Source organism: Bradyrhizobium sp. USDA3010, from assembly GCF_056429065.1.
On sequence record NZ_JBWJZD010000009.1, the window covers coordinates 224,413 to 281,120 of the forward strand.

Consider the following 56,708-nt stretch of genomic DNA (forward strand, 5'->3'; position numbering starts at 1 on the left):
GCATCAAGGCCCAGGTCCGCGAGGGTATTGCCGAGCGCAGCCCGGACGGCCTGCTGCCGGCCGAGCAGCTCGTGATGATCAACAAGACCGTGTCGCAGCTCGCCTCCGACCAGCAGGCGATCTGGAGCGACCTGCGCGAGCTCCTGTCCAAGGTCGGCATCCAGCTGGTCGACGGCCGCGACGTCACCAAATCCGAACGCACCTGGATCGAGGATCACTTCCTCCACAACATCTTCCCGCTGCTGACGCCGCTTGCGATCGACCCGGCGCATCCGTTCCCGTTCATCCCGAACCTCGGCTTCACGGTCGCTCTGCAATTGTCGCGGGTCTCCGACGGCAAGGCGATGAACGCGCTGATCCGCATGCCCGGCAAGATCGACCGCTTCATCCGCATTCCCTCGACCAAGGAGGGCGCGCCGGCGCGGCTGATCACGCTCGAGCAGGCCACCGGTCTGTTCATCGGCCGCCTGTTCCCCGGCTACACCGTCAAGGGCCAGGGCGCGTTCCGCATCATCAGGGACTCCGAACTCGAAATCGAGGAAGAGGCCGAAGACCTCGTTCGCCTGTTCGAGACCGCGCTCAAGCGCCGCCGGCGCGGGTCGGTGATCCGGCTCGAGATCGAGGCCACGATGCCCGAAGAGCTGCGCGTCTTCGTGCAGCACGCGTTATCGGCCGCGGACGATGAAGTGATCCTGGTCGACGGCGTGCTCGCGATGAACGAACTGTCGCAGCTCACCCGCCTCAATCGCCCCGACCTCGAATTCCCGCCCTACGTGCCGCGCCATCCTGAACGCGTGCGCGACCATGGCGGCGATATCTTCGCCGCCATCCGCCAGAAGGATCTGGTGGTCCATCACCCCTACGAATCCTTCGACGTCGTCGTCCAGTTCCTGCAACAGGCGGCGCGTGATCCCGACGTCGTCGCGATCAAGCAGACGCTCTATCGCACCTCGAACAACTCGCCGATCGTGCGCGCGCTGGCGGATGCCGCCGAAGCCGGCAAGTCGGTGACCGCGCTGATCGAATTAAAGGCGCGCTTCGACGAGGAGGCCAATATCCGCTGGGCGCGCGACCTCGAACGCGCCGGCGTGCAGGTCGTCTACGGCTTCATCGAGCTGAAGACCCACGCAAAGCTGTCGATGGTGGTGCGCCGCGAGGGCGGCAATCTGACGACCTATGTGCACACCGGCACCGGCAACTATCATCCGGTCACCGCCCGCATCTACACCGACGTCTCCTACTTTACGTCGGACCCGATCATCGGCCGCGACGTCGCGCGGGTGTTCAACTACATCACCGGTTATGCCGAGCCGAGCGACATCGAGAAGATGGCGGTGTCGCCGCTGACATTGCGCAAGCGGATCATCGAGCACATCCACGGCGAGATCGCCCACGTCAAGCATGGCCGGCACGGCGCGATCTGGATGAAGATGAACGCGCTCGTCGATCCCGACATCATCGACGCGCTGTACGAGGCCTCGCAGGCCGGCGTCTCGATCGAGCTCGTGGTGCGCGGCATCTGCTGCCTGCGGCCCGGGCTGCCCGGATTGTCGGAGAACATCCGCGTCAAATCGGTGATCGGCCGATTCCTGGAACACGGCCGGATCTATTGCTTCGGCATGGGCCAGGGCCTGCCGAGCGCAAAAGCTGCTGTGTATATCTCGTCCGCCGACATGATGCCGCGGAACCTCGACCGCCGCGTCGAGGTGCTCTGTCCGCTGCAAAATCCCACGGTGCATCAGCAGGTTCTCGAACAGATCATGGTCGCGAACCTGAAGGACACCGAGCAGAGCTGGCAATTGTTGCCGGATGGGTCCTCAACGCGTATGAAGGCCGCGAAAGGCGAAGAGCCCTTCAATCTGCATGACTATTTCATGACAAATCCGAGTCTGTCCGGCCGTGGTAAGTCTCTCAAGGAATCTTCACCGCGCCGTCTCACGCGTCGTAACGAGCGTCAGTAGCCATCGTCTTAAGGGGGCCTTACGGTGAAGCGGCCGCGGAAGCGCGCTTCCAGCGTCGCTGTGATCGATATCGGCTCGAACTCGGTTCGTCTCGTGGTTTACGAGGCGATGGCGCGCAGCCTCGTCACCATCTTCAACGAGAAGGCGCTGTGCGGGCTCGGACGCGAGGTGCAGAGCACCGGCCTGCTCGCAACCGATGCGGTCAACAAGGCGCTCACCGCGCTGCGCCGCTTTCGCGCGCTGTGCCGGATCCAGCAGGTCGGCCGCGTCTACGCGATCGCGACCGCGGCCTGCCGCGACGCCAAGAACGGTCCGGACTTCATCGCCAAGGCCGAGCGCATCTGCGGCGCCAAGATCGAGATTCTGACCGGACCGCGTGAAGCGAAGCTGTCCGCGCTCGGCGTCGTCTCGGGCGTGCACAATCCGAACGGCATCGTCGGCGATCTCGGCGGCGGCTCGCTCGAACTGATCGACGTCAAGGGCAACCGCGTGCGCAGCGGCGTGACGCTGCCGCTCGGCAGCCTTGCGCTGCAGGACCTCTCGAACAAATCGCTCAAGCGCGCCGAACGCATCGTCAAGAACGAACTGCTCGGCGTCGCCCAGCTCAAGACCGGCCGTGGCCGTACCTTCTACGCGGTCGGCGGCACCTGGCGCGCGCTGGCGCGCATCCACATCATCCAGAGCGGCTACCCGCTCAAGGTGATGCACGGCTATTCCATTCCGGCGGCGGACGCCCTCGACTTCGCACAGCGGCTGCGGCGGCTGGCGGCCACCAACATGCTGGCCAATATCGAATCCGTCGCAGATGCGCGGCGGCCGCTATTGGCCTACGCCGCGCTCGTGCTCGAATACATCATCCGTGTGGCCCAGCCGAAGACCATCGTGTTCTCGACCTTCGGCGTGCGCGAGGGCTTGCTCTACGAGATGCTGCCGCAGGCCGAGCGCGCCAAGGACGGGCTGGTCTGCGCCGCGCAGAACCTCAACCAATTGCTGTCGCGCTCGGCCCGCCACGCCCAGGAGCTGACCGCCTGGACCGACCGGCTGGTGCGCGTCGTCAGGCTGCGCGAGACCGAGGAAGACCGCAGGCTGCGTCACGTCGCCTGCCTGCTCTCCGATATCGGCTGGCGCGTGCATCCCGATCATCGCGGCGAGGAAACCCTCAGCCTGATCATGAACGGCAATTTCGGCTCGATCACGCATCAGGGCCGCGCCTTCGTCGCGCTGTCGGTGTTCTATCGCTACGCCGGCCTCAGCGAGGAGAACGAGCCGCCGCCGCAGATCCGCGCGCTGGTGACGCCGGCGATGGACGAGCGCGCGCGCGTGCTCGGTGCCGCGTTCCGCGTCGCGCATCTGATCACGGCGGCGCGCACCGGCGTGCTGCCGGCGACGCATTTCCGCACCCAGGGCCGCAAGCTGATGCTGGTGTTCGAGCACCGGATGGTGGATCTGGTGGCCGACCGCGTCGGCAGCCGCTTCAAGCAGTTGGCGCGGCTGCTCGGCCGCGCCGGCTCGATCGTGCGGCGCTAGACGTCGTCCGGTTCTGATTTCAGTCAGAACCGACGACGTCCAGCCCTCCAGCTTTGAGCCGTTTTCTTCACGCGAACCGGCGTCCACTTCGCTCGAAAACGCTACGGGACCTCACGCCGCCTTGGCGGCGTGCTTGGCTTTCCGGAGCGCGTGACGGCGCCAGATCGATCCGATGAGGAGCACCACGACAATGCCGAGCATGGCGAGCGTGATCTCGCCGCCGTTGCCGCCATGGGCGAATTGCGGCGACATGCCGACCGAGGTCAGCCAGGAATCGAGCCTGGCACCGAGCGGTCCGGCGAACAGCGCATCCAGCTTGGGATGCACGGCCGGATCGGTCGCGATGACGTCGCCCGCGATCCAGCCGAGCAGCGCGGCGCCGGCCCAGACCAGGATCGGCAGCTTGGAGAGCAGCGCCATGATCAGCGCCGCGCCGGCAACGATCAGGGGAACGCTGATCGCAAGTCCGAGCACCAGCAGCGGCACGCTGCCATTGGCGGCAGCGGCGACCGCGATCACATTGTCGAGGCTCATCACGATGTCGGCGACGACGACGATCTGAACCGCGGCCCACAGATGCGAGGCCGCGTGCACGTTGTCATCGTCCTCCTGCTCTGGCACCAGGAGCTTCGCGGCGATCACGATCAGCGCCAGTCCGCCGACCAGCTTCAGATATGGAAGCGCCATCAGGCTGGCGACGATGCCGGTGAAGATGACACGCAGCAGCACCGCCGCGGCGGCGCCGAGAATCATGCCCCACAGGCGCTGGCGCGGCGCGAGTCCGCGGCAGGCGAGCGCGATCACCAGCGCGTTGTCGCCCGACAGCAGGACGTTGATCCAGATGATCTTGCCGACGGCGACCCAGAAGGTCGGGGTCGCCATCTCGTTCTTGAACTCGGTGAAGAACGCGCCGATGTACGCCGGATCAAAGATCTGCCACAGCCAGTCCACAGCGAGTCCTATTCGGCCTTGCGGCCGCCCCTGGCGGCGGTGGTCCGCCGCTCCCAGTCCATGTCGACACGGTCTCCCCAGGAGACCGCGTCACTTTCAGTTGCGCGGCGTCAGCCGACGATCTCGTTGCCGGCGAAGAACTGCGCGATCTCGATTACCGCGGTCTCCGGCGCATCCGAACCGTGCACCGAATTCTCGCCGATCGACTTCGCATAGAGCTTGCGGATGGTGCCTTCGGCGGCCTTCGACGGATCGGTCGCACCCATCACGTCGCGATACTTCAGGATGGCGCCCTCGCCTTCCAGCACCTGGACCACCACCGGGCCGGAGGTCATGAAGTCGACCAGCTCGCCGAAGAACGGGCGCGCCTTGTGGACTGCATAGAAGGTTTCGGCTTGGCCGCGGGTCATGCGGATGCGCTTCTGCGCCACGATCCGCAGACCGGCCTTCTCGATCACCGCATTGACCGCGCCGGTCAGGTTGCGCTCGGTGGCATCGGGCTTGATGATCGAAAAGGTGCGTTCAATCGCCATGATTTCGTCCTTGTAAACGGTGGCTGGGAGTTGCCGGGGCTTATATCGGCGCGATGGGGTAACGGCAAGCGACCCTGTGACGCGTTCGCCTTTAGTTTTGATGGATTTTCACGACAAAAGCCGTCGTCCGGGCGGTCTCCGGACAGAGACAGGCTAGGCCAACTTACCGCGATTTCACTTAGGTGAACCCATTCTGACAGCGCCGTGCCGCTGCGGTTCAGCTGCACCCGCCTAGGCTCTGCACCGATCGGACGCCTTGCTGGCCCCCATCCGCAAGCCTCACAGGACGTCTCGGGAAACGATGTCACCGCGGGCGCGTCATGCGCGCCCATACCTCGAGGAGACGATCATGTTACGCAAATTATCGCTCGCTGCCGTTGCCGCAATCTCGCTCGGTGCCGCCGCACTCGCCCCGACCTCCGCCTCGGCCTGGGGTGGTTGGCATGGCGGCTGGCACGGTGGATGGCACCACGGCTGGTGGGGCGGCCCGCGCGTTATCGTCGGAGGGCCGGCCTACTACGGCGGCTATGGATACGGCTACGGTGGCGGTTGCTACGTGCGCCGCGTCGTGCCGACCCCGTGGGGTCCCCGCTGGCGCCTGGTCAACCGCTGCTACTGATCCATTCGTTCTGTCGACTGCTCCCCTGACTTGCTTTCGCCCCGGCCTTGCGCCGGGGCTTTTTTATGCCCGCCAGGGAACCCGGCCGGCCGCATGATGCGCCTCACTACCTCAAGGCGAGAGCAAGGCGGAGGGGAAACCAAATTCGGGGGTCGCGACTTGTCATGGCAAGAACTTACGAAATACGCGAGGTGGAACTCGCCAAGAGACATACCAAGAGCCATGACAATGACCCAGACCGAGAACGATCCCGATCAGATTGATCGCAAGACCTGCCGTTACATCTGCGATGCCGTAGGGGAGCGGCTCCAGCAAAGCATACGCCCAGAACCCGCACTTTCGTCCCGCCTGCAGCAGCTCCTCGACGAAATGCAACGCCGGGACAACGAGCGCCATTAGATAATATGGGTTCACCAGCGGCCCTATTCAGGAGAGATTTTACGGACAGACGGGTTGCGTTTGGCAGCGGGTCCGGTGACAACGCTGCATGCTCTCCATCACTGACATTTCAGTCCGGATCGCCGGGCGGCTGTTGATTGATCACAGTTCCGTGCAAATCGTGCCCGGCGCACGCGTCGGATTTGTCGGCCGTAACGGCGTCGGCAAGTCGACGCTGTTTCATGCCATCCGGGGCGAGCTCCCGACCGAGAGCGGCAGCATCACGCTTCCGCCGCGCTGGCGGATCGGCAGCCTCGCGCAGGAAGCACCCGACGGGCCCGAAAGCCTGATCAACGTCGTGCTGAAGGCCGACCTCGAGCGCGACGCGCTGCTGCGCGAGGCCGAGACTGCGCACGACCCGCATCGGATCGCCGAGATCCAGACCCGGCTGGTCGATATCGACGCCCACTCCGCCCCGGCCCGCGCCGCGGCGATCCTCTCCGGCCTCGGCTTCTCGACATCGGACCAGGCGCGGCCCTGCGCGGAATTCTCCGGCGGCTGGCGCATGCGCGTGGCGCTGGCGGCGACGCTGTTCTCCGCGCCCGACCTCCTGTTGCTGGACGAACCGACCAACTATCTCGATCTCGAGGGCACGTTGTGGCTCGAGAACCACCTCGCCAACTACCCGCGCACGGTGATCGTGATCAGCCACGACCGCGATCTCCTCGACACATCGGTCGATCAGATCCTGCACCTCGATCGCGGCAAGCTCACGCTCTACAAGGGCACCTATTCCTCATTCGAGGACCAGCGCGCCGCGCGCGAATTGCTCGACGCCAAGCACGCCAAGCGGCAGGCCGATGAGCGCAAGCGCCTGCAGGACTTCGTCGACCGCTTCAAGGCCAAGGCGTCCAAGGCGCGGCAGGCGCAGTCGCGCGTCAAGATGCTGGAGCGGATGAAGCCGATCACCGCGCTGGTGACCCAGGACGTTCGCGAGATCTCCTTTCCGGTACCGGAGAAACTGCTGTCGCCGCCGATCATCGCGGTCGATGACGTCTCGGTCGGCTACGAGCCAGGCAAGCCCGTGCTCAATCGCGTGACGCTGCGCGTCGACACCGACGACCGCATCGCGCTGCTCGGGGCCAACGGCAACGGCAAGTCGACGCTGGTCAAGCTGCTGGCGGGCAAGCTCGCACCATTCGCGGGCAGGATCACGCGGGCGGACAAACTGTCGGTCGGCTATTTCGCCCAGCACCAGGTCGACGAGCTCAACCTCGACGGCTCGCCCTACGATCACATCCGCAAGCTGATGCCCGAGGCGCCGGAGAGCAAGGTCCGCGGCCGCGTCGGCGCGATCGGCTTCTCCGGCAAGGCCGGCGACACGCTGGTGAAGAGCCTGTCGGGTGGCGAGAAGGCGCGCCTGCTGCTTGGGCTTGCGACGTTCTACGCCCCCAACATGATCATCCTGGACGAGCCGACCAACCATCTCGACATCGACAGCCGCGCGGCGCTGGCGGAGGCGATCAATGAATTCCCCGGCGCCATCATGATGGTCTCGCACGATCGTTATCTGATCGAGGCCTGCGCCGACCGATTGTGGGTCGTCGCGAACCAGACCGTGACGGCATATGACGGCGATCTCGACGAGTATCGTCGCATGATCCTGTCGGCCAATGACGGACGGCCGGCCTCGCGCGAGCGCGTCAAGGAGCCCGCAAAGCCGGAACGCAACCGCAATGAGAAGCGCGCTTCACCGAGGCAGCGGGTCGCGCAAGCGGAGAGCGAGATCGAGCGCATCAACGGCATCATCGCCAAGATCGATACCGCGCTCGTGCTGCCCGATATTTTCACGCGCGATCCCAAGCAGGCGGCACAGCTGACCAAGGCGCGCGCCGGCGCCGAGAGCGCGCTGCAGCGCGCCGAGGAAGAATGGCTGGAAGCGAGCGCCGAACTCGACGAAGCCGCGAACTAGATTTGATCCGCCGGGCAGAGCCGCAAATTCGGCGTCATTCCTGAGAAAGCAGGGACGACGTGTGGAGGGAGCCTGGGCTCTCATTCCCTCCGGTGTCATGCCCGCGCCTGCAGGCATCGAGCTGTCGCTGCGGCGAAAATGCCCTAACCGTGCGCAGCCTTTTTCTTCTTCGGTTTCGCGGGCTTCGGCTCCGGCGCAGCATCCGGGCCGCGCTCGACCGACGTCAGGCGTCCTGAGGAGAACGTATAGATACCGGCGCGCGCGCCGCGCGACCAGGTCACGACCGCGACGCGCTCGCCGCCCGGCCCGCTGGACAGGTTGACGCTGTCGGGGGCGCCGATGCCGCGCACGACGTCGCATTCAGTGTGGCCGAGTGCGACACTGCCGCCGGTCGGCTGCGGCGGTGGCGCACCGCCAGCCTGCGCGTTCGCGTCGGTGGCACCCGCTCGCGGCGCCATGCCGGGACAGCTTCCGTCGGCGCTGACGAGATCGTCGTTGGTCACCGGTTTGTCCGGCGTCAGCGGCGGCGATTCGATCGAGATGTTGCGGATGAACACCCGTCCAGGGCGCGAGAACCAATCCGCGTCACGCGAAAAGATGTCGGACGCGCCCGAGCAGCCGGCAAGGCCAGGTGCAAGGACCAGCAACGCCAGCAGCGACTTCCGACTGAATGTTCCGTCACGCACGATCGACAAGGCTCCTAACCCCTCTACCTAAGGGCTTGTCCGAACATCACTTTGCGGCATGACCGTGACCCGCCCGAGGAAACGTCGAATTATCATTAATTCATCGATATCGCTATTGGCGCCGCTGCCAGCGTCCCCGCTCGTCGGTCTGCCAATAGGTGACCTCGAAGCCGCGTGCCTTGGAGGCGGTCCAGCTCTCCCGCGCCGAAGCCACCGCGTCGGGGTCGTCGCCGTTGAACACGAGGACCAGGCGCTCGTAGCTGTCGCAGTCGGCCGGAAGCGCCGCGTTGTCGACCAGGAATCGGACATTGGCCCGATTCGGATTGTCCTCGTCGACCGACAGGATGATCGGCTGGTCCTGCGCGTCGGCGACCCGCGAGCTCGCATGCGGCAGGAATGAATCGTCGCTGTAGGTCCACAGATGCGCGTCGAGCGTCTCGGCGCGCTCCTGCGATGTCGACTGCACGACCACCCGCCAGCCGCGCTCGAGCGACTTCTCGAGCAGCGGCGGCAGCACGCTTTCCAGCGTCATGTTCTGCAGATGGTAGAACAGAACCTCGGTCATGCGCCGGCCGACACTCTATTATTATTTCCTGGCTTCATAATACTGGGAGACGAGCCGCTCGAGCAGCCGGACACCGTAACCCGAGCCCCAGCTCTGATTGATCTCGGTCTTCGGCGCGCCCATCGCGGTGCCGGCGATGTCGAGATGCGCCCAGGGCGTGCCGTCGACAAAGCGCTGCAGGAATTGCGCGGCCGTGATCGAGCCGCCATTGCGTCCGCCGGTATTCTTCATGTCGGCGAATTGCGAGTCGATCTGCTTGTCGTATTCGGGACCGAGCGGCATCCGCCACACCTTCTCGCCGGTCTCGAGGCCGACCTTGGCGAGGCGCTCGGCGAGTTCGTCATTATTGGAGAACAGGCCGGCGTGATCGGTGCCGAGCGCGACCATGATCGCGCCGGTCAGCGTCGCGAGATCGACCATGAACTTCGGCTTGCACTTCTTGGCGACGTACCAGAGCACGTCGGCGAGCACGAGGCGCCCCTCGGCGTCGGTGTTGATGATTTCGATGGTCTGGCCGGACATCGAGGTGACGATGTCACCCGGACGCTGCGCGTTGCCGTCGGGCATGTTCTCGACAAGGCCGATGGCGCCGACCGCGTTGACGCGGGCCTTGCGCGCCGCGAGCGCGTGCATCAGCCCGACCACGCAGGCCGCGCCGCCCATGTCACCCTTCATATCCTCCATGCCGCCGGCCGACTTGATGGAGATCCCGCCGGTGTCGAAGCAGACGCCCTTGCCGACGAATGCGACCGGCGCCTCGCTCTTCTTGCCGCCGTTCCAGCGCATGATCACGGTGCGGCTGGGCCGCACCGAGCCCTGCCCGACGCCAAGCAGCGCGCCCATGCCGAGCTTGGTCATCGCCTTGACGTCGAGGACCTCGACGGTGACGCCGAGCTTGCGCAGCTGGCTGGCGCGGCGCGCGAACTCTTCGGGGTACAGCACGTTCGGCGGCTCGTTGACGAGCTCACGCGCCAGGTTCACGCCGTCGACGATGGACGATTCGGGCGCAAACGCCTTCCTGGCAGAAGCGACGTCGTCGACCGCGATCGAGACGTCGGCACGTACGGTGCCGTCCTCGCTGTCCTTCTTCTTGGTCTTGTAGCGGTCGAACTTGTAGGCGCGCAGCCGGATGCCGGTCGCGATCGTCGCCGCCTGGACGGCTGTCATTGCGGCATCCGGCAGCTCCGCGAGGACGGTCATCGCGCCGCTACCGGCGTTGAGCTTGCCGGCCACCACGCCGCCGAATTTGAGCAGATCCTTCTCCTTGAGGTCGGCTACCTTGCCGGTGCCGATCACGATCAGCCGGTCGACCTTGATTCCTTCCGGCGCCAGGATGTCCAGCGCCGCCCCGCTCTTGCCCTTGAACTGGTTGGCGGCTGCGGCCCGCTTGACGGTCTCGGCGGCAGCTCCCAGCGCCTTCCGGGTGGCGGCTCCCAGCTTCAATTGCTCGTCGCAAAAGGCGACCAGAATGCCGCGGGCGGACGCGGAGAACGGGACGAAGCCGACCTTGACGGCGTCGGGCATAGGAAAATCCTCCAGAACTCAGGGTGTTGCTCGGGCCTGAGGCGGCCCTTCCGGCACGCGGGGGTGAGCATTGCGATGGCGGTCCGGAGCGACCCGGACCGGGCTTGTGGCACACTATGACCTGCCGGCTGCGCCGCTGCCAAGCGCCGGAGTGGCCGGAAGGCCACAAAAGCGATTAATTAACCATAAATTAAGCGTGCCTTGGCCCGGCCATTTTGTTGACGGATCAAAGGGATGGTAGTGAGATTGTGAACAGAGAGTGAGCCGGACGAGTCCGCGGCTCGACCATAGGGGAACCCGGGTTGACGGGATTGGTCGAAAGCCGTGCGTTTGGTTGCGCCAAGGGGGCCGTGCGGTAGCGATGGGGTCGATCGACAAGTACATCTTCAAAACGACGCTGGCGTCGTTTGCGCTTGTCCTGGTCAGCCTTACCGGCGTGATCTGGATTACCCAGGCGTTGCGCGGCATCGACCTGATGACCAGCCAGGGTCAGACCATCCTCACCTTCCTCGGCATCACCAGCCTCGTGATTCCTGCCCTGGTCCTGATCATCGCCCCGATCGCGCTGATGATCGCGATCTCGCACACGCTCAACAAGCTGGCGACCGATTCCGAGATCATCGTCATGAATGCGGCGGGCTTCTCGCCGTTCCGGCTGTTCCGGCCCTTCTTCTTCGCCACCTGCGTGGTGGCGGCGCTGGTCGCCTTCATCGGCGCCTATCTCGCCCCCGACGGCATGCGCCGAATCAAGCAGTGGGATGCCGAGATCACCGCCGACGTGCTGACCAACATCCTGCAGCCCGGCCGCTTCGCCCAGCTCGATCAGAACCTGACGATTCGCATCCGCGAGCGCCTGCCCGGCGGCGTGCTCGGCGGCGTTTTCGTCGACGATCGCCGCGATCCGCAGCAGCGCGTCACCATCGTGGCCGACCACGGCACCGTGCTGAAGAACGAGAGCGGCTCATATCTCGTGCTGGAGGACGGCAATCTCGAGCGATTCGAGGTCGGCAAGCGCGATCCGACGCTGGTGGTGTTTCAGCGCTACGCCTTCGACATGTCTAAATTCTCGCAGGGCCGCGACGTCACGCTCGGAATTCGCGAGCGCTATCTCTGGGAACTGATGTGGCCGGACGAGAACGACCAGACCTATCAGCAGCTGTCGGGCCAGTTCTTCGCGGAGCTGCATGATCGCTTCATGGCGCCGATCTATCCGTTTGTGTTCGCGGCCCTCACCTTTGCCTTCCTCGGCGCGCCGCGCACCACGCGCCAAAGCCGCAATTTCTCGATCGGCGGCTCGGTATTCGCGGTGTTCGGCCTGCGCATGGTCGGATTCGCCTGCTCCGTCATGGCGGTGAAGACGCCGCTGGCGGCCCTGGTGCAATACCTGATGCTGTTCGCCGGCATCGGCGTCGGGATCTGGATGATCGTCGGCGGTGTGGTCGTCGAACCGCCGGCGGCATTGATGGAAGCGATCAACCGGAACAACGAGCGCATTGCGCGCCTCTTCCGGAGGCCCGCCACCGCATGAGCATGGTCACAAATACGCTCGGGCGTTATTTCGCCGGCCGCTTCGTCGTCGCGGCGGTGGGCGTGTTCGCGGGCATCTTCGTGCTGCTCGTGCTGGTCGACTACATCGAGATGGTACGCAAGACGTCGAGCCTCGCCGGGGCCTCCGCGATCACGGTCGCGGAAACCTCGCTGTTCCGCGTGCCGCAGCTGCTCGAGAAACTGATGCCGTTCTGCGTGCTGATCGGCGCGATGACCTGCTATCTCGCGCTGTCGCGGCGGCTGGAGCTGGTCGTGGCACGCGCCGCCGGCGTCTCGGCCTGGCAATTCATCTCGCCGGCGCTGGTCAGTGCGATCGTGCTCGGCATCTTCGCGACCACCGCCTACAATCCGGTGTCGGCCAATCTGCGCGAGCTCTCCAAACGGATGGAGGCCGAGTTGTTCGGCTCGGCGCCGGGCGGCGGCATCCAGGACGCGTCCGGATTCTGGCTCAACCAGATCAACGACGAAGGTCAGGCGATCATCAATGCGGCCCGCAGCGAGCAGCAGGGCATCCGGCTGACCGGCCTCACGGTGTTCCGATTCGATACGGCGCTGCAGTTCAAGGAACGAATCGAGGCCCGCGAAGCGACGCTCGAAGAAGGCCGCTGGGCGTTCATGGGAGTACGCCGATACACCCTCGACAAGGCTCCGGTGGACCAGGACACCTTCTACCTGACCACCACCCTCACACCAGCACAGGTGCGCAACAGTTTCTCCACCCCCGAAACTGTGTCCTTTTGGCAACTGCCGAACTACATCCGTTCGTCGGAGAGCTCGGGGTTCGCGACGGCTGGCTATCGCTTGCAGTATCACAAGCTAATCGCACAGCCGTTTTTGCTGGCTGCGATGGTGATGTTGGCGGCTTCTGTGAGCCTCCGCTTCTTCCGGATGGGCGGCGTGCAGAAGATGGTTTTGAGTGGCGTGGGCGCAGGCTTTCTGCTCTACGTCCTGTCGAAAGTAACTGAAGATTTGAGCAAGGCTGAGTTGATGCATCCCATCGCTGCGGCGTGGTTGCCTGTCGTTGTGGGTAGCCTCACCGGTTTCTTAGCCTTGCTGTACCAGGAGGACGGGTAGTGGCTACCGTCGCCGCCCGCCAGTTGAGGTCGCCTGTATCCGGGCGGCGCAGTGCCCTGCGCCGTCAACGGAGCCGCATGGCCGCGTTTGGCGTTTCGATTTCTGCTCTCCTTGCCGCGTTCGTCGTGGTCAGCGCGCTCGACGTCGTCGCGTCGACGCCGGCTTCAGCGCAGGCATTCACCTACAATCCGCGTCCGCCGAAGCCGGTCCGCCCGCCGGCCAAGAATGACGGGCAGATGCTCGTTCAGGCGACCGAGGTCGATTACGACTACAACAACAGCCGCATCTCGGCCGTCGGCAACGTCCAGATGTTCTACAACGGCACCAGCGTCGAGGCCGACAAGGTCATCTACGACCAGAAGACCAAGCGTCTTCATGCCGAAGGCAACATCCGCATGACCGATGCGGAAGGCAAGATCACCTACGCCAACATCCTGGATCTCAGCGACGACTACCGCGACGGGTTCGTCGATTCGCTGCGCGTCGACACCGAAGACCAGACCCGCATGGCGGCGACCCGCGCCGATCGGTCCAGCGGCAATTACACGGTGTTCGACAACGGCGTTTATACCGCCTGCGCACCCTGTAAGGATGATCCGAAGAAGCCGCCGCTCTGGCAGGTCAAGGGCGCGCGCATCATCCATAACCAGACCGAGAAGATGCTGTATTTCGAGAACGCCCAGCTCGAATTCTTCGGCGTTCCGATGGCCTATCTGCCCTACTTCTCGACGCCCGATCCGACCGTGAAGCGGAAGAGCGGTTTCCTGATGCCGGGCTTCACCAGCTACACGGCGTTCGGCTACGGCGTCGAAATCCCGTATTATTGGGCGATCGCGCCCGACATGGACGCGACCTTCAGTCCGCGCATCACCTCGAAGCAGGGCGTGCTGATGCAGACTGAATTCCGCCAGCGCTTCGTGGACGGCTCTTATCAGATCCGGCTTTACGGCATCGATCAGCTCGATCAGGACGCCTTCAAGGGCCAGCCTGGCGACCGCCAATTCCGCTGGGGCGTCGACACCAAGGGCCAGTTCGCGCTGAACGACAAATGGGTCTGGGGCTGGGACGGCGTCGTGCTGTCCGACTACTTCTTCATGTCCGACTACCGGCTCGCCCAGTACAAGGATCCGTTCGGTTCGTTCCTGTCGCTGCCGACGGAAGCGATCTCGCAGCTCTATCTGACCGGCGTCGGCAACCGCAGCTTCTTCGACGCGCGCGCGATCTACTATCTCAGCTACTCGGGCAACCAGAACCAGGTCCCGGTGGTCGCGCCCGTGATCGACTACAACAACGTGATCAACAGCAACATCCTGGGTGGCGAGTTGAGCTACAGGATGAACTTCGTCAACCTGACCCGCGAAACCGCGGTGTTCGATCCGATCACGACGACCGCCAACACCAACGGCCTGTGCTTGACCACGTCCGCGGATCCGATGGCGCGAACCCCCTCGCAGTGCCTGCTGCGCGGCATGCCGGGCACCTACACAAGGCTGACGGCCGAGGCGCAGTGGCGCAAGTCCTACACCGACCCGCTCGGCGAGATCTGGACGCCGTTCGCCAGCGTCCGCGCCGATGCGATCAACGCCGACATCTCGAATCAGCCGGGCGTTTCCAACTTCCTGCCGGTCGGCGACACCCAGACGGTCCGCTTCATGCCGACCGTCGGCCTCGAATACCGCTACCCCTTCATCAATGTGCAGCCGTGGGGCACGACCACCGTCGAGCCGATCGCGCAGGTCATCATCCGGCCCAACGAGCCGAATGCCGGCAAGCTTCCGAACGAGGACGCGCAGAGCCTGGTGTTCGACACCAGCAACCTGTTCGCGGTCGACAAGTTCTCCGGCTACGACCGCGTCGAGGGCGGCAGCCGCGCCAATGTCGGCGTGCAGGCCACCACGCAGTTCGACCGCGGCGGCAGCATCAAGGGGATGTTCGGACAGTCCTACCAGATGTTCGGGCTGAACTCGTTCGCGGTCGCCGACGTCACCAACACCGGCCTCGACTCCGGACTGCAGAACCCGCGCTCGGACTATGTCGCGAGCCTCGCCTATTCGCCCAACCGTACCTACACCTTCAGCGTCCGCTCGCGGATGGATGAAGCGACCTGGAACATCAACCGGTTCGAGGCCACGGCGAGCGCGAATTTCGACCGCTGGTCGGTCGCCGTGACCTACGGCGATTATGCAGCGCAGCCGGAACTCGGCTACCTGACGCGCCGCGAGGGCATCCTCACCAGCGGATCGGTCAAGGTGGCGTCGAACTGGGTGGTTCAGGGTGCGGCGCGCTGGGACCTTGAAGCGAACAAGATCAACCAGTATGCCGTCGGCGCGGGCTATGTGGACGACTGCTTCGTGCTGGCTGCGAACTACATCACGTCCTATACCTATCAGGCCGGCTCGCAGCCGCCCGTCCTCAGCCACGCGTTCATGTTCCAGATCGGGCTGCGGACGATCGCCCAGACCTCCACGACCAGCAGTTCGGCTGGCATGCAGTAGCGAGCAAGGGGCCTGCCAAGGCGCTTGTATTGGGGGCTTGAATTGGGGGCTTGTATTGCCCGCGGGCCTGTGGCCCCGGCTTGAACTGGTTTAAACGGCTGACATGACCACAATAACGACCGCTAGCCTGCCAACGCGCTGCAATTCGCTCATGTTGAGTTCCTTGCTGGCTCTTTTCCTCCTGTTGGGGGGCGGTGCGCGACTGCATGCCCAGACCATCGCCGTGATGGTCAATGGCGAACCCATCACCAATTTCGACGTCGAGCAGCGGGCCAAGCTGAACGGCCTGACCGGCGGCAAGAATCCCGATCGAAAGGCGATCCTCGAGGAGCTGATCGACGAGAAGCTGAAGATCAAGGAAGCCAAGAAATTCGGCGTCGATCCCACCGCCAATGATATCGAGCAATCCTATGGCGGCATGGCGCAACGGATGCGGCTGAACAACGACCAGCTGACCAAGGTCCTCGAGAGCAAGGGCATCCGCCCCGATACGCTCAAGCAACGCATCAGGGCCGACATGGTCTGGACCAGCCTAGTCCGCGGCCGCTTCAAGGAAAGCCTGCAGGTCGGCGAAAAGGACGTCGCCACCGCGGTCAAGGAGACCGGTGATGCTCCCGACGCCGAAGCGTTCGAATACCGGATGCAGCCGGTCGTTCTGATCGTCCCCCGCGGCTCTCCGCAATCCGAATTCGAGAACCGCCGCAAGGAAGCGGACACCCTGCGCGAGCGCGTGACCTCCTGCGAGGAAGCCAACACCTTCTTCAAGTCGATGCGCAACGCCGCGATCCGCGAGATCGTCGTCAAGACGTCGGCCGACCTGCCGCAGGCGCTGCGCGACATCCTGGACAAGACCCCGGTCGGCCACCTCACCCCTCCCGAACTCACCAAGCAGGGCATCGAAATGGTTGCCCTCTGCGGCCGGAAGGCAACCACCGTGGACACGCCGAAGAAGCGTGAGATGCGGGACAAGATGTACGTGCAGAAGTACGAGGCGAAGTCGAAGGCCTACCTGCAGGAAGTCCGGAAAGCCGCGATGATCGAATATCCAGGCGGGCGATGATCGACTATCGTTGACGCATGGCTCAACCTCTCGCACTGACATCCGGCGAGCCCGCAGGCATCGGCCCCGACATCACGCTCGCCGCGTGGCTGCGCCGCCGCGAACTCGATCTTCCGCCGTTCTATCTGCTCGGTGACCGCGCGGCTTTGGCCGAGCGCGCCAGGACGCTCGGGCTCACCGTCGAGTTTGCCGAGGTCAACGCCGAGGAGGCCTCCACGGCATTTGCACGGGCCCTGCCCGTCGTTGCGACCGGCAAGGCGGCGACGGCGCGACCGGGCAAGCCCGACGGAACGAGCGCCGATGCCGCGCTGGCGTCGATCCGTCAGGCCGTCGCCGACGTCGCCTCGGGCAAGGCCAGCGCCGTCGTCACCAATCCGATCGCCAAGAACGTGTTGTACCGCGCCGGCTTCCGCCATCCCGGCCACACCGAATTCCTCGCCGAGCTTGCCGCCCGCGGCGGGCCCGCGCCGCAGCCGGTGATGATGCTGTGGTCGCCGGCGCTCGCCGTCGTCCCGGTGACGATCCATGTCTCGGTCCGCGAGGCGCTGGCGCAATTGTCGACCGACCTGATCGTGTCGACCGCGCGGATACTGGTCGCCGACATGAAGGTGCGGTTTGGCCTCGCCTCGCCGCGGCTTGCCGTCGCCGGCCTCAACCCGCATGCCGGCGAAGACGGCACGCTCGGCATGGAAGACATCGAGATCGTCGCGCCCGCGGTCGAGATCCTGCGCCGCGACGGCATTGCCGCCCGCGGCCCGTTGCCGGCCGACACCATGTTCCACGCAGCCGCGCGCAAGACCTATGACTGCGCGCTCTGCATGTATCACGATCAGGCGCTGATCCCGATCAAGACCGTCGCGTTCGAGGACGCCGTCAACGTCACGCTGGGCCTGCCCTTCATCCGGACATCGCCCGATCACGGTACCGCGTTCGATATCGCGGGCACCGGCAAGGCCAATCCCTCGAGCCTGATTGCCGCGCTCCGGCTCGCCGCGCGCATGGCCGCGGCATCAAGCTAAGTGAGCGCGATCGACGATCTGCCACCGCTGCGCGACATCATTCGCGAGCATTCGCTGTCGGCGCGCAAATCGCTCGGCCAGAATTTCCTGCTCGATCTCAATCTCACCGCACGCATTGCCCGTGCCGCGGGCTCGCTGGAAGACTCGACCGTGATCGAGGTCGGGCCCGGCCCCGGCGGACTGACGCGCGCACTGCTTGCGATGGGCGCCAAGCGCGTCATCGCCATCGAGCGCGACGAACGCGCGATCGATGCACTCGACTACATCGTCAAGCGCTATCCAGGCCGCATCGAGATCGTGCATGGCGACGCGCAGCACTTTGATCCGCGCCCCTTGCTCGATGGCGGTAAGGCCAAGATCGTCGCCAACCTGCCCTACAACATCGCAACCCAGCTGCTGGTCGACTGGCTGTCGATCGAGCCGTGGCCGCCCTGGTACGACACCATGGTGTTGATGTTCCAGCGCGAGGTCGCCGAGCGCATCGTCGCCCATGAGGACGAGGAAGCCTATGGCAGGCTCGCGGTGCTCGCCAACTGGCGCGCCGAGACCAAGATCCTGTTCGACATTTCGCCCGCAGCCTTCGTGCCGCAGCCGAAGGTCACCTCCTCGGTGGTACGAATGATACCGCGCGCCGCGCCGGAGCCGTGTGACCGCCGCATGCTCGAGCAGGTGGCCGCCGCTGCCTTCGGCCAGCGCCGCAAAATGCTGCGCCAGAGCCTGAAGTCGCTGTCGGTCGATCCGGCGCGGCTTGCTGCCGCAGCCGATGTCGACGCGACGCGGCGCGCCGAAACCATTCCGGTCACGGGCTTTGTTGCCATGGCCAGGGAATTGGCCGATATACGGTCCACAAAATAGAACATCAGGAGAAAACGTAATGGCGCGTATGGTTCGCCAATCCCTCGTCAAGTTCGATGCACCGCTGTGCGAAACCATCGTCGACACGCCCAAGCCGCAGGGACGCGAAGTGCTCGTTCGCATCGAGCGCTGCGGCCTCTGTCATTCCGATCTCCACATCCAGGACGGTTACGCCGATCTCGGCGGCGGCAAGAAGCTCGACACCACCCGCGGCATGACGCTGCCCTTCACGCTCGGCCATGAGATCGCGGGCGTCGTCGACGAGGTCGGTCCCGATGCGTCGAAGGATCTGGTCGGAACGAAGAAGGCGGTCTTCCCCTGGATCGGCTGCGGCCAGTGCCGCGACTGTCTCGCCGGCGACGAGAATCTCTGCGCCAAGCAGCGCTTCCTCGGCGTCTCGATCGACGGCGGCTTTGCCACCCACGTGCTGGTGCCCGACGCGAAATACCTGCTCGATTACGATCCGCTGCCGGTCAATCAGGCCGCCACGCTGATGTGCTCGGGCGTCACGGCCTATGGCGCGCTGAAGCGCCTGGTCGATCGTCCGCGTCAGCGCAATTTGCTGCTGATCGGGCTCGGCGGCGTCGGCATGATGGGCCTGTCGTTCGCACAGGCGATGTTCAAGCAGCCGATCACGGTTGCCGATCTCAGCCCGGCGGCGCGCGAGACCGCGTTGAAGAATGGTGCGGCGGCGGCCTACGACCCCGCTGAGCCCGATGTCGTCAAGCGCATGCTGAAGGAGAGCGACGGCGGCTTCGACGGCGTCGTCGACTTTGCCGGCAACGAGAAGTCGATGGCGTTTGCGGTGTCGACGGTCGCACGCGGCGGCAAGATCGTGGTGTCCGGCCTGATGGGCGGCCAGTTCACGCTGCCGATGGTGCAATGGGTCTACAAGCGCATGACCATCGAAGGCTTCATGGTGGGCACGCTGGCCGAAGGCCAGGAGCTGATGGCGCTCGCCCGGGCCGGCAAGATCAAGCCGGCGCCGATGAAGGAAGAGCCGATGGCCGACGTCCAGAAATGGATCGATGAGCTGCGCGCCGGCAAGGTCGTGGGACGCATCGTCCTGAAGAACTGACGAAGACGTCCCGCTGGCGTTGCGATCGCCGGCGGGACGTAATGGTCTCGCAGCAGCAACGCGCGCTTTGGTCCTGCGGAACCTGACAGCCGAACGAAGCATTCGTTCAGCCCGCGTTCCAGCCTTCCGGCCGCCGCAATTGCGGTCCGCCGCGAGCCTCAATTAAGCCCTACCCGCTCCGGATTTGCGGCGCATTGCGACCCAACTCTTTACCGAGATTGGCGTCACCAGCGTTTGCGTAAAAAAGAATACCGGGGACGCGTATGTCAAATCGTTCAGCGAAATTCGCTGCGGCGCTTGCCGTCAGCATGTTGGCTGGTGCCAACTTCACGGCCATGGCCCAGACCGCCGCCAATACGGCGAGCACCAATACTACGAATGCCAAGACGGCCGACACCTGTCAGTCCGCGCCGAAGGGAACCGCGCCTGCGGGAAGCCACTGGTTCTATCACCTCGACCGCAGCACCCAAAAGAAATGCTGGTACCTCGGTGACGCCAAGAACAAGGTTGTTGCCAGGACCGCGACCACGCAGCAGCAGCCCGCGGCCGCGCCCGACACAGCAACGGCCGACGCACAGCCGCCGCAGAGCCAGCCGGCGCCGCCACAGCCGGCTATGCGCAAGTCCGTCGCCGATGCCCATGCCGAATGGCCCTCACCGCAGGCCGCAACAGCACCGGTCGCGCCCCATGCCGCCGGTCAAGCCGGCGGTGCGGTAGCGGCGACCGATCCGACGGCGCCAGGCACGAACGCCCAGGCGTCGGAGGTGAACGCCCGATGGCTGGATGCATCGAGCATGGCCGGAACCAACGGAACCCGGCACGCCGCAGACCAGCCGACCGTGGTCGCACAGGCCGATGCGACGCCGCAACAGGCGGCTGCGCCGGCACCGGCCGCCCCCGTGACAGCGGAGGCGTCCGCCGAGAAGTCGTCGTCCTCGACGCAGATGCTGCTGATCGTGATGGTCGGCGCGCTGGTGCTGGCCGGCCTGGTCAGCGCGCTGGTGTTCCGCCTGACCCGCACGCGTACGCCGCCCTACCAGATCAGCGACGAATGGCGTGCGCCCTGGGATTCTCTCCACACCGAGCCGGCGCCGCCGATGGCGGTGGTCAGCCGCGACCGCCCGCTGCGCCTGTCGGAGGCGACCCCGCGCCGCTCAGAGACACCGGTTCCGCGCCGCGCCGAGACGCCGGTTGCTCGCCGCGATACGCCGCGCGAGGCAGATCAAACCGAGCAGGACAACAAGCAGATCGCGGCGATGCTGCAGCGGCTGGCGCGCAGCGCGGCGAACTAGAGCGTTTTCGAGCGAAGTGGACACCGGTTCGCGTGAAGAAAACGCGTCAAAACAAGAATCTAGAGCTTCGGTTCTGATTCAATCAGAACCGAAAATGCTCTAGAGCGCGCTCAAGAAAGCAGATGAGGCGTGATGCGATCCGCGGATCGCATCACGGTCCGGCAAGCTACTTCTCGGCAAGCTACTTCTCGAGCTGACGCTGCAGGCCGCGGACGAACTCGGTGAGGCCGGTGCGGCGCTCTCGCTTGAGACGCTCGGCCTTCAGGATCGACTGCACCTCGGCAAAGGCGTCGTCGACGTTCTGGTTGACGACGATGTAGTCGTATTCCGCCCAGTGGCTCAGCTCATGGGTGGCGCGGTTCATCCGCCCGCGGATGACCTCCTCGGAATCCTGCGCACGGGTGTGCAGCCGCTTCTCGAGATCGGCGGCTGACGGCGGCAGGATGAAGACGCTGACCACGTCGGCGCGCGCCTTCTCGCGTAATTGCTGGGTGCCCTGCCAGTCTATATCGAACAGCACATCCTCGCCGGCCGCGAGCGCGGCCTCGACCGGCGCGCGCGGCGTGCCGTAACGGTTGTCGAACACGGTGGCCCATTCCAGCAGTTCGCCCTGCTTGGCCATCGCCTCGAATTTCGTCTTGTCGACGAAGAAATAGTCGCGCCCCTCGACCTCGCCCGGCCGCTTCGGCCGCGTGGTCGCCGACACCGACATTTTCAGACCCGGCATGCGGTCGATCAGCATGCGCGACAGCGTCGTCTTGCCGGCGCCCGAGGGCGACGACAGGACGAACATCAGTCCGCGCCGCTCAACGCCGTCAAAACCCTGCGCCGTCATCGTTCACTCCAGATTCTGGACCTGTTCGCGGAATTGCTCGACCACGTTCTTCATTTCGAGCCCGGTATTGGTCAGCTCGACGTCGTTCGACTTCGAGCAGCAGGTGTTGACCTCGCGATTGAACTCCTGGGCGAGGAAGTCGAGCCGGCGCCCGACCGGTCCGCCCTTGCCGATCATCTCGCGCGCCTGGGCGATGTGCGAGGCGATGCGGTCGAGTTCCTCGCGGATATCGGCCTTGGTGGCGATCAGGATCGCCTCCTGGCTCAGCCGGTCGGCATCGAAGCGATCGGAGGTCTCCAGCAGCGCCGCGATCTGCTCGGCAAGCCGGGCCTTGATCGCCTCGGGCTTGCGGCCGGGAGCCGTCTCGGCGCGCTTGGCGAGCCGCTCGATCTCGTCCATGCGCTGCATCAGGATCTGGCCCAGCGCATCGCCCTCGCGGCGGCGCATCTCGACGAGGCTGCCGAGCGCCTGCTCGAAGGCCTTCGCCGCCGCCTCGCGCGCCGCCTTGTCCTCGTCCTCGTTGCTGTCAGGCTCGACCACCTCGATGACACCCTTGATGCCGAGCAATCCGTCGATGCTCGGCGCCACCGCGTCGATCCGCTGCGCGAGCTCACCTGCGACCTTCACGACCGCGGCCAGCACGTCCTCATTGATCCGGATGGTCTGCGCCGCATCGGTGCGCTTGACGCTGAGGTTGGCGTAGACCGTGCCGCGCGCCAGCAACTCGCCGGCCCGCTTCTTGGCGAGGGCGTCCAGTTCGTCCCAGCCCGGCGGCAGCCGCAATCGCAGGTCAAAGCCCTTGGCGTTGACCGACTTCAGCTCCCACTCGAACGTATAGGGACCGCTCGCGCCATGGCTTCGGGCAAAGCCGGTCATGCTCGATAGCGCCATCGCGTGAACTCTCCAACAGAAGGATATGGGACGCACCCGGAGACGACGTGACTCGCGGGCAGCCGGTGCAACCTTAAAACGGATTCCGTGAAAGTGGAATTACGTCCACCTTCGGGAAATGCAGAGCTACGGCAAGGTCCGGAAAAGTGTGAAGCGGATTTCCGAAACACTATGCTCGAACAAGAAGCTAAAGCGCGATGATCGCATCACGCTTTAGCGCTGCACAACGGGCGGCGAACTGGTCTGCTGGGCTGCGCCCTGGCGACCGCTGCGCGGCGGTTTCTTCTGATTGGTGGGCTTCGGCGGCGTGGCCGCCGTGGGATTGGTGTCGGCCGCGCCGGGCGCCGCGGCGGCGGGCGCCGGATCATCCGCGGGCTCGACGGTGTCGTTCTGGATCTGCTTTTCCGACGCGCGCAGCTTGGCGACGTTCTTGGCGTGCTGGTCGTAGGTTTCGGTAAAGGCGTGGCCGCCGGTGCCGTCGGCAACGAAGAACAGGTCACGCGTGCGCGCCGGATTGGCGGTCGCCTCCAGCGAGGCGCGGCCGGGATTGGCGATCGGTCCCGGCGGCAGGCCGTCGATCACATAGGTGTTGTAGGGCGACGGCTGCGTGATCTCGCTGCGCTTGATCGGACGCCCCAGCGTTCCCTTGCCGCCCACCAATCCGTAGATGATGGTCGGATCGGACTGCAGCTTCATCCTCTGCCGCAGGCGGTTGACGAACACGGCGGCGACACGGCTGCGCTCGTCGGCGCGGCCGGTTTCCTTCTCGACGATCGAGGCCAGCGTCACCAGCTGGTCCGGCGATTTCAGCGGCGAATCGGTGTTGCGGCGTTCCCAGATCTCGGCAAGCACGCGCTTCTGCGCCTGCTGCAAGCGCTGGATCACCTGGTCGCGCGTGGTGCCGCGCGGGAATTTGTAGGTCTCCGGCAACAGCGTGCCCTCGCGCGGGATCTCGCGCACCGAGCCGGTGAAGATGTCGTTGTCGGAGAGCCGCGTCACGATCTGCTCCGAGGTCAGACCTTCGGGAATGGTGATGGCGTGCTGCACCACCTTGCCGTCGACGATGGTGGCGATGACATCGCGCAGGCTGGCATTCTTCTGGAACGAGTATTCGCCTGGCTTGAGATCGGAGCTCGCCTTCAGCGCAAACACGCTGCCGATGAAGACCCACGGATTGACGTTGATCACCCCCTCGCGCGACAGCACGTCGGCGATGTCACGCTTGCCCGCGCGCGCGGGGATGTTGACGATCTTGTCTTCCTGCAGCGGCCCCGGCGATTCCAGCGTCTGCTTGCCGTAGTAGTAGGTGGCGCCGGCGCCGATCATCAGGATGATCAGGATGGTGAAGATGGCATTGCCGACGATCACGAAAGGATTGCGGGCACGATCCGAGCGCTTGGGCGGCGGCGGAACCTGTTCGGGCTCCAGCGCGGCACGTGGACTCCTTGGTGAAATGGGCGGCCTCTCACTCATCGATGCAAACCAATATCCTGCCGGTTGAATCGTGGCCGGACAAACCCCTGCCCTGCCAATAGCATACGCCCGCTATTAGGAGTCACCGCGGAATACGGCAAAACGGTGGACTAGTTCTAAAGTCCCGCTCCGATCACATCGGAACGGGACTTTGGATTCTTATTTTGACGCGTTTTCTTCACGCGAACCGGTACCCACTTCGCTCGAAAACGCTCTAACGACCTACTAATTGGTCACGCGCTGCACGATCACGGAGGCGTTTGTGCCACCGAAACCGAAGGAATTGGACAGCGCCACATTCACGTCACGCTTGCGCGACGTATGCGGCACAAGATCGATCGCCGTTTGCACCGACGGATTGTCGAGATTGATGGTCGGCGGCACCACATTATCGCGAATCGCGAGCACCGCGAAGATCGCCTCGATTGCACCGGCCGCGCCGAGCAGATGTCCGGTCGCCGACTTGGTCGACGACATCGAAACCTTCGAAGCCGCGTTGCCGAGCAGACGCTCGACCGCGCCGAGCTCGATCTCGTCGCCGACCTGCGTCGAGGTACCGTGCGCGTTGATGTAGTCGAGATCGGATGCGACAAGGCCGGCGCGCTTCAGCGCCATGCTCATGCTGCGGAAGCCGCCATTGCCGTCCGGCGGCGGCGAGGTGATGTGGAAGGCATCGCCCGACAGGCCGTAGCCGGTGACCTCGGCATAGATCTTCGCACCACGCTGTTTGGCGTGCTCGTATTCCTCGAGCACGAGGACGCCGGCACCCTCGCCCATCACGAAGCCGTCGCGATCCTTGTCGTAGGGCCGCGATGCCTTTTCCGGCGTGTCGTTGAAGCCGGTAGACAGCGCACGCGCCGCGCAAAACCCTGCGATGCCGATGCGGGAGATCGGCGATTCGGCGCCGCCTGCGAGCATCACGTCGGCGTCGCCGAGCGCGATCAGCCGCGCTGCATCGCCGACGGCGTGCGCGCCGGTCGAGCACGCCGTGACGACCGAATGGTTGGGGCCCTTCAGGCCGTGCTCGATCGAGACGTAGCCGGACGCCAGATTGATCAGGCGGCCCGGAATGAAGAAGGGAGAGACCCTGCGCGGTCCACGTTCCTTGAGCAGCACCGCGGTCTCGGCAATGCCGGTGAGGCCGCCGATGCCGGAGCCGATCATCGTGCCGGTCGCGAACTGGTCCTCATCGGACTTCGGATGCCAATTGGCGTCGTCGAGCGCCTGCCTGGCCGCGCACATCGCGTAGAGGATGAAGTCGTCGACCTTGCGCTGGTCCTTCGGCTCCATCCACTGATCGGGATTGAAGGTGCCGCCAGAGCCGTCGCCGCGCGGAATGTAGCAGGCGACCTGGCTCGGCAGGTCGGACACTTCGAAGGTGTCGATCTTCTTGCCGCCGCTCTCTCCGGCGAGGATGCGCGTCCAAGTTGCGTCAACGCCGCAGCCGAGCGGTGTAAGCATGCCCAGCCCCGTGACGACAACTCGTCTCATTTCCACGTCTCCGGCCGGCAATGCGCGGCTAATAATAAGAAGCCGGGGGACCGCTCGAACACGGTCCGTCCGGCCCCGTCAACTTCGCGATCGGCGTCAGCTCTTCGCGTTCTTCTCAAGAAACTTGGTCGCGTCGCCCACGGTCAGAATCGTCTCCGCAGCGTCGTCCGGAATCTCGCAACCGAATTCTTCTTCGAAAGCCATCACGAGCTCGACCGTGTCGAGGCTGTCGGCGCCGAGGTCATCGATGAAGCTCGCGCTATCGACCACCTTCTCGGGTTCGACACCAAGGTGCTCGACCACAATCTTCTTAACCCGCTCGCCAATCTCACTCATCGTTCAACCTCGTTGTTCCATTGGACCCGACCCCAAGACGATACGAGCCATCGTGGTCGTCTCGATTACTCAGTCGCGCATAGTCTTGATTCGGCCCGGTCGTAGCCGACTAAAGCCCCGGCGAACGGCAGGCGTCGCCACGCCAATATACAGGGTTTCAAAATCCTGCAATGGCGTTCTTTGCCCATCCATGGGGGGTTCAGCTATCATACTTCCCAAGCCTTGACTACACGCCTGAACCGGCTCCCGAAAACGGCTTTTCGCCGCATTGCGAGAGCCAGCAACCAGCTCAAATCATAGCCATGCCGCCGTTGACGTGAATCGTCTGTCCGGTGACGTAGGCGGCCTCGTTCGAGGCCAGATAGACCGCTGCCGCAGCGATGTCCTCGGGCGTTCCGAGCCGCGCCGCAGGAACCTTCGCCAGGATGGTTTCGCGCTGCTTGTCGTTGAGCGCATCCGTCATCGGCGTCTTGATGAAGCCCGGGGCGATGCAGTTCGCGGTCACGCCGCGCTTGGCGTATTCGGCGCCCAGCGTCTTGATCAGGCCGATGATGCCGGCCTTCGACGCGGTGTAGTTGCCCTGTCCCGGATTGCCCGTGACGCCGACGATCGAGGTGATCGCGATGATGCGGCCGAAGCGCTTGCGCATCATCAATTTGGTCGCCGCGCGCGCCAGGCGGAATGTCGCGGTCAGATTGACCGCAATCACGTCGTCCCAATCCTCGTCGCGCAGCTGCACGAACAGGTTGTCACGGGTGATGCCGGCATTCGCAATCAGGATGTCGACCTGTCCCATCGCGGCTTCCGCCGCCGGCACCAGCGCCTCGACGTCATCCTTGCTGGAGAGATTGCACGGCAGCACATGAACGCGCCCGCCGAGCTTGGCCGCGAAGCCGTCCAGCACCTCGCGCCGTGTCCCCGAAATCGCGACCGTCGCGCCCTGCGCATGCAGCGCCTGCGCGATCGCGCCGCCGATGCCGCCGGTTGCGCCCGTCACGAGCGCCGTCTTGCCAGTCAGGTCAAACATCGAATTCTCCTTCCGGCTGCTTTACGCCGATGCTGCCAGCGCGTCCTTGGCTGCAGCGATATCGTTCGGGCCGCCGACGGACACGCCGACCGCGCCATCGGCGATGCGCTTGACGAGACCGCTCAGCACCTTGCCGGCGCCGATCTCGAAGAACCGCGTCACGCCCTGGCCTGCCATATAGGCAACCGACTCGCGCCAGCGAACCGTCCCCGTGACCTGCTCGACCAGGCGCCGGCGGATCTCGTCGGGATCGGTGATGGCGGAAGCCAGCACGTTGGACACCAGCGGCGCCGCGGGCGCCTTGATGGTGACGCCGGACAGCGCCTCTGCCATCGCATCGGCCGCCGGCTGCATCAGCTTGCAGTGGAACGGCGCCGACACCGGCAGCAGCATGGCGCGTTTTGCCCCTTTGGTTTTCGCAATCTCCACCGCGCGATCGACGGCCGCCTTGTCGCCCGAGACCACCACCTGGCCGCCGCCATTGTCGTTGGCGGCCTGGCAGACCTGGCCCTGCGCCGCCTCATTGGCGACCGCGACCGCCGCCTCGTAATCGAGGCCGAGCAGCGCGGCCATCGCACCGGCGCCGACCGGCACCGCCTTCTGCATCGCAAGCCCGCGGGTGCGCAGCAGCCGCGCGGTGTCGCTGACGGTCAGGCTGCCGGCGGCGGCAAGCGCCGAATACTCGCCGAGCGAGTGCCCGGCAACGAAGGCCGCGTTGCGGCCGACCGAGAAGCCGGCTTCGCTCTCGAGCACGCGCAACGTGGCGATCGAGACCGCCATCAGCGCCGGCTGGGCATTTTCCGTCAGCTGCAATGTCTCGCCCGGACCATCCCAGATGATCGCGGTCAGCTTCTCGCCCAGCGCGGAATCGACCTCGTCGAACACGGCCTTCGCGACCGGAAAGGCGTCGGCCAGGGCCTTGCCCATGCCAACCGCCTGCGAGCCCTGCCCGGGAAACGTGAATGCTGCCGTCATCGGCGCTCCCTACCTTGTTGAGCGTGATCCCCGCGCAAGCGCCGCGCCTGCCGCAGGGGAAAACGGTATCCCGTCGCGCGAAACGCGCCACAGCGGGTCCGGACCCTGCCTTGCAACCGGCCTCGGACCGGGCCGTAAGACACTGATGGGGGGCGCGATGTCAAGCCGCGCGCGCGGAACCCTGGGGATGCCGGGGCCGGCTCCGGCTAGAATCCACCGGCATTCTGGTCGGCGTTAACCTCGGCGCCGGCCCTCGCCCGGCGGGCGCTGTTGACCAGTTGGCCCGGGCGGTCTTCCCGATTGGGCCTGGCGGTCGCCAGCCGCAGCACCGCGGCATAGCCCGGCTGGACTTCCATCCGGTCGGCGTAGCGGCTTCCGCTCAGGATGCGGTGGACGCGCGGCAGGTTGTAACAGGGCACATAGAACAGCAGATGATGCTCGAGGTGATAGTTCACGTAGTACGGCGCGATGAACAGCCGCTCGAGGACATTGGCCCGCGTCGTGCGGGTATTGCGCAGGGGATCGGCACTGTCGGGCACGACGGCATGTTCGGCAATGTTGCGGATCCGCGTGATCACCATCATCCAGGTCAGCAGCGGCACCAGCCACAACAGCGGATAGGCCCACCACACGCCCGCGGCGGCTAGGCCTGCGAACAGCAGCGCGTTGGCGACGCATTGCGGCCCGAGCTTCTGCCGGAAGTTGGCGGCGCGCTGCGATAGCGGCCACTCTTTCGGCCCGATCGCGTTGAGCAGTTGCGCCTTGCGCTGCTGGTAGCCGGTCTGCCCGGTGATATCGCGGAGGAATTTCCGGCGGTAGCTCATCTTCGTGATCGGAAACGGTGCCGACAGAACCAGATCCGGATCATCCTCCTGCTGCGTCCGGGCGTGATGCTGCAGATGATAGCGGCGATAGCCGCGGGTTTCGGCGAAGATCGGATAGGCGCAGAACCACTGGCTCAGCGTGAGATTGGTGTTCTCGTTCGCCGAGAGACAGCCATGCGCACCGTCATGCATCAGGATGGCAAGCCCGAGCTGGCGCGAGCCGATGATCGCAACCGCCAGCAGATAGGTCAGCGGATTGGGCCACCACGCAACCAGCGCAATCGCGCCCAGGATCAGCGCCCAGGCGTGCACGATCAGGGCTGCGCCCTTCCACGTCGTGCGTTGCCGGACGGCGACCAGTTCATCCTCGGTGAGGAAATCGCGGGCACGCATGCGTAGCGCGGTCATGAGTTCGTCTCCCCGTCCGTTGAGGGTGAATGATCATGATCGCCGACCAGGCGCAGCCGCGATCCATCATTGGCCGACGTCGATGTCGCCTGCTCGCCGAGCGCGCGCAGCAATTCGCGGCACATCTCCTCGGCGCCGCGGCCCGTCGCAAAACCTTCGACGATCACGCCGATCGCAGTCGCCCAGAACCGCCGCGAACTCTCTTCGGGCGCCCGCAGCGAGCGCCAGCCATGTCGCTCGACCTGGTCCGCGTAGGCGCGCGCGCCTTCGCTGTGCAGACGCTCGATGGTGCGCTCGACCAAAGGCGCGAGGTCCTGGCGGCGCCGTGTCAGCGTCAGCGCCTCGGCGAAGAAGGCGACCGTATCGGTCGCTGTCACGGTCTCGGCCAAGGCGTGGGTGTAATCCCGCGGCGTGTGGGCCTTCAGGGCAGCCTGCTCGGTCGCGCGCGCCAGGTAAAGCATGTCGCGGCTGGCGGCTTCGACGAACAGCGCTTCCTTGGTGCGGAAGTAATAGGTGATCTGGCTCGGAAAGGCGTCTGCGGCTGCGGCAATGTCGGAGATCGACGTGCCCGAGAGCCCGCGCTCCTTGAACAGGCGGCTGGCGGCATCGAGCAACAGCGAGCGCATCTTGCGCCCCGCCGACCGCGTCGCGCGGACCGCGTGCTTCGGATCGGGCGCAGACATGCCGCTGGCGGTCTCCGAACCCATCGATCTTCCTCCCGTCAGATATTTGTATGACATACAAACAAAGAAATCAACCGGAAATCGTCGAAAGTTGCGCCAGGCGGCCCGAGCGGCTACGACCGCTCGCAAATTCGCAAGGCCGAGAACCTTTCGCGGACCCTTGCCTTCGCGGCCAAAATCCGTATAACGCGCCCATTCGTGGGCTCCGGCCGGGAGCTGAACGGACGGTCTCAGCAAATTCACCCGTTGATTTTGATGTGGCAGGGCCAGTCGGCCCGTCGTCCCGTGCTCCCGCCTTCTGAGCAGCTCGAGTCCTTTCCGAAGGTCTCGAAGGGCTTGTCGCCGGAACCCGCGCCAACACAGGAAAGGACAACCATGCCTCTTTATGAGCATGTTTTTCTCGCGCGTCAGGATGCGAGCACCCAGCAGGTGGATGAACTGACGGCCCAGATGACGGGTATCGTCGAACAGGGCGGCGGCAAGGTCACCAAGACCGAGAGCTGGGGCGTGCGCTCCCTCACCTACCGCATGAACAAGAACCGCAAGGCGCATTTCGTGCTGATGAACATCGACGCACCGTCGGCTGTCGTCACCGAGATCGAGCGCCAGGAGCGGATCAGCGAAGACGTCATCCGCTATCTCACCGTGCGCGTCGAAGAGCACGAGGAAGGCCCGTCCGCGATGATGCGCAAGGCCGACCGTGACCGCGAGCGCGATGACCGTGGCGGTGGCTTCCGCGGCGACCGCGAAGGCGGCTTCCGTGGTGATCGCGATGGCGGCGGCTTCCGCGGCGATCGTGGCCCGCGCCGTCCGCGCGAAGAAGAAGCTGCGACCGAGGAGTAATGAATCATGGCTGATGCTGGTGCCCGCCGTCCGTTTTTCCGTCGCCGCAAGTCCTGCCCGTTCACGGGCGCGAATGCGCCGAAGATCGACTACAAGGATTCCAAGCTGCTGATGCGTTATGTCTCCGAGCGCGGCAAGATCGTGCCGAGCCGCATCACGGCCGTGTCCGCCAAGAAGCAGCGTGAGCTCGCCCGCGCCATCAAGCGCGCGCGCTTCCTCGGCCTGCTGCCCTACGTTATTCGCTAACCGTTTCCGGCCGGCGGCACGCGCCGCCGGCCGCTCATTCTCATAAGGCTTCCGGGTCGTCCGGTCGCCGATGGTTGGGGTTCTCGACAGAGTGCCTCTAACCGCTCGAAAGGAGCGGGACAGCTGATGATCGCGATCCTCATTGTTGCACTTGCCGCCGGCGCCGCGTCGGCGCTGATGTTCGCCTCGATCAGTTCGGGCGCGCTGATCTCGTTGCTGCTGTACTTTCTTGCGCCGCTGCCGCTGATGGTGTCGGCGCTCGCTTGGGGACCGCTTGCCGCAGCCATCGGCGGTGTCGCTGCCGCCTCCGTGCTCGGCGCGATCTTCGGACTCCCCTATTGCATCGCGTTTGCCATGATGGTCGCCCTGCCCGGCTGGTGGCTCGGCCACCTCGCGCTGCTCGGACGGCCGATCGCGGGCGCAGCCGGCGACAGCATAGCCCAGCAGCCGCCTGCGCTTGAATGGTACCCCGTCGGCCGTATCCTGCTCTGGGTCGCGGCCTTCGCCATCATCACCACGACCGCCGCGCTGCTCACGCTCGGCTCGGATGCCGACACAGTCACCGGTACTTTGCGGCGCGGTCTGCTTAAGGTGTTGAGCGCTGGCGAAGGGCTGCCCAGCGGTGAGATCGAGCGATTGGTCGACGTGCTGGTGATCCTCGCGCCCCTCGCCGCAACAATCCTCGCGATGGTCACGCTGACGCTGAGCCTGTGGCTCGCCGGCAAGATCGCACAAACCTCCGGGCGGCTGAACCGGCCGTGGCCGGAGCTCCGCAGCACCGCGCTCCCCGCCATGACGCTGGTCGCGTTGTCGGTCGCGGTCGCCGTCAGCTTCGCCGGCGGCATGCTTGCGCTGCTGGCGCAGATCGTGACCACAGCACTCGTGATCGCCTATGCGCTGGTCGGCTTCGCCGTGCTGCACACCCTGACGCTGTCGCTCGCCAATCGCGGCTTCTGGCTCGGCGGCATCTACGCCGTCGTCGTCATGTTCGGCTGGCCGATCGTCGCAATCTTCGCGCTCGGCATCGCCGACGCCGTGTTCGGACTGCGCCAACGCTATCTGCAGACACGGCCGCCGCCTCTGCCTGCGGAGTGAGATTCGATCCAACCACTTAAACCCGATACTTAGCCTCTAAAGGAGAACGAAAATGGAAGTCATTCTGCTCGAACGCGTTGCCAAGCTTGGCCAGATGGGCGAAGTCGTGCGCGTCAAGGACGGGTTCGCCCGCAACTTCTTGCTGAAGCGCGGCAAGGCGCTGCGCGCCACCGAGGCGAACCGCGCCAAGTACGACGGCATGAAGGCCGAGCTCGAGGCCAACAACATCAAGGCCAAGGGCGAAGCCACCGTGGTCGCCGAGAAGATCGACGGCCGCGACATCATCATCATCCGCCAGGCCTCCGAGTCCGGCCAGCTGTTCGGCTCGGTCACGGTGCGCGACATCGTCGTCGCACTGGCCGCCGATGGCATCACGGTTGCGCGTCCGCAGGTCTGGCTCGACTCGCCGATCAAGGTGATCGGGCAGCAGAAGGTGACCATCGCCGTCCACCCCGAGGTCGAGACCAGCGTCACCGTGACGGTCGCCCGCTCCGCCGAAGAGGCCGAGCGGATCAAGCGCGGCGAGGACATCTCGACCCGCCAGGAAGACCAGGACGCTGCCGCCGAAGCGCTCGCCGCCGCCGGCGAATTCTTCGATCCGGAAGCGCAACACGACGACGAGGCCGCGCCGGCTCCGGCTGCCGAAGAGAAGTAAGCGTCTCTTCATCCCTCCACCGACTGAAGCCCGGCCCCATCAGGCCGGGCTTTGGATTCGTGCAGCCGCCTGATCGTCGAGCATCGCGATCGACGCGAGCGCGGTTGCCGTATGCTTCTCCTTGCCGTCGATGATGCAGAACACGTCGGCCGCAACGACGGCGACCTGGCGTCCGGGCTTGATTACGCGCGCGCGGCAGATCAGGCGATCGCCCGATGCCGGCGACAGCAGGTTCAGCTTGTACTCGGCCGTCAGCGCCGGCTGGCCACGCGACGTCGCCGCCGCAATCGTGGTGGCGTTGTCGACCAGGAACGCCGTCACCCCGCCGTGAAACAGGCCGTGCTGCTGCAGCAGCTCCGGCCGGCGGTCGACCGCGAGCGTGCACGCGCCGCGCGACAGCTCGGCCACCTCAGCACCGACAAGACCCATGAAGCCCTGACGGCCGACATTGTCGCGAATCCGCGTCGCGATGGGCGCAAAGTCTGGATCGGTCTCGTTCATCACGTCCCTCCTGCTCGCTCCGGCGCACCTGGTGCAACCACCGCGCGGATCGCGCAGGCGATCAGCGTCTCGACCTGTTCGCGCGGGTCGCCGGGATGGCGGCCCGACAGATAGGCGCGGCAAAAGATCTGGGCCGGCCCGATGATCTGGCTGATGAAAAGCGTCGCGCTCATCGGCAGCAACTCGCCGCGCGCGAGCAGCGGCGCGCGCCAGCGCTCGATGCCATCGGTGAGCCGCGAGTTCTCGCTGCGCTGCGCGGCGCGCACCTCCTCGCTCCACTCGCTGCGCGAAATCTCGAACAGAAAGCGCGCCTCGCGCCTGAAGGTCACAACCCAATCGAGATGGGCGCGGATCAGCCGCGCAACGCCCTCGCCGGCGCCGTGCGTGTCGTTGACCGCGGTGATGATCGCGGCGTGGTAGGCCTGCAGGATCTCCAGCAATAGGGTTCCGGCGAGCTGCTTCTTCGAGGTGAAGAAATGGAAGAAGCTGCCATTGGACGCACGGGCGCGGGAGCGGATCTCGGCCACCGTCGCGCCCTCGAACCCGTCGCGGTCGAACACCGCCAGTCCCGCCGCCAGGAGATCGTCGCGTGCCGTACTCACCCCTGCTCCCTTCCCGACTAGATTAATACTCTAGAGTTTTACTCTAGTGGCAGTCAAATGATAACGCCGGACCTCACGGCCCGGCGTTGGCGATTACTTCGAGGTCGGCGCTTCCGGCGGACCGGAGCCCGGCGTCGTCGGGGGCGGAGGCGGCGGCGCAGCCGCTGTTACCGGCGGCGCGGCGGGCGCCGGTGCGGGCGAAGCGGCAGCGGCTGGCTCGGGCGCGGGGGAAGCGGCGGGAGCCGCTGGAGTGACCTGCGGAACCGGGTCCGATCGCACGGCAGCCGGCTCGCCGCCCGCATTGCTCTTGGGCATATCGACCTTGGGCGCATCGACCTTGACGGTGTCGGGCTGGCCAACAGGCTTCGCCGGCTTCTCGGCCTCACCCTTGTCTTCGCGCTTGACGGCGGTCTGGGATTTGGGCTCGTCGCCCGCCGCCTCGCCCTTCGGCGCCTCGTCCGACTTCGGCTCCTCGACCGGCTTGCCGCGACGGCCGTGCTTCTGGCGCGACGGCCTGCCCTCGCCCACGGCCTGCGGAGTCTGGCCGTCGTCCGGCTTGGCACCATCCGGCGTCTCGCTCGGACGCGCCATGCGCCGGCCGCGGTGGGCGGGACGTGCTTCGGGATTCAAACCGTCGGCGTCGGGCTTCGCGGATTCCCTCGCACCTTCTTTGGTCCCCTCCTGCGGCGCCACACCCTGATGCTGCCGGCGAGATGGGCGCTCGGCCGGCTGCTCCGGAGACTGGTTGGCCTCCTGGCGGCCGTCCCGGCCCTTGGCCCCCTTGGGTTGATCCTTGGCCTGGTAGCGCGGGTCATTGGCGCCGTTCGAGATCAGATAGGACGCCAGCACGCCGGCCATGTCGCTCGACGTCGTGTAGTGCTGGCGCAGGAAGCCCGGCAGCGAACCGGCCGGCACGGTCTTCAAAAGACCGCGCGGGCTCTTGTGGCAGGCCGTGCAGGTGTTGGCGAAGATCTGGGAGGGGCTTTTGCCGGCCTCGAGGTTTTGCGCCTGCGCTGATACGGCTGACAGGTAGCCAATCAGAAGCGTCACCGTCGCCAGACTGAGGGCTCGGCTCACCATTCCTTAAGTCTCCAGCTTCCGGAAAAATCGCCGCCTGCGCCTCATGGATCGGCCGCGGCGGTCACCTTTTAGCCGATTATCGCGCGAATGGAAGCGCGCGCGTGCCGCATCCACGCAATTGTCACATTTTGGAATATCGGCTTTGACCACAATGCAATAGCGCGATCCAATTCCCTGCCTATGTTTAGGTCGGGGACACATTGGAGTGATCAGCTCCGGTGGTGTCAGTGTGCAGCTTGCCGTTCCGTTGGTGCTTCGATGGACCGATTGTTGCGATTTTTCTTGGGGCGCTTCATCCGCCGCGGCTCGATCACGTTCACGACCGCGAGCGGCGCCAAATTCACTTGTGGTGACGGCACGGGCATTCCGGTCGCCGCACGGTTCATGACCAGGGCCGCCGAACTGCGCGTTCTGGTCGATCCCGAGCTCTACCTCGGCGAAGCCTTCATGGACGGCACCTTCGTGGTGGAGCAAGGCACCATCGCCGATGTGCTGGCTGTCCTGATGGGCCAGGCGGCCATGTTGCCGAACTTTGCCAGGATGCAGGCCTGGGTTCGTTTCCTCGGGCGGCGCGCCCAGCAGCTCAACGTGCGCGGCCGGTCCCGGCGCAATGTCGCCCGTCATTACGACCTCGACGGCCGCCTCTATTCCCTCTTCCTCGACGCCGACAAGCAATATAGCTGCGCCTATTTCGAGACGCCGGACGCGACGCTGGACGACGCCCAGCTCGCCAAGAAGCGCCACCTCGCCGCAAAACTCCTGATCAAGCCCGGCGACCGCGTCCTCGACATCGGTTCCGGCTGGGGCGGACTGGGGCTCTATCTCGCCGAGATGAGCGGCGCCGACGTCACCGGCGTCACGCTATCGACCGAGCAGCTGCAGATTTCCAACGCCCGGGCGGCGGAGAAGAACCTGGCGCATTCAGCGCGCTTCCTGCTGCAGGACTACCGCGACATCCCCGGCCCGTTCGACCGCATCGTCTCGGTCGGCATGTTCGAGCATGTCGGGGTCGCGTTTTACGAAACCTTCTTCAAGCGGTGCGCCGAACTCCTGAGCGATGACGGTGTCATGCTGCTGCACTCGATCGGCCGCTCGACCGGTCCCGATGTCACCAGCCCCTGGATCCGGAAATACATCTTCCCCGGCGGCTACATTCCGGCGCTCTCCGAGGTCATGCCGGCGATCGAGAAGGCCGGACTGCTGATCTGCGACATGGAGATCCTGCGCCTGCACTATGCGGATACCCTGAAGGCGTGGCGCGACCGCTTCATGGCGCGGCGCGAGGAGGCCGTGCGGCTCTACGACGAGACCTTTGCCCGGATGTGGGAATTCTATCTGGCGGCCTCGGAGATGTCGTTCCGGGTGCAGAACATGATGAACTTCCAGCTGCAGCTGACCAAGCGTCAGGGCATCGTGCCGATGACCCGCGACTATATCGGGCGCGAGGAAGGCCGCCTCAGGCTCAAGGAAGCCGGCGCCGCAAAACCCCGGCTGCAACTCGCCGGCGAATAGGCCTGAAAGAACCGGTATTGCTAGTTGCGCAGGCTGAAGGCCGAGCCGCAATGGGCGAAGGTCGGCGCCGGACGCGCCAAGTGAGCCGCGGCGGCTGAAATCAGGCTGATGTCGCAGGGAACGTTCCGGACCTCCGGACGCGCCGCCTGCTCCATGGCCTCGACAAGCGACGCCAGCCAGCGGCGGTCGATGCCACCTGCCCGGCCAAGCCTTGGTCGCACTGTCTGAAACCCTCGAGCCATCGTCACCGTATCTTCCCTGAGCGGAGACAACCCGGAATCCGCCGGGTCGTTCCCGCGAACCTGCCGCAAAGAAAATGCGACAGGTGTGATCTGCTTCACAGAGATCTGTTCCGGGCTGTCGTAGTGGTCCGGAATGACCCGAGAACCGCACCCGACGATGTTGGACCCGCAACGCGACCTCGTGACCGACTACGCCTTGATCGCAACTGGCGTCGCGGCCGCTTTGATCGCGCTGGCTTTCCTCATCCTGGTCTGAGGAACCGAGGCCAGCACCGACCTTGTCGCTGGTTGGGCGCGGCAGCCCGGAAAAAGGTTCAGGCCGTGCCGAATTTTTACCAACCACATCGCTGACCGGCCAGGCTCGGCCCGGTTTCGGGCAAAGCGCAGTCAAGCGGAATGCATCCCGCCATCCCGGATTCACACATTGCGTTGTGTGAATCGTGCATAAGAAACATCCGTCCTTTCGCTTCGTGCCGGGCTGGCGCTTGATCGCGGCCCCACAGCCGAAAATCTCAGTAACGACGAAATCAGAAGAATAAGCTCGTCCATGGCCTTGATTGATTCGAACGTCCACAAGCTCGCGCCCGACGCCGCGTCACCGACCTATCGGAGCGCGCCCCACAACATCGAAGCGGAACAGGGGCTGCTGGGCGCGATACTGGTCAACAACGACGCCTTCTACCGGGTCTCCGATTTCCTGGAGGCGAAGCACTTCTTCGAAGCCATCCACCAGCAGATCTATGAAACGGCCGGCAGCCTGATCCGGATGGGCAAGGTCGCAAATCCCGTGACCTTGAAGACGTTCCTGCCTGCCGAGCTCGACCTCGGCGGCATGACGGTCAACCAATACCTCGCTCGCCTCGCCGCCGAAGCGACCACCATCATCAACGCACAGGACTACGGGCGCACCGTCTATGATCTCAGCCTGCGCCGCAACCTGATCCAGATCGGCGAGGAGATCGTCAACGTCGCCTACGACGCTCCGGTCGATTTTGCCCCGCGCGCGCAGATCGAGGATGCCGAACGGCAGCTCTACAGCCTCGCCGAAACCGGCCGCTACGATGGCGGCTTCCAACGCTTTGCGGACGCACTCACAGTCGCCGTCGACATGGCGGCCAAGGCGTTCCAGCGCGACGGAAAACTGTCCGGCATTTCGACCGGGCTGCGCGACCTCGACGCCAAGATGGGCGGATTGCAGCCAAGCGACCTGATCGTGCTCGCCGGCCGTCCCGGCATGGGCAAGACCTCGCTCGCCACCAACATCGCCTACAACATCGCCAAGGCTTATGTCCCCGAGGTGCAGGCCGACGGCACCACCAAGGCGGTGAACGGCGGCGCGGTCGGCTTCTTCTCCTGCGAAATGAGCGGCGAACAGCTCGCCACCCGTATTCTCGCCGAACGCACCGGCATTCCCTCCAGCCATATCCGGCGCGGCGGAATCACCGAGCTCGATTTCGAGAAGATCCGCGACTGCTCGATCGAGTTGCAGTCGCTGCCGTTCTACGTCGACGAAACCGGCGGTCTGTCGATCTCGCAGCTCACCGCGCGCGCCCGCCGTCTCAAGCGGCAGAAGGGTCTCGACCTGATCGTGATCGACTACATCCAGCTGTTGCAGGGCTCGGGCAAGCGCGGCAACGACAACCGCGTGCAGGAAATCACCGAGATCACCACCAATTTGAAGGCGCTGGCGAAGGAGCTCAACGTTCCCGTGATCGCGCTGTCGCAGCTCTCGCGCCAGGTCGAAAACCGCGACGACAAGCGGCCCCAGCTTTCGGACCTGCGCGAATCCGGCTCGATCGAGCAGGACGCCGACGTCGTGATGTTCGTGTACCGCGAGGAATACTATCTCGCGAACAAGGAACCGCGGCCCGGCACCCCGGAGCACGCGACCTGGCAAGCCGAAATGGAGCGCGCGCTCGGCAAGGCCGAAGTCATCATCGGCAAGCAGCGCCACGGTCCGACCGGCACCGTCGAGCTGCACTTCGAAGCCAGCGTCACCCGGTTCGGCGATCTCGCATCGGACGGACTGGTCCCGGACCGCCCCCCCTCCTACTAACGTTGGGGCACAGTTGAAGGCCGCTGGTCTCGCTTGTACAACTGGGCCATGAACATCGTGACCGACGCGAAATCGCAGCTGACGCCCGAAGCCAGTTTGCTGGCGGCCCATCCGACCGCCACCGGCATCCTCACCGTCGACCTCGACGCCATCATCGCCAATTGGCGCAAGCTCGAGAAGACCGCGGTCCCGGCGGAATGCGCCGCCGTGGTCAAGGCCAATGCCTATGGCTGCGGCGCCGAGCAGGTGTCGCGGGCGCTGGCCAAGGCCGGCTGCAAGACCTTCTTCGTCGCCACCGTCGAGGAGGCCGCCGTGGTGCGCGCGGCCGTTCCGCAGGCGACCGTCTATGCGCTCGGCGGCTTCTTCCAGCAGACCGGCGACGCCTACGCCAAGATCGACTGCAAGCCTGTCATCGGCGATCTCAACGAGCTCGCCGAATGGGACGTGTTCTGCCGCCGATCCGGCTGGTCCGGCGGCGCCGCCATCCATATCGACACCGGCATGAACCGGCTCGGGCTGACGGTCAGCGAAGCCCAAGGCATCATCCCGCGGATCAACGCCGGCGATCACGGCATCACGCTGGTGATGAGCCACCTCGTCTCCGCCGAACTGCTCAACAACCCCGCCAACGCCAGGCAGCTGGCGAGCTTCCGCGAGATCGCGAGCCTGTTCACCGGCGTGCCGGCCTCGCTCGCGAACTCCTCCGGCGTGTTCCTCGGCGCGCAATTCCAGTTCGAGATGGTGCGGCCGGGCTGCGCGCTCTACGGCGTCAACCCGACGCCGGAGGCCGACAACCCGATGCAGCCTGTGGTCGACCTCAAGGCGCGCATCGTGCAGATCCGTAACATCGATCGCGGCGAAACCGTCGGCTATGGCGGCACTTGGACCGCGCGCCGGCCGACCCGGCTTGCGATCGTCTCGGCGGGCTATGCCGACGGCTATTTCCGCGCCGCCAGCGCCAATGACGGCACCCGCGGCGCCGAAGTCGTGGTCGCCGGCAAGCGCTGCCCGATCGCCGGTCGCGTCTCGATGGATCTGATCGCGGTCGACGTCACCGATCTCGACAAGAGTGCCGTGCGGCGCGGCCACATGGTGACGCTGATCGGCGAAGGCATCACGGTCGACGAGCTCGCACATCATTTCGGCACTATCGGCTACGAGGTGCTGACCAGTCTCGGCCGCCGCTTCGTGCGCATCTACAAGGGCGGCGATGCCGTCGCCGCGACAAACGGCGCTGCGACTGAGAAGAGCGAGCCGGCCGCGGCGCAGGCGGCGCCTCCGGCCTTGCCGACGGCAGCGGCCGCTGCTGCGCCGCCGCCATTGCCCGCCGAACCGACCTCGCCCTCCGCCTGACGCGATGGATCGTCGCGATTGCGCATGAAGATCGCGACCTTCAACATCAACAACGTCAATCGCCGGCTCCCCAACCTGCTGCGCTGGCTGAAATCGGCCAGGCCCGACGTTGTCAGCTTGCAGGAGTTGAAAGCCAGCGACGCCGAGTTTCCCGCTGCCGCGCTCGAAAAGGCCGGCTACGGCGCGGTGTGGCAGGGACAGAAGACCTGGAACGGCGTCGCCATCCTCGCGCGCAAGGCCGAGCCGGTCTTGATTCGCACCGCCCTGCCCGGCGACCGCGACGACCATGAGGCGCGCTACATCGAGGCCGCGGTGCGCGGCATCGTCGTGACCAGCCTTTACCTTCCGAACGGCAATCCGCAGCCCGGCCCGAAATTCGATTACAAGCTGGCCTGGTTCAAGCGGCTGCGCGCCCACGCCGCCAAGCTGCTCAAGCAGGAGGTCCCGGTGGTGCTGGCCGGCGACTACAATGTCGCGCCGACGCCTCTCGACATCTATCCGACCCGCTCCTGGGACAAGGACGCGCTGATCCAGCCGAAGAGCCGCGCCGCGTTCAAGGCGCTGGTCGATCAGGGCTGGTGCGATGCGCTCCGCACGCTGCATCCGGATGATCAGATGTTCACCTTCTGGGACTACAAGCGCCAGCGCTGGCCGCGCGATGCCGGCCTCCGGCTCGATCATCTGCTGCTCAGCCCCGACGTGGCGGCGCGGCTTCTGAAGGCTGGCGTCGACCGCGACATCCGCGGCGAGGAAGGCGCCAGCGATCATGCGCCGGCGTGGGTGATGTTGAAGTGATCGGCCACCGTCAAGCCGCGTGACAATCAGCATTGGTGGTCGCGACGCGGATCGGATGATGCCGCACACACCACCGTCGTCCGGGCGAAAGCCAGGACCCATAACCACCGCATTTGATTGTAAACGGAATCGTGGCCCCAGCGTCGCGCAACGGCTGATGCTGGGGGTAATGGGTCCTGGCTTTCGCCAGGACGACGTCGATTTTGTTGCACGGCGTGCGAGTCAAACATCCGCATTCTCGCGGCACAGGAGCCTGCGGTACAAGCGAATGCGGCCGGATGTGGCGAACCGGGTACAGCCGGAGGAGGTCATGACGAACGCATCCGCCAGGACGTCGACATGGTGACGGTGCGCGCGTTGCTGTGGTCGGCAATGACGTCGTAAAATCCGACCCCTGCGCATCAAACGCCACGCTTTCCTCATTCCGTGCTAATGGGTGTTGCGGATTCGAAACCACCGCTGAACCAATCCCATCCATGGCCAAATCCACCCTCTCCTTCGTCTGCCAGAACTGCGGCGCGCCGTATAATCGCTGGCAGGGCAAGTGCGATTCCTGCGGCGAGTGGAACACGCTGGCCGAGGAAGACACCACGGGCTCGGTGCCGGTCTCGATCCGATCGAAGCGGAAGGGGCGGACGTTCGCGCTGGAATCGCTGTCCGGCAAAACCCAGGACGCGCCGAGGCTGTCGTCGGGCATGGCCGAGCTCGACCGCGTCACCGGTGGCGGCTTCGTCCGCGGCTCGGTGCTCCTGGTCGGCGGCGATCCCGGCATCGGAAAATCCACGCTGCTGACCCAGGCCACCAGCATGATGGCGCGCGCCGGCCACCGCGCGGTCTACATCTCGGGCGAAGAGGCGGTCGCGCAGGTGCGGCTGCGCGCCGAGCGGCTCGGGCTCGCGGACGCGCCGGTACAGCTCGCCTCCGAAACCTCGGTCGAGGACATCGTCTCGACGCTGTCGGAAGGCGCGGTGCCGCGGCTGATCGTGATCGACTCGATCCAGACCATGTGGACCGACACCGTCGAGTCCGCGCCCGGCACGGTGACCCAGGTCCGCGCCTCGGCGCAGGCCCTCATTCGCTTCGCCAAGAAGACCGGGGCAACCATCATCCTGGTCGGGCATGTGACCAAGGACGGCCAGATCGCCGGCCCCCGCGTGGTCGAGCACATGGTCGATGCGGTGCTGTCGTTCGAGGGCGAAGGCTCGCAGCAGTTCCGTATTCTGCGCTCGGCGAAGAACCGCTTTGGCGCGACCGACGAGATCGGCGTGTTCGAGATGACCGGGCTCGGCCTGCGCGAGGTCACCAATCCCTCGGAATTGTTCCTCAGCGAACGCGAGCTCGGCAGTCCCGGTACGGCGGTGTTCGCCGGCATCGAGGGCACCCGCCCGGTGCTGGTCGAGTTGCAGGCGCTGGTGGCGCCGACCTCGCTCGGCACACCGCGCCGCGCCGTGGTCGGCTGGGATCCGAGCCGTCTGTCGATGGTGCTGGCCGTGCTGGAGGCGCATTGCGGCGTCAAATTGTCCGGACATGACGTCTATCTCAATGTCGCGGGCGGCCTGCGCATCCAGGAGCCGGCCGCGGACCTCGCGGCGGCGGCCGCGCTGGTCTCCTCGCTGGTGAATGCGCCGTTGCCGACGGACGCCGTCTATTTCGGCGAAATTTCGCTGTCCGGCGCGATCCGCCCGGTGGCGCAGACCCCGGCCCGGCTGAAAGAGGCCCTCAAGCTCGGCTTCGGCCGCGCCATCCTGCCCGAATCGGTCCGCGGCGATGGCGGCGGCGATAGCGGGCTCGTGCTGAACAGCGTCGGCAATCTGACCACGCTGGTCGCCGAAATTGCCGCGCGCGGGACGCCCCGAGGCGGCCGGGCTGCGCCACGCGACGACCAGGGCGGCTCCAGGGGCGCTGATGCGGCTGAGAAAAATGCCACACCGGCCCGATTCCGTCGCGAGACCAGCTAAAGCGGGCGTGACGTATCAGCCCCCCGCCGCTATACATCCGCCGCGCGGGACTGGTGGTGTTGCGGCCTTGCCGAATGCCCCCGATGCGCCTCAGTTAGGACGGCACCGACTTTGCCGATTCGCGAGCCCTTAACAGCGGACCCAAACGTACCAGCGGACCTGACCAGCCGATGCCCATAACGATACTTGATCTCGTCCTGCTCGGCGTGATGCTGATCTCGGGCCTGCTTGCGATGGTGCGCGGCTTCATGCGCGAGATCCTGTCGATCGCGGCCTGGGGCGCCGCCGCCCTGGTCACGCTGTATGCTTTCTCGAAGCTGCTGCCGACCGCCAAAACTTACTTCAATAACGACACGGTCGCGGCCGTGGTGGTGGTGGCCGGCGTCTTCATCGGTACGCTGATCGTGGTCTCGATCATCACGGTGCGAATCTCGGACATGATCCTGGATTCCCGGATCGGCGCGCTCGACCGCACCCTCGGCTTCCTGTTCGGGCTCGCCCGCGGCCTCCTGATCGTGGTCGTGGCGTTCATGTTCTTCACCTGGCTGGTTCCGGACAAGCAGCGGCCCGATTGGGTGACCGGCGCGAAATCCCGGGTGGTGCTGCAGGGAACCGGGGATTGGCTGATGGCGCTCTTGCCTGACGACCCCGAGAACACCATCTTAAAGAAGTTCAAGAAGAATAAGCCGGACGACGATTCTGCGGCTGATACCAACGATCAGGCGACGCCGGCGTCCGGCGATGGCTACAGCAAACCTGCGCGTGACAGCTTGAAAAAGCTGATCGAGAAACCCGCGGGCCGATAACTTATTTGGGCCCCTCACGAGAGGCGATGAACGAGATGCAAACCCCTTCCGATCACGCCGCCCAAATGGATCTCGACCTCGGCCCGATCGAAATGCAGGACCATCTTCGACAAGACCATCTCCGACAAGACCACCGGGACGACGATCTCAGATACCACCCCGATCTCGATGGCGACACGCTCCGCGAGGAATGCGGCGTGTTCGGCGTCTTCGGGCACCCCGAGGCCGCCGCGATCACCGCGCTCGGCCTGCACGCCCTGCAACATCGCGGCCAGGAGGCCGCCGGCATCGTCTCCTTCGACGGCGGCCGCTTCCACAGTGAACGCCGCCTCGGCCTGGTCGGCGATGCCTTCTCCCGCCGCGAGGTGATCGATCGGCTGCCCGGCAACGCCGCGGTCGGCCATGTCCGCTACTCCACGACAGGCGGCACCATCCTGCGCAACGTGCAGCCGCTGTTCGCCGAACTCAGCGCCGGCGGCTTTGCGGTCGGCCATAACGGCAATTTGACCAACGGCCTCAGCCTGCGCCGCGAGCTGGTCAAGGGCGGCGCCATGATGCAGTCGACCACCGACACCGAGGTGATCCTGCATCTCGTCGCACAGTCGAAGCGCACCCGCTTCATCGACCGTTTCATCGAGGCGCTGCGCACCATCGAGGGCGCCTATGCGCTGGTCGCGCTGACCAACAAGAAGCTGGTTGGCGCCCGCGATCCGCTCGGCATCCGTCCGCTGGTGCTCGGCGATCTCGACGGCCATCCGATCCTGACCTCGGAGACCTGCGCGCTCGACATGATCGGCGCGAAGTATATCCGCGACATCGAGCCCGGCGAGATCATCGTGTTCGACGAGCGGGGGGCGCACAGCCACAAGCCGTTCCCGCCGAAGCCGGCGCGGCCCTGCATCTTCGAGTACATCTATTTCGCGCGGCCGGATTCGATCGTCGGCGGCCGCTCGGTGTACGACGTGCGCAAGGCGTTTGGCGCCCAGCTCGCGCGCGAGAGCCATCCCGAGGTCGACGTCGTGGTGCCGGTGCCGGATTCCGGCGTGCCCGCCGCGGTCGGCTACAGCCAGTATTCCGGCGTGCCGTTCGAGCTCGGCATCATCCGCAATCACTATGTCGGCCGCACCTTCATCCAGCCGACCCAGACCGTGCGCGAGCTCGGCGTGCGCATGAAGCATTCGGCCAACCGCGCCGCGATCGAAGGCAAGCGCATCATCCTGATCGACGACTCGCTGGTGCGCGGCACCACCTCGAAGAAGATCGTGCGCATGATGCGCGATGCCGGCGCCCGCGAGGTGCATTTCCGCCTCGCCTCGCCGCCGATCCTCTATCCCGACTATTACGGCATCGACCTGCCGGATCGCGGCGGCCTGCTCGCCGCGACCCATTCGCTCGAGGAGATGCGCGACATCATCGGCGCCGACTCGCTCGCCTTCCTGTCGATCGACGGCATGTACCGCGCGATGGGTTATGAGGGGCGCGACCCGGCCAATCCGAGATTCGCCGACCATTGCTTCACCGGCGCCTACCCGACCCACCTCACCGACCAGAGCGAAACCGAGGCCCCGCCACGCCAGCTCTCGCTGCTGGCCGAGGCGAGCTGACGCCGCATCCACGGTGTCGTCCCTGCCTAGGGCGCGATTGCGCTCCGGAGCAGGGACCCAACCACCGGCCCTCGTTTTTTCGGGCGGTATCGGTTACGAACAGCTTTGCACAGCACGGCCGCCGCGGCGTATGGGTCCCTGCTTTCGCAGGGACGACGACGATAGAGTTACGTTCATGACAAAACCCCTCGCCTCCCGTATTGCCCTCGTGACCGGCGCCTCGCGCGGGATCGGCTATGCGACATCCGTCGCGCTGGCCAAGGCCGGCGCGCATGTCGTGGCAGTGGCGCGCACGCAAGGCGGGCTGGAAGAGCTCGACGACGAGATCCGCAAGGACGGCGGCAGCGCCACGCTGGTGCCGCTCTCGCTGACCGATTACGACGGCATCGCGCGGCTCGGGCTCGCGCTGCATGAGCGCCACGGCAAGCTCGACATCCTCGTCGGCAATGCCGGCACTGCCGGTCCCTCCTCGCCGCTCGGCCATATCGAGCTGAAGCCGTGGAACGATGTGTTCGCGATCAACGTCACTGCGAATTTCCAGCTGATCCGCTGCATGGACCCGCTGTTGCGCCAGTCCGACGCCGGCCGTGCGGTGTTCGTCACGTCAGGCGTGGCGCACAAGGCCAACGCCTATCTCGGCCCCTATGCCGCCTCGAAGGCCGCGCTGGATGCGCTGGTGCGTTCCTGGGCCAACGAGACCGCCAACACGGCGCTGCGCGTCAATCTGTTCAGCCCCGGCCCGATCCGCACCCGGATGCGCGCGCAGGTGTTTCCCGGCGAAGACCCGATGACGCTGGATACGCCCGACATGGCCGCCGAATTCATCGTGCCGATGTGTTCCCCGCAGTGGACCGAAACCGGCAAGCTCTACGACTACAAGGCGCGCACGCTGCGGAGCTTCCAGCCGCCGGCTTAGGTTGACGAACCGTAACCCGGATGAGCGAAGCATAATCCGGGTAGCGTCTGTCCGCGGAGAGACTGCCCCGGATTTCGCTTCGCTCCATCCGGGCTACGCAACTCCATCCGGGCTATGCGGCTCCTCGCGATGACGGCTGGGTGATTGACTCGTTCCCCTCCCCGCGATTGACTGCGCGCCCAAGCGGGACGCCCGCCAAGAAAACTCTCGGGAGGCATCATGACGCCGACGTTCAATCGCGCGCGCTCCATTCTGTCCGGATTGTTTCTCTCCGCCGGCATCGCATCTTCAAACCTTTTTGCTCAGCCAACGCCCGCCAGGGCCGGTGACGTCCCGACCTTCGCGGTCGACCCGTCGTGGCCCAAGCAGTTGCCGAACAACTGGATCATCGGCCAGGTCGGCGGCATCGCCGTCGACTGGCAGGGACATATCTGGGTGCTGCATCGTCCGCGCTCGCTGACCGATGGCGAGAAGGCGGCAAGCCTCACCCCGCCGCGCGCGAAATGCTGCGTGGCGGCGCCGCCGGTGCTCGAATTCGACGTCGACGGCAATCTGCTGCGCGCCTGGGGCGGTCCTGGCGACGGCTATCAATGGGTCGGCCGCGAGCACGGCATCGAGGTCGACGAACGCGGCTTCGTCTGGATCGGCGGCAACGCCGATGACGACAGCGCAATCCTGAAGTTCTCGCTCGACGGCAAGTATCTCGGCCAGATCGGCAAGATCGCAGCCCGCACCAACAGCAACGACACCACCCAGCTCGGCCGCCCCGCCGAGATGGCGATCGACAAGGATGCCAACGAGCTCTACGTCGCCGACGGCTATGGCAACCGCCGCGTCATCGTGTTCGACGCCACCACGCTGGCCTACAAGCGTCACTGGGGCGGCTACGGCAAGCTGCCCACCGACGACAAGCAGCCGCCCTATGATCCAAGCGCCGCGGTGCAGGAGCAGTTCGGCAATCCCGTGCATTGCATCAAGATCGCCAATGACGGGCTGGTCTATGTCTGCGACCGCAGCCAGGACCGCATCCAGGTGTTCCAGAAGAACGGCACCTTCGTCAGAGAATGGTTCTACGAGAAGAACACCCGCGGCGACGGCGCCGTGTTCGATCTCGCGCTGTGGCCCGATCCGAAGCAGACCTATCTGCTCAACGCCGACGGCGCCAACAACGAGATCCGCGTGCTGAAGCGCGACGACGGCAGCGTGGTCGGCACCTTCGGCCGTAGCGGCCGCAATGCCGGACAGTTTGCCCTGCTCCACGTCATGGCGGTCGATCAGAAGGGCAACGTCTATACCGGCGAGGTCGAGGGCAAGCGGATCCAGAAATTCAAGCTGACCTCGGACGCGCTCAAGTAGAGTGACGGCAGGATGACGCTTCGACGCAGTTCATCCGGCTTTATGCGGATTGCCGCTCGCCAACGGAAAGGGTAAGCGGGAACGCGAACGACCGGCACAAGGCTCCGCAAGAGGGCCGTTGCGGAAAAAATTGACAGTGGAGGGAATGTCTCATGACGACGACGCTCGCACGGCGCCACGCCGTGCTTCTCGCTTGCGCTGCACTCGGCCTTGCTACGCCTGCCTTTGCTCAGGACAAGAACGTCAAGATCGGCGTGCTGAACGACATGTCGGGCCTCTATGCCGACATCGGCGGGCCCAATTCGGTGGCCGCGGCCAACATGGCGGTGGAAGATTCCGGCCTGCGCGCCAAGGGCTGGAAGATCGACGTGGTCAGCGGCGACCACCAGAACAAGCCGGACGTCGGCGTCAACATCGCGCGCAACTGGATCGACAACGACAAGGTCGACATCATCACCGATACGCCGAATTCCGGCGTCGCGCTGGCGGTGAGCAACCTTGCCAAGGAGAAGAACTCGATCGTGCTCAACTCGGGCGCGGCGACCGCCGACCTCACCGGCAAGGCCTGCAACGCCAACACGATCTCCTACACATTCGACACCTACATGCTCGCCAACGGCACCGGCAAGGCGCTGACCAAGGCAGGCGGCGACACCTGGTTCTTCCTCACCGCCGACTACGCCTTCGGCCATGCGCTGGAGCGCGACACCTCGGCGGTGGTGTCAGCCAATGGCGGCAAGGTGCTCGGCGGCGTCAAGCACCCGCTCAACACTGCGGACTTCTCCTCGTTCCTGCTGCAGGCGCAGGCCTCCAAGGCCAAGATCATCGGCCTCGCCAATGCCGGCGGCGACACCACCAACGCGATCAAGCAGGCGTCCGAATTCGGCATCACCGCGGGCGGACAAAAGCTCGCGGCGCTGCTGCTGTTCGTCAACGACGTGCACGCGCTGGGCTTGAAGATCGCGCAGGGCCTCACTTTCACCGAGTCGTTCTACTGGGACATGAACGACCAGACCCGCGCCTGGTCGAAGCGCTTCCAGAAGGTTTCGCCCAAGGGCTCGATGCCCTCGATGACGGTGGCCGGCGTCTATGCCGGCGTGCTGCATTACCTGAAGGCACTCGACGCGATGGGCGGCAATCCGCATGACGGCGCCAAGGTCGTCGCCAAGATGAAGGAGATCCCGACCGACGACCCGCTGTTCGGCAAGGGCCCGCTGCGGATCGACGGCCGCCGCATCATCCCGGCCTATCTGTTCGAGGTGAAGAAGCCGGAAGAGTCCAAATATCCCTGGGACTATTACAAGCTGATCGCCACCATCTCGCCGGAAGACGCCGCCAAGCCGCTCGAGGCCAGCGATTGTCCGCTGGTGAAGAAGTAAGCGTCGCGCGACGGCCGGGGTTCGGTCCGGCCGTTCACCGCTCAAATAATTCGCTCTGCGTGTCGGATATACGTCCTGGCCTGCGTCCTCCGGGCGCATGTCAGCCACACGCGGAGCAATATCCATGACGCAATCCGGAGCCGAAAACCAGGTCAGAACACTCATCGAAGCCTGGGCGGACGCGGTCCGCAGACACGACTATGCGGGCGTTCTCGCCCATCACGATCAGGACATCGTGATGTTCGACGTGCCGCCGCCGTTCCAGTCACGCGGACTTGATGAGTACAGGAAGACCTGGGATTTGTTCTTCAGCTGTCAACGTCCGTCCTACGCCTTCAATATCGAGGACATCGCGATCACGGCCGGCGACGACGTGGCCTTCGCCGTCGCCGTGATGCGATGCGGCCCGCCCGACGCCACGTTCCAGTTCCGGCTCACGATCGGACTGCGCAAAGTTGGTGGCGGCTGGCGGATCACGCACGAACACCATTCGGTGCCGGCGACTGATTAAGATGTAGGCCGTAACCCACCAACCTTCTTACCGCGGAGGCAATGGTGGGTTACGCTTCGCTAACCCACCCTGCGAAGCTACGTTTTCTTCGCGGCCGTTGCACGCCACGCGATGGCGAGCGCGAGCAGCAGCAGCGCGCCGGCCAGATAGAATGGCGCACCGGGCAGCTTCACGAGCACGTTGTCGCCGATGAAATACGCAAACGTCAGCGTGAACAGGAACGGGCCGATCAATTCCGACATGCTTTGCACGCTCGATGTCGCGCCCTGCAACTGGCCTTGTTGATCGGCGGCGACGAGCTGCGTCGTCAGGGCCTGCGTCGCGGCGCCCGAGATGCCCCAGAACGCCATCACGGGAATGCCGATCCAGAACAGCTGGCCGGTCGGCGCCGCGCCGAAGATCACGAAGCCCAAGGCGCCGCAGACGAGGCCGAGGAACAGCGCATTGCGCTCGCCGAGCCGCTGCACGATCGGTCCGATCGCCGCGCCCTGCACGATCATGCCGCAGAGCCCGACCAGCGCCAGCGTCGCGCCGACGGTGCCGGTGTCCCAGCCATAGCGATAGGTGGCGTAGAGCACGAATACCGAGGGCAGCACGACGTGCGCGAGCTGGCCGAAGAAGGTCGCCAGCGACAGGCCGGCGAGCGTCGGGTTCGCGCGCAGGAAATGCAGCGCGCCGATCGGATTGGCGCTCTTCCATTTGAATGGCGCACGCCGTTCCGGCGGCAGCGATTCCGGCAGGATGAACAGGCCATAGAGGCCGTTGACGAAGCTCAATCCCGCCGCCGCCCAGAACGGCAGCCGCGGATTGATCTCGCCGAGCAGGCCGCCCAGCGCAGGTCCCAGGATGAAGCCCGCGCCGAACGCGACGCCGATCTTGCCGAACATCGCGGCGCGCTGCTCCGGCGCAGTGACGTCGGCGATGTAGGCGAACACGGTCGAGATGCTCGACGAGGTGATGCCCGAGATCGCCCGCCCGACGAACAGCCAGATCAGGTTCGGCGCCAGCGCCATCAGCACATAGTCCGCGGCAAGGCCGAAATTCGACAGCAGCACCACCGGCCGGCGGCCGAAGCGATCGGACAGCGCGCCCAGGATCGGCGAGCAGACGAACTGCATCAAGGCCCAGATCGAGCCGAACACGCCGAAGATGCGCGCGGCGTTGGCGGTGTCGTTGTTGACGAAGCCTTCGATCAGCTTGGGCAGGATCGGGATGATGATCCCGAGCGCGAGCATGTCGAGCAGCAGGGTGATGAAGATGAAGATCACGGCGCCGCTGCGTGCCTGCGGCATGGCCGCAGGGTCAACCTCAGCGCTCCCGCTCACGACGGGCGCTTGCGCTTGTGGGCGAACGGATTGGCCTTCTCGCGCAGCGTGATCCGGATCGGCGTGCCCGGCAGATCGAAGGTCTCGCGCAGCGAGTTGGTGAGGTAACGCAGATAGGATCTCGGGATCGCATCGGCGCGCGAGCAGAACAACACGAAGCTCGGCGGGCGCGCCTTGACTTGCGTGATGTAGTTCAGCTTCAGCCGGCGGCCCGAGACGGCCGGCGGCGGGCTCGCCTGGATCGCCTGCTCGAACCAGCGATTGAGCGCGGCAGTCGGCAAGCGCCGGTTCCAGACCGCATAGGCTTCCTGGATCGCAATCATCAGGCGGTCGATGCCTTCGCCCATCAGGCCGGAGACGGCGACGATCGGCGCGCCCTTGACCTGCGGCAGCCAGTGGTCGGCATCGGTGCGCAGCTGCGAGATCTGGTTGGGCTTGCGCTCGACGAGGTCCCATTTATTGACGGCGAGCACGATGGCACGGCCTTCGCGCTCGATCAGGTCGGCGATGCGCAGATCCTGCTCCTCGAACTTGTTCTGCGAGTCCATCATCATCACGACGACTTCGGCGAAGCGCACCGCGCGCAACGCGTCGGCGACCGAGAGCTTTTCCAGCTTCTCCTCGATCCGCGAGCGGCGGCGCAGGCCGGCGGTATCGAACACGCGGAACTGGCGGCCCTGCCAGCTGATCTCGACCGCGATGGAATCGCGCGTGGTACCGGCCTCGGGGCTGGTCAGCAGCCGCTCCTCGCCGAGCAGATGGTTGATCAGCGTCGACTTGCCGGCGTTGGGCCGGCCGACGATGGCAACGCGGATCGGGCGCTGCGCGGCCTCCTCTTCCGAGATGTCCTCGTCATCCTCGACCTCGTCGTCTTCCTCTGGTGTCGCGGGCACCAGCGCGCTCAGCGCCTCGTGGAGGTCGCCCATGCCTTCGCCATGCTCGGCCGAGATCTGCACGGGATCGCCGAGGCCGAGCGCGTAGGATTCCATCGCGCCGATCTCGCCATGCTTGCCCTCGGCCTTGTTTGCGACCAGCACCACCGGCTTGTTGGCCTTGCGGGCGAAGTCGGCGAAGGCGCGGTCAGTCGGCGTCAGGCCGACGCGGGCGTCGATCACGAACATCAGGGCGTCGGCGAGCGCGATCGCGGTTTCGGTCTGCTCCTGCATCCGCGCCGTCAACGAGCCCTTGGCGCCCTCATCGAGCCCCGCGGTGTCGATGATGGTGAAGTCGAGATCGTAGAGCCGGGCCTGCCCCTCGCGGCGGTCACGGGTCACGCCGGGCTCGTCGTCCACCAATGCGAGCTTCTGGCCGACCAGCCGGTTGAACAGCGTCGACTTTCCGACATTGGGCCGGCCGATAATGGCGATGGTAAAAGACATGGATCATCCCGGCGCGGTCTGTCATCCGCGGGTCAAGGTGCTAGAAAGAACTACAGCAGGAATGCGGCGAAGCAAATGATGCAGCACCTTCTCCCTCTCCCCGTTCTTACGGGGAGAGGTGGAATCCGCAGGCGATTAGCGGCTAAATCCACCGCTCGGTAGCGGCGCGGGGAACGCGCCGCCGGATTGTTGCGTGGTCTGGGTCTGCTGGGCCGGCGCCGCAGGCTGCGCCTGCTGGTCGTCGGCGGGCGGCGCGGTGGTGCGGCGGCGGACGATTTTCTTCGGCTTCGGCTCGGGCGGCAGCGCGGCGGGCGCGCCCTCGTCCGGCGCCGCCGCGGCGTCGGGGGCAGCCGCCTGATCCGCGGCCGGCGCGGCCCGCTTGGTGTGCTTCTTGGCGCCCTTCGGCGGCTCCGCTGGCGGAGCCGGCTGGGCGGCGGCTGCCGCGGCGTTCTGCTGGTCGAGCTGCTCCTGCTGCGAGCCCTTGTACAATTCCTTCGGCACGCCCTGCTCGAGGCCGGGCACGCCTTCCGGGAACACCGGCTTGCGGTCGCCGGCCAGCTTCTTCTTGGTGTCGAGGAAGTCGAGCAAATCGCTCGGGTCGAAATTGGACATGCCGCCACCGCCGCAGCCGGCCAGCACGCTGCAAAGCGCTGTCAGAACTGCGGCTGCGATCAGGCGTTGCGAGCGGCGCATGGTCGATCTCTCACTCAAACTCGGGTTTCGCGCGCCAAGTCAGCTCTTCGCGACCGGCGGCAACAGCGCCTGCAGCGCTTCGGCGCGCGACCGCAGGCTCGGCGGCGTCTCGCCGTCATTGGCAATCTGGTCGAGCCACTGCCGCGCGGCGGTGGCATCGTTGGCGCGCCAGGCCGACAGCGCCAGCAGCTCGCGCGCGGAATGGCGGAACGTCGAGTCCTTCGACGTCGCCATCGCCTCGAGCCGTTGGACCATGTTCGGGTAGGTCGTGGTGTCCATCACCATCTGCGCGGCGCGGATCCGCGCCAGATCCTGATCGGGACCGCCGACGCTGCGGTCGGCTGCGATCGCGTCATAGAGTTTCGCAGCGGCCGGCTGGTCGCGGATCGCGACCTCGGCGGCCATGCGCAGCCGCGCCAGATTGCGGTAGCCGGACGGCGCCTTGGTGATCAGGTCGGCAAACGCGGCCTCGGCCTCGGCGTGCTTGTTCTGGTCCGACAGCTCAACGGCGCGGTCGAACGCCGCACCGGCCTCGGCGGCCTTCTTGCCCTCGAGATATTGGTAGCCACGCCAGCCACCGACGCCCGCGACCACCAGGATCGCCAGCGCGATGATGAAAAGCGAGTACTTGTCCCACAGCTTCTTGAGCTGATCGCGACGGACTTCCTCGTCGACTTCGTCAAATAATTCAGACACTTAAGGCTATCCCATCCCCTCGGGACCGCGAATCTCGGTGGAGCGCAGCCCCTACCCGATCCCCACATCGCGGCGGCGTTACCCTAACGGTGTGGCGGAGGCAAGGCAAAGCGAGGCGGATCAAAGCGTTAACCGGGGAAGTTTGCAGCGGCACGCGACGGCGGCTGGCTCCCTCTCCCGCTTGCTGGGGAGGGTTGGGGTGGGGGTGCCTCCACGAGTCGGATCACTGAAAGAGTCTCTGAGTGTGGAGAGCCCCCACCCGGATCGCATCTCGCGATGCGATCCGACCTCCCCCGCAAGCGGGAGAGGTAAGAAAGCTAGGACGTGGACAGGCTCTCCCTGAGCTGACGCTTGATCACCTTGCCGTTGGCGTTGCGCGGCAGCGGCTCTGATGTCAGCGCCATCGTCTCCGGCACCTTGTAGTCGGAGAGACGCTCGGCGCACCAGGCGCGCAGGCTCTCTGCATCGGCCTCGCTGCGGGTCACGATCACGGCGTGCACGCGCTCGCCGAGCACCGGGCACGGTTTTGCGATGATCGCGCTCTCGACCACGGCCGGGTGGCCGGCCAGCACGGACTCGACCTCGGCGGAATAGATCTTCAGCCCGCCGCGGTTGATCATGTCCTTCTGGCGGTCGAACACGCGGACGAAGTTTTCAGCATCGACCGAGCCGAGATCGCCGGAATGCCAGAAGCCGGCCGTAAAACTCTCGGCGGTCGCCTTCGGATTGTTCCAGTAGCCCTTGATGACCGAGGCGCTGCGGATCCAGAGCTCGCCGATCGCGCCGCCCGGCACCTCGCGGCCGTCGGGCCCCATCACGACGATCTCCGCGCCGGGACACGGCAAGCCGACGCTGTCGATATGCGCCGCGGTCAATTCACCCGGCATCAAGGTCGAGGGCGACGTGGTCTCGGTCGCGCCGTAGCAGTTCGCGAGCTTGAGCCCGGGAATCTTGGCGTCGAGCTTTTCGATGGTCGCGACCGGCATCGGCGCGCCGCCGAACCCGCCGATGCGCCAGCTCGACAGATCGTAGCTGTCGAAATCCGGCTGCATCAGGCAGAGATTGTACATCGCCGGCACCATCACCGTGTAGGTGACGCGCTCGCGCGCCGCGACCTTCAGATATTCCGACGCCTTGAACTCCGGCATGATGATCAGCGCGCCGGCGCATCGGGCCATGGTGGTAATGTTGGCGACCGCGCCGGTGACATGCGCGAGCGGCACCGCGGCGATCGAGCGATCGGCCCTGGTCAGCTTCAGGCAGGAGGCGAACACCATCGAGGAGTGGATGATGTTGCAATGGGCCAGCATTGCGCCTTTCGGCCTGCCGGTGGTGCCTGAGGTGTAGAGGATCATCGCGGTGTCCTCTTCCCTCACCTCCGCCGGCGCCTGCGCCGGAGCATTGTCGCGCAAGGCAGCGAATTGCGACGCGTCGTCGTCGCTGACCGAGATGCGATGCGCGAGGCCGGGAATATCGGCAGCGTCGGGGATGCGGTCGGCAAGCGCGGCTTCGTGGACCAGAAGCTTCGCGCCGCAATCGTTCAGCACATAGGCGATCTCGGGCTTCTGCTGGCGCGTCGAGAGCAGCACCGTGACGAGGCCAGCATGGGCTGCGGCGAACATCGTCAACACGAACTCGATGCGGTTGCCGAGCAGGATCGCGACGCGGTCGCCCGGCGCGAGGCCAAGCTTGGCAAAGCCGGCTGCGACCTTCGCGGATTGCTCGGCAACCTCGCGCCACGAGAGGCGCGTTGCGCCGCAGACCAGCGCCTCGCCGTCGCCATTCTGCGCGACGGCATCCGTGATCATCGCCCACAGGCTGGCCGGCCGTTCGGCGAAGACAGGCACGACGCGGTCACCGAAGCGCGACTCGAGCCGCATCAGCGGCAGTGCGTGTTGCGACCAGTCCATGCCCGCCTCGTCAGCTCTTCTTCATGCCGTAGACGTGCTCCGGCCCCGGGAAGGCGCGGCTCTTCACGTCGCGCGCATAGCCCGCGATCGCTTCCTCGATCATCGGGCCGAGGTTGCCGTAGCGGCGCACGAATTTCGGCGCGCGCGGCGACAGGCCGAGCATGTCCTCCAGCACCAGCACCTGGCCGTCGCAGGCAGCGCTGGCGCCGATGCCGATGGTGGGAACAGTGATCGATTGCGTGATCTTGCGCGCCAGGGGCTCGGCGACCGCCTCGACCACGATCGAGAAAGCGCCCGCTTCCGCGATCGCCTTGGCGTCGTTCTCGATCGGTGCCCAGGTCTCCTCCTCACGTCCCTGCGCGCGGAACGAGCCGAGCGTGTTGATCGATTGCGGTGTCAGGCCGATATGCCCCATCACGGGAATGCCGCGCTCGGACAGGAACGCCACCGTCTCCGCCATCCGCACGCCGCCCTCGAGCTTGACCGCGCCGCACAGCGTCTCCTTCATGATCCGCACCGCAGACTGGAACGCCTGCTCCCTCGAGCCCTCATAGGAGCCGAACGGCATGTCGACCACGACCAGCGCCTGCTGCGAGCCGCGCATCACGGCGCGGCCCTGGAGGATCATCATGTCGAGCGTGACCGGCACCGTGGTCTCGAAGCCATGCATGACGTTGCCGAGGGAATCGCCGACCAGGATGGCGTCGCAGTGACGGTCGACCAGTGCCGCGGTGTGCGCATGGTACGACGTCAGCATCACGATCGGCTCGCCATTCTTGCGGGCGCGGAGATCGGGCGCGGTCTTGCGCTTGATGGCGGATTGAACAGACATAGTCAGGCTCCCATGACAGGCACGCCGATCACGACCGGGTGGAACGCAAACGCCAGCGCCAGATAGACGATGACACCGACCGCGATCGCGATCAGGTCGTTGGTCGGGCCGCCCACCGGGATCGGCGGCCCGCCGGCATCCGCGCGGCGCTTCAGCGAGATGCGGTCATAGACCGCCCAGCCGAGAAACGAGCCGAACAGGATGATCGAGCCGAGATCGCCGTTGGCGAGCAGATGCGCGAACGCCCACAGCTTCACGCCCGCCAGCATCGGATGCTTCAGCG

54 protein-coding genes (2 of these 54 only partly in view) are annotated in these 56,708 nt (G+C 65.5%); 29 read left to right on the forward strand and 25 right to left on the reverse strand.

Annotated features, from left to right (window positions below; translation table 11 throughout):
- Both AC066Y_RS17085 and ppx read left to right on the forward strand, forming a co-directional pair.
- On the forward strand, positions 1–1,961 hold the 3' portion of the coding sequence (locus AC066Y_RS17085) for an RNA degradosome polyphosphate kinase (protein ID WP_478274881.1). 232 nt of this gene lie to the left of the window's left edge; 1,961 of the gene's 2,193 nt are visible here — the last part of the coding sequence; the start codon falls outside the window, past its left edge; its stop codon occupies positions 1,959–1,961.
- Between the two features lie 24 nt (positions 1,962–1,985).
- The gene (gene ppx, locus AC066Y_RS17090) at positions 1,986–3,488 is read left to right on the forward strand and encodes an exopolyphosphatase (protein WP_478274882.1); all 1,503 of its coding nucleotides are present in this window, start codon (positions 1,986–1,988) and stop codon (positions 3,486–3,488) included.
- 111 nt (positions 3,489–3,599) lie between these two features.
- On the opposite strand, the gene AC066Y_RS17095 is transcribed toward ppx, so the two are convergent.
- Together AC066Y_RS17095 and ndk are read right to left on the reverse strand one after the other, a co-directional pair.
- Positions 3,600–4,439, reverse strand: a complete 840-nt coding sequence (locus tag AC066Y_RS17095; RefSeq protein WP_478274883.1) for a TerC family protein — start codon at positions 4,437–4,439, stop codon at positions 3,600–3,602.
- 110 nt (positions 4,440–4,549) lie between these two features.
- Positions 4,550–4,972, reverse strand: coding sequence for a nucleoside-diphosphate kinase (ndk, locus tag AC066Y_RS17100; RefSeq protein WP_106322756.1), 423 nt, complete (start codon positions 4,970–4,972; stop codon positions 4,550–4,552).
- A gap of 349 nt (positions 4,973–5,321) precedes the next feature.
- Here ndk and AC066Y_RS17105 point away from each other — a divergent pair, with 349 nt between their 5' ends.
- From AC066Y_RS17105 to AC066Y_RS17115, 3 genes are all read left to right on the forward strand, one after another.
- Positions 5,322–5,591 carry a sulfur globule protein precursor gene (locus AC066Y_RS17105; protein ID WP_173643210.1) on the forward strand — a complete coding sequence of 90 codons (270 nt, stop codon included), beginning with the start codon at positions 5,322–5,324 and terminating at the stop codon, positions 5,589–5,591.
- 228 nt (positions 5,592–5,819) lie between these two features.
- Positions 5,820–5,990, forward strand: a complete 171-nt coding sequence (locus tag AC066Y_RS17110) for a hypothetical protein (RefSeq protein WP_456757078.1) — start codon at positions 5,820–5,822, stop codon at positions 5,988–5,990.
- A gap of 88 nt (positions 5,991–6,078) precedes the next feature.
- Positions 6,079–7,941, forward strand: coding sequence for an ABC-F family ATP-binding cassette domain-containing protein (locus tag AC066Y_RS17115; RefSeq protein WP_478274884.1), 1,863 nt, complete (start codon positions 6,079–6,081; stop codon positions 7,939–7,941).
- Between the two features lie 143 nt (positions 7,942–8,084).
- Here AC066Y_RS17115 and AC066Y_RS17120 read toward each other — a convergent pair whose 3' ends face one another.
- From AC066Y_RS17120 to AC066Y_RS17130, 3 genes are all read right to left on the reverse strand, one after another.
- On the reverse strand, positions 8,085–8,636 hold the full coding sequence (locus tag AC066Y_RS17120) for a hypothetical protein (protein WP_478274885.1): 552 nt from the start codon (positions 8,634–8,636) through the stop codon (positions 8,085–8,087).
- A gap of 103 nt (positions 8,637–8,739) precedes the next feature.
- Positions 8,740–9,192, reverse strand: coding sequence for a DNA polymerase III subunit chi (locus AC066Y_RS17125; RefSeq protein WP_478274886.1), 453 nt, complete (start codon positions 9,190–9,192; stop codon positions 8,740–8,742).
- Between the two features lie 21 nt (positions 9,193–9,213).
- A complete protein-coding gene (locus AC066Y_RS17130; RefSeq protein ID WP_478274887.1) occupies positions 9,214–10,716 on the reverse strand; it encodes a leucyl aminopeptidase in 1,503 nt (500 codons plus the stop codon).
- Positions 10,717–11,077: 361 nt separating this feature from the next.
- Between AC066Y_RS17130 and lptF the strand changes: the two genes are divergently transcribed.
- The 8 genes from lptF to AC066Y_RS17170 all read left to right on the forward strand — a co-directional run bounded on the left by lptF (position 11,078) and on the right by AC066Y_RS17170 (position 21,137).
- Positions 11,078–12,244: an LPS export ABC transporter permease LptF gene (gene lptF, locus AC066Y_RS17135; RefSeq protein WP_478274888.1), complete on the forward strand. Its 1,167-nt coding sequence runs from the start codon at positions 11,078–11,080 to the stop codon at positions 12,242–12,244.
- Entirely contained in the window at positions 12,241–13,338 is a 1,098-nt protein-coding gene (gene lptG / locus AC066Y_RS17140; protein WP_478274889.1) for an LPS export ABC transporter permease LptG, read from the forward strand. Before lptF ends, lptG begins: the two co-directional genes overlap by 4 nt.
- 77 nt (positions 13,339–13,415) lie before the next feature.
- Positions 13,416–15,833 carry an LPS-assembly protein LptD gene (locus AC066Y_RS17145; RefSeq protein ID WP_478274890.1) on the forward strand — a complete coding sequence of 806 codons (2,418 nt, stop codon included), beginning with the start codon at positions 13,416–13,418 and terminating at the stop codon, positions 15,831–15,833.
- 151 nt (positions 15,834–15,984) lie between these two features.
- Complete coding sequence (locus tag AC066Y_RS17150) at positions 15,985–16,893, forward strand: SurA N-terminal domain-containing protein (protein WP_478274891.1); 909 nt, start codon at positions 15,985–15,987, stop codon at positions 16,891–16,893.
- A 17-nt stretch (positions 16,894–16,910) separates the two neighbouring features.
- Positions 16,911–17,912 (forward strand): 4-hydroxythreonine-4-phosphate dehydrogenase PdxA, encoded by a 1,002-nt coding sequence (gene pdxA / locus AC066Y_RS17155; protein ID WP_478274892.1) that lies wholly within the window; start codon positions 16,911–16,913, stop codon positions 17,910–17,912.
- Positions 17,913–18,767 carry a 16S rRNA (adenine(1518)-N(6)/adenine(1519)-N(6))-dimethyltransferase RsmA gene (gene rsmA, locus AC066Y_RS17160; protein ID WP_478274893.1) on the forward strand — a complete coding sequence of 285 codons (855 nt, stop codon included), beginning with the start codon at positions 17,913–17,915 and terminating at the stop codon, positions 18,765–18,767.
- 19 nt (positions 18,768–18,786) lie between these two features.
- Complete coding sequence (locus tag AC066Y_RS17165; RefSeq protein WP_478274894.1) at positions 18,787–19,845, forward strand: alcohol dehydrogenase; 1,059 nt, start codon at positions 18,787–18,789, stop codon at positions 19,843–19,845.
- A 263-nt stretch (positions 19,846–20,108) separates the two neighbouring features.
- The gene (locus AC066Y_RS17170; RefSeq protein ID WP_478274895.1) at positions 20,109–21,137 is read left to right on the forward strand and encodes a hypothetical protein; all 1,029 of its coding nucleotides are present in this window, start codon (positions 20,109–20,111) and stop codon (positions 21,135–21,137) included.
- 181 nt (positions 21,138–21,318) lie between these two features.
- Here the strand turns inward: AC066Y_RS17170 and gmk are convergent, their stop codons facing one another.
- The 9 genes from gmk to AC066Y_RS17215 form a co-directional block, all read right to left on the reverse strand.
- Positions 21,319–21,972 carry a guanylate kinase gene (gene gmk, locus AC066Y_RS17175; protein WP_212317734.1) on the reverse strand — a complete coding sequence of 218 codons (654 nt, stop codon included), beginning with the start codon at positions 21,970–21,972 and terminating at the stop codon, positions 21,319–21,321.
- Positions 21,973–21,975: 3 nt separating this feature from the next.
- Positions 21,976–22,863, reverse strand: coding sequence for a YicC/YloC family endoribonuclease (locus tag AC066Y_RS17180; protein ID WP_478274896.1), 888 nt, complete (start codon positions 22,861–22,863; stop codon positions 21,976–21,978).
- 213 nt (positions 22,864–23,076) lie between these two features.
- On the reverse strand, positions 23,077–24,336 hold the full coding sequence (mltG, locus tag AC066Y_RS17185) for an endolytic transglycosylase MltG (RefSeq protein WP_456723421.1): 1,260 nt from the start codon (positions 24,334–24,336) through the stop codon (positions 23,077–23,079).
- A gap of 225 nt (positions 24,337–24,561) precedes the next feature.
- A complete protein-coding gene (gene fabF, locus AC066Y_RS17190; protein WP_478274897.1) occupies positions 24,562–25,827 on the reverse strand; it encodes a beta-ketoacyl-ACP synthase II in 1,266 nt (421 codons plus the stop codon).
- Positions 25,828–25,923: 96 nt separating this feature from the next.
- Positions 25,924–26,163, reverse strand: coding sequence for an acyl carrier protein (locus AC066Y_RS17195; protein ID WP_002716125.1), 240 nt, complete (start codon positions 26,161–26,163; stop codon positions 25,924–25,926).
- A gap of 289 nt (positions 26,164–26,452) precedes the next feature.
- Positions 26,453–27,190 (reverse strand): 3-oxoacyl-[acyl-carrier-protein] reductase, encoded by a 738-nt coding sequence (gene fabG / locus AC066Y_RS17200; protein ID WP_478274898.1) that lies wholly within the window; start codon positions 27,188–27,190, stop codon positions 26,453–26,455.
- A gap of 21 nt (positions 27,191–27,211) precedes the next feature.
- On the reverse strand, positions 27,212–28,165 hold the full coding sequence (gene fabD / locus AC066Y_RS17205) for an ACP S-malonyltransferase (RefSeq protein ID WP_212317736.1): 954 nt from the start codon (positions 28,163–28,165) through the stop codon (positions 27,212–27,214).
- Positions 28,166–28,371: 206 nt separating this feature from the next.
- Complete coding sequence (locus AC066Y_RS17210) at positions 28,372–29,397, reverse strand: fatty acid desaturase family protein (RefSeq protein WP_478274899.1); 1,026 nt, start codon at positions 29,395–29,397, stop codon at positions 28,372–28,374.
- Positions 29,394–30,104: a TetR/AcrR family transcriptional regulator C-terminal domain-containing protein gene (locus tag AC066Y_RS17215; protein WP_478274900.1), complete on the reverse strand. Its 711-nt coding sequence runs from the start codon at positions 30,102–30,104 to the stop codon at positions 29,394–29,396. The genes AC066Y_RS17210 and AC066Y_RS17215 overlap by 4 nt, the downstream gene beginning before the upstream one ends.
- Before the next feature lie 351 nt (positions 30,105–30,455).
- On the opposite strand from AC066Y_RS17215, the gene rpsF reads away from it, so the two are divergent.
- From rpsF to rplI, 4 genes are all read left to right on the forward strand, one after another.
- Positions 30,456–30,923: a 30S ribosomal protein S6 gene (gene rpsF / locus AC066Y_RS17220; protein WP_092113431.1), complete on the forward strand. Its 468-nt coding sequence runs from the start codon at positions 30,456–30,458 to the stop codon at positions 30,921–30,923.
- A 6-nt stretch (positions 30,924–30,929) separates the two neighbouring features.
- The gene (gene rpsR / locus AC066Y_RS17225; RefSeq protein ID WP_016844287.1) at positions 30,930–31,169 is read left to right on the forward strand and encodes a 30S ribosomal protein S18; all 240 of its coding nucleotides are present in this window, start codon (positions 30,930–30,932) and stop codon (positions 31,167–31,169) included.
- A gap of 126 nt (positions 31,170–31,295) precedes the next feature.
- A complete protein-coding gene (locus AC066Y_RS17230) occupies positions 31,296–32,264 on the forward strand; it encodes a hypothetical protein (RefSeq protein ID WP_478274901.1) in 969 nt (322 codons plus the stop codon).
- 52 nt (positions 32,265–32,316) lie between these two features.
- Positions 32,317–32,919, forward strand: coding sequence for a 50S ribosomal protein L9 (gene rplI, locus AC066Y_RS17235; protein WP_478274902.1), 603 nt, complete (start codon positions 32,317–32,319; stop codon positions 32,917–32,919).
- Positions 32,920–32,958: 39 nt separating this feature from the next.
- On the opposite strand, the gene AC066Y_RS17240 is transcribed toward rplI, so the two are convergent.
- The 3 genes from AC066Y_RS17240 to AC066Y_RS17250 all read right to left on the reverse strand — a co-directional run bounded on the left by AC066Y_RS17240 (position 32,959) and on the right by AC066Y_RS17250 (position 35,102).
- Positions 32,959–33,420: a PaaI family thioesterase gene (locus AC066Y_RS17240; RefSeq protein ID WP_097675616.1), complete on the reverse strand. Its 462-nt coding sequence runs from the start codon at positions 33,418–33,420 to the stop codon at positions 32,959–32,961.
- Positions 33,420–34,022 (reverse strand): TetR/AcrR family transcriptional regulator, encoded by a 603-nt coding sequence (locus AC066Y_RS17245; protein WP_478274903.1) that lies wholly within the window; start codon positions 34,020–34,022, stop codon positions 33,420–33,422. Before AC066Y_RS17245 ends, AC066Y_RS17240 begins: the two co-directional genes overlap by 1 nt.
- Positions 34,023–34,115: 93 nt before the next feature.
- The gene (locus AC066Y_RS17250) at positions 34,116–35,102 is read right to left on the reverse strand and encodes a hypothetical protein (protein ID WP_478274904.1); all 987 of its coding nucleotides are present in this window, start codon (positions 35,100–35,102) and stop codon (positions 34,116–34,118) included.
- Positions 35,103–35,360: 258 nt separating this feature from the next.
- Here AC066Y_RS17250 and AC066Y_RS17255 point away from each other — a divergent pair, with 258 nt between their 5' ends.
- The gene (locus AC066Y_RS17255) at positions 35,361–36,614 is read left to right on the forward strand and encodes a class I SAM-dependent methyltransferase (protein WP_478274905.1); all 1,254 of its coding nucleotides are present in this window, start codon (positions 35,361–35,363) and stop codon (positions 36,612–36,614) included.
- A 20-nt stretch (positions 36,615–36,634) separates the two neighbouring features.
- On the opposite strand, the gene AC066Y_RS17260 is transcribed toward AC066Y_RS17255, so the two are convergent.
- The gene (locus AC066Y_RS17260; RefSeq protein WP_478274906.1) at positions 36,635–36,955 is read right to left on the reverse strand and encodes a hypothetical protein; all 321 of its coding nucleotides are present in this window, start codon (positions 36,953–36,955) and stop codon (positions 36,635–36,637) included.
- A gap of 34 nt (positions 36,956–36,989) precedes the next feature.
- On the opposite strand from AC066Y_RS17260, the gene AC066Y_RS17265 reads away from it, so the two are divergent.
- The 11 genes from AC066Y_RS17265 (at position 36,990) to AC066Y_RS17315 (ending at position 49,590) form a co-directional block, all read left to right on the forward strand.
- Positions 36,990–37,112: a hypothetical protein gene (locus tag AC066Y_RS17265; protein WP_456723430.1), complete on the forward strand. Its 123-nt coding sequence runs from the start codon at positions 36,990–36,992 to the stop codon at positions 37,110–37,112.
- Positions 37,113–37,403: 291 nt separating this feature from the next.
- Positions 37,404–38,912, forward strand: coding sequence for a replicative DNA helicase (locus AC066Y_RS17270; protein WP_478274907.1), 1,509 nt, complete (start codon positions 37,404–37,406; stop codon positions 38,910–38,912).
- A gap of 48 nt (positions 38,913–38,960) precedes the next feature.
- Positions 38,961–40,265 (forward strand): alanine racemase, encoded by a 1,305-nt coding sequence (gene alr, locus AC066Y_RS17275; protein WP_478274908.1) that lies wholly within the window; start codon positions 38,961–38,963, stop codon positions 40,263–40,265.
- A 24-nt stretch (positions 40,266–40,289) separates the two neighbouring features.
- Positions 40,290–41,060 carry an exodeoxyribonuclease III gene (locus AC066Y_RS17280; RefSeq protein ID WP_478274928.1) on the forward strand — a complete coding sequence of 257 codons (771 nt, stop codon included), beginning with the start codon at positions 40,290–40,292 and terminating at the stop codon, positions 41,058–41,060.
- A gap of 476 nt (positions 41,061–41,536) precedes the next feature.
- Positions 41,537–43,018, forward strand: a complete 1,482-nt coding sequence (radA, locus tag AC066Y_RS17285; protein ID WP_478274909.1) for a DNA repair protein RadA — start codon at positions 41,537–41,539, stop codon at positions 43,016–43,018.
- Positions 43,019–43,188: 170 nt separating this feature from the next.
- Complete coding sequence (locus tag AC066Y_RS17290) at positions 43,189–43,824, forward strand: CvpA family protein (protein WP_050406454.1); 636 nt, start codon at positions 43,189–43,191, stop codon at positions 43,822–43,824.
- Positions 43,825–43,850: 26 nt separating this feature from the next.
- Positions 43,851–45,428: an amidophosphoribosyltransferase gene (gene purF, locus AC066Y_RS17295; protein ID WP_478274910.1), complete on the forward strand. Its 1,578-nt coding sequence runs from the start codon at positions 43,851–43,853 to the stop codon at positions 45,426–45,428.
- Between the two features lie 175 nt (positions 45,429–45,603).
- The gene (locus AC066Y_RS17300; RefSeq protein WP_478274911.1) at positions 45,604–46,344 is read left to right on the forward strand and encodes an SDR family NAD(P)-dependent oxidoreductase; all 741 of its coding nucleotides are present in this window, start codon (positions 45,604–45,606) and stop codon (positions 46,342–46,344) included.
- A gap of 219 nt (positions 46,345–46,563) precedes the next feature.
- Complete coding sequence (locus AC066Y_RS17305) at positions 46,564–47,700, forward strand: NHL repeat-containing protein (RefSeq protein ID WP_478274912.1); 1,137 nt, start codon at positions 46,564–46,566, stop codon at positions 47,698–47,700.
- 152 nt (positions 47,701–47,852) lie between these two features.
- Positions 47,853–49,079, forward strand: coding sequence for an ABC transporter substrate-binding protein (locus tag AC066Y_RS17310; RefSeq protein WP_478274913.1), 1,227 nt, complete (start codon positions 47,853–47,855; stop codon positions 49,077–49,079).
- 124 nt (positions 49,080–49,203) lie between these two features.
- On the forward strand, positions 49,204–49,590 hold the full coding sequence (locus tag AC066Y_RS17315; RefSeq protein ID WP_478274914.1) for a YybH family protein: 387 nt from the start codon (positions 49,204–49,206) through the stop codon (positions 49,588–49,590).
- 77 nt (positions 49,591–49,667) lie between these two features.
- Here AC066Y_RS17315 and AC066Y_RS17320 read toward each other — a convergent pair whose 3' ends face one another.
- The 7 genes from AC066Y_RS17320 to AC066Y_RS17350 form a co-directional block, all read right to left on the reverse strand.
- Positions 49,668–50,882, reverse strand: coding sequence for an MFS transporter (locus AC066Y_RS17320; RefSeq protein WP_478274915.1), 1,215 nt, complete (start codon positions 50,880–50,882; stop codon positions 49,668–49,670).
- Positions 50,883–50,911: 29 nt separating this feature from the next.
- Positions 50,912–52,294, reverse strand: a complete 1,383-nt coding sequence (gene der / locus AC066Y_RS17325) for a ribosome biogenesis GTPase Der (RefSeq protein ID WP_478274916.1) — start codon at positions 52,292–52,294, stop codon at positions 50,912–50,914.
- Between the two features lie 135 nt (positions 52,295–52,429).
- Positions 52,430–52,987 carry a hypothetical protein gene (locus tag AC066Y_RS17330; protein WP_478274917.1) on the reverse strand — a complete coding sequence of 186 codons (558 nt, stop codon included), beginning with the start codon at positions 52,985–52,987 and terminating at the stop codon, positions 52,430–52,432.
- Between the two features lie 39 nt (positions 52,988–53,026).
- On the reverse strand, positions 53,027–53,683 hold the full coding sequence (locus AC066Y_RS17335) for a tetratricopeptide repeat protein (RefSeq protein ID WP_092113387.1): 657 nt from the start codon (positions 53,681–53,683) through the stop codon (positions 53,027–53,029).
- A gap of 317 nt (positions 53,684–54,000) precedes the next feature.
- Positions 54,001–55,593, reverse strand: a complete 1,593-nt coding sequence (locus AC066Y_RS17340; protein WP_478274918.1) for a class I adenylate-forming enzyme family protein — start codon at positions 55,591–55,593, stop codon at positions 54,001–54,003.
- A gap of 10 nt (positions 55,594–55,603) precedes the next feature.
- Positions 55,604–56,425 carry a 3-methyl-2-oxobutanoate hydroxymethyltransferase gene (panB, locus tag AC066Y_RS17345; protein ID WP_478274919.1) on the reverse strand — a complete coding sequence of 274 codons (822 nt, stop codon included), beginning with the start codon at positions 56,423–56,425 and terminating at the stop codon, positions 55,604–55,606.
- A gap of 2 nt (positions 56,426–56,427) precedes the next feature.
- Positions 56,428–56,708: the 3' end of an NnrU family protein gene (locus AC066Y_RS17350; protein ID WP_478274920.1), read on the reverse strand. It continues 304 nt past the right edge of the window; 281 of the gene's 585 nt are visible here — the last part of the coding sequence; its start codon lies beyond the right edge, outside the window; the stop codon is at positions 56,428–56,430.

Excerpts from the sequence above, each read along its gene's own strand:
- ndk (WP_106322756.1), bottom strand. The coding sequence starts at position 4,972 with ATGGCGATTGAACGCACCTTTTCGATCATCAAGCCCGATGCCACCGAG.
- AC066Y_RS17105 (WP_173643210.1), top strand. The coding sequence starts at position 5,322 with ATGTTACGCAAATTATCGCTCGCTGCCGTTGCCGCAATCTCGCTCGGT.
- AC066Y_RS17110 (WP_456757078.1), top strand. The coding sequence starts at position 5,820 with ATGACCCAGACCGAGAACGATCCCGATCAGATTGATCGCAAGACCTGC.
- AC066Y_RS17115 (WP_478274884.1), top strand. The coding sequence starts at position 6,079 with ATGCTCTCCATCACTGACATTTCAGTCCGGATCGCCGGGCGGCTGTTG.
- AC066Y_RS17125 (WP_478274886.1), bottom strand. The coding sequence starts at position 9,192 with ATGACCGAGGTTCTGTTCTACCATCTGCAGAACATGACGCTGGAAAGC.
- AC066Y_RS17130 (WP_478274887.1), bottom strand. The coding sequence starts at position 10,716 with ATGCCCGACGCCGTCAAGGTCGGCTTCGTCCCGTTCTCCGCGTCCGCC.
- lptF (WP_478274888.1), top strand. The coding sequence starts at position 11,078 with ATGGGGTCGATCGACAAGTACATCTTCAAAACGACGCTGGCGTCGTTT.
- lptG (WP_478274889.1), top strand. The coding sequence starts at position 12,241 with ATGAGCATGGTCACAAATACGCTCGGGCGTTATTTCGCCGGCCGCTTC.
- AC066Y_RS17145 (WP_478274890.1), top strand. The coding sequence starts at position 13,416 with ATGGCCGCGTTTGGCGTTTCGATTTCTGCTCTCCTTGCCGCGTTCGTC.
- AC066Y_RS17150 (WP_478274891.1), top strand. The coding sequence starts at position 15,985 with ATGTTGAGTTCCTTGCTGGCTCTTTTCCTCCTGTTGGGGGGCGGTGCG.
- pdxA (WP_478274892.1), top strand. The coding sequence starts at position 16,911 with ATGGCTCAACCTCTCGCACTGACATCCGGCGAGCCCGCAGGCATCGGC.
- AC066Y_RS17165 (WP_478274894.1), top strand. The coding sequence starts at position 18,787 with ATGGCGCGTATGGTTCGCCAATCCCTCGTCAAGTTCGATGCACCGCTG.
- AC066Y_RS17170 (WP_478274895.1), top strand. The coding sequence starts at position 20,109 with ATGTCAAATCGTTCAGCGAAATTCGCTGCGGCGCTTGCCGTCAGCATG.
- gmk (WP_212317734.1), bottom strand. The coding sequence starts at position 21,972 with ATGACGGCGCAGGGTTTTGACGGCGTTGAGCGGCGCGGACTGATGTTC.
- AC066Y_RS17180 (WP_478274896.1), bottom strand. The coding sequence starts at position 22,863 with ATGGCGCTATCGAGCATGACCGGCTTTGCCCGAAGCCATGGCGCGAGC.
- mltG (WP_456723421.1), bottom strand. The coding sequence starts at position 24,336 with ATGAGTGAGAGGCCGCCCATTTCACCAAGGAGTCCACGTGCCGCGCTG.
- fabF (WP_478274897.1), bottom strand. The coding sequence starts at position 25,827 with ATGAGACGAGTTGTCGTCACGGGGCTGGGCATGCTTACACCGCTCGGC.
- AC066Y_RS17195 (WP_002716125.1), bottom strand. The coding sequence starts at position 26,163 with ATGAGTGAGATTGGCGAGCGGGTTAAGAAGATTGTGGTCGAGCACCTT.
- fabG (WP_478274898.1), bottom strand. The coding sequence starts at position 27,190 with ATGTTTGACCTGACTGGCAAGACGGCGCTCGTGACGGGCGCAACCGGC.
- fabD (WP_212317736.1), bottom strand. The coding sequence starts at position 28,165 with ATGACGGCAGCATTCACGTTTCCCGGGCAGGGCTCGCAGGCGGTTGGC.
- AC066Y_RS17210 (WP_478274899.1), bottom strand. The coding sequence starts at position 29,397 with ATGACCGCGCTACGCATGCGTGCCCGCGATTTCCTCACCGAGGATGAA.
- AC066Y_RS17215 (WP_478274900.1), bottom strand. The coding sequence starts at position 30,104 with ATGGGTTCGGAGACCGCCAGCGGCATGTCTGCGCCCGATCCGAAGCAC.
- rpsF (WP_092113431.1), top strand. The coding sequence starts at position 30,456 with ATGCCTCTTTATGAGCATGTTTTTCTCGCGCGTCAGGATGCGAGCACC.
- rpsR (WP_016844287.1), top strand. The coding sequence starts at position 30,930 with ATGGCTGATGCTGGTGCCCGCCGTCCGTTTTTCCGTCGCCGCAAGTCC.
- AC066Y_RS17230 (WP_478274901.1), top strand. The coding sequence starts at position 31,296 with ATGATCGCGATCCTCATTGTTGCACTTGCCGCCGGCGCCGCGTCGGCG.
- rplI (WP_478274902.1), top strand. The coding sequence starts at position 32,317 with ATGGAAGTCATTCTGCTCGAACGCGTTGCCAAGCTTGGCCAGATGGGC.
- AC066Y_RS17240 (WP_097675616.1), bottom strand. The coding sequence starts at position 33,420 with ATGAACGAGACCGATCCAGACTTTGCGCCCATCGCGACGCGGATTCGC.
- AC066Y_RS17250 (WP_478274904.1), bottom strand. The coding sequence starts at position 35,102 with ATGGTGAGCCGAGCCCTCAGTCTGGCGACGGTGACGCTTCTGATTGGC.
- AC066Y_RS17255 (WP_478274905.1), top strand. The coding sequence starts at position 35,361 with ATGGACCGATTGTTGCGATTTTTCTTGGGGCGCTTCATCCGCCGCGGC.
- AC066Y_RS17265 (WP_456723430.1), top strand. The coding sequence starts at position 36,990 with ATGACCCGAGAACCGCACCCGACGATGTTGGACCCGCAACGCGACCTC.
- AC066Y_RS17270 (WP_478274907.1), top strand. The coding sequence starts at position 37,404 with ATGGCCTTGATTGATTCGAACGTCCACAAGCTCGCGCCCGACGCCGCG.
- alr (WP_478274908.1), top strand. The coding sequence starts at position 38,961 with ATGAACATCGTGACCGACGCGAAATCGCAGCTGACGCCCGAAGCCAGT.
- AC066Y_RS17280 (WP_478274928.1), top strand. The coding sequence starts at position 40,290 with ATGAAGATCGCGACCTTCAACATCAACAACGTCAATCGCCGGCTCCCC.
- radA (WP_478274909.1), top strand. The coding sequence starts at position 41,537 with ATGGCCAAATCCACCCTCTCCTTCGTCTGCCAGAACTGCGGCGCGCCG.
- AC066Y_RS17290 (WP_050406454.1), top strand. The coding sequence starts at position 43,189 with ATGCCCATAACGATACTTGATCTCGTCCTGCTCGGCGTGATGCTGATC.
- purF (WP_478274910.1), top strand. The coding sequence starts at position 43,851 with ATGAACGAGATGCAAACCCCTTCCGATCACGCCGCCCAAATGGATCTC.
- AC066Y_RS17300 (WP_478274911.1), top strand. The coding sequence starts at position 45,604 with ATGACAAAACCCCTCGCCTCCCGTATTGCCCTCGTGACCGGCGCCTCG.
- AC066Y_RS17305 (WP_478274912.1), top strand. The coding sequence starts at position 46,564 with ATGACGCCGACGTTCAATCGCGCGCGCTCCATTCTGTCCGGATTGTTT.
- AC066Y_RS17310 (WP_478274913.1), top strand. The coding sequence starts at position 47,853 with ATGACGACGACGCTCGCACGGCGCCACGCCGTGCTTCTCGCTTGCGCT.
- AC066Y_RS17315 (WP_478274914.1), top strand. The coding sequence starts at position 49,204 with ATGACGCAATCCGGAGCCGAAAACCAGGTCAGAACACTCATCGAAGCC.
- AC066Y_RS17320 (WP_478274915.1), bottom strand. The coding sequence starts at position 50,882 with ATGCCGCAGGCACGCAGCGGCGCCGTGATCTTCATCTTCATCACCCTG.
- der (WP_478274916.1), bottom strand. The coding sequence starts at position 52,294 with ATGTCTTTTACCATCGCCATTATCGGCCGGCCCAATGTCGGAAAGTCG.
- AC066Y_RS17330 (WP_478274917.1), bottom strand. The coding sequence starts at position 52,987 with ATGCGCCGCTCGCAACGCCTGATCGCAGCCGCAGTTCTGACAGCGCTT.
- AC066Y_RS17340 (WP_478274918.1), bottom strand. The coding sequence starts at position 55,593 with ATGGACTGGTCGCAACACGCACTGCCGCTGATGCGGCTCGAGTCGCGC.
- panB (WP_478274919.1), bottom strand. The coding sequence starts at position 56,425 with ATGTCTGTTCAATCCGCCATCAAGCGCAAGACCGCGCCCGATCTCCGC.